A 57,671-nucleotide genomic window follows, 5' to 3' on the forward strand; every position below is an offset into this window, starting at 1 on the left:
TTGTCGCCATCCTGAGCATTTTTGGTGTCCTCGTGACAGTCATTGGATTTATCTTTGCGGTGCCTGTCGCAGTTATTATAGGGAGCGGGATTCTGATCGGTGAGCTTGTCAGCGGATTTTTTTCCCGGATTTCAGGAAATGGGTTGTTCAGTGACGAGATGTTGCTTGATATGTTGATCGGAGGTATCGCGGGAGGCATTGCTTCGTTATTTGGCTGGGCCGCCGGAGTCGGAGCCGCTGGCAGCAGTGTGGTACGCTGGCTTGGGACCCGAATCCCCTGGCTGGGAAGAGCCTTTCCCAAAGCCTTTGGCGGGAGCGTTGGCGCCAGTGTCGACCAAAGCCTGTGGGATCTGTTGAAGGAAGGAAAAATCAACTGGAAGAATGCCCTTATTGCCGGCGGATTGGGATTGGTCATGGTATTTGGCGGGGAATATGCCGGTGTCAAATTCTTCAAGAATTGTGTTGCCTATGGGCAGCCAGCTAACAGTTACCTGGCGGTAATGCTCCCCAAACTGGATTGTTTCTACTCACCGGATCGGGGTGGGGGGAATGAAAGTGGATCTTCTGCCGGGAACAGTGTAAGTAAAAGAATTGTTGATGAATTTGGAAATGCCATTCCTTATGGATTTTCCAGTTTAGATGAATATTACAAGTTTGTTGATACATTAAAAAGTGAATTACCCGAAGATACGGTTATATTATTTCAGGGTAGTTCTGTGACTGGAAAAAGTCATAAAACAGGAAAAGCTTTTGATAAAGACAGGACAAGTGACTTTGATATTGCTCTAATAAATGATGACCTGTATCTTCAAGGGTTAGAGGCAAAGTTCCGCTCTAAAACAGAACCGAATAGAATGGGACCATTATTGCCAAAACAACTTGATAAGTTAGGTCTATATGGTATTCAGAAAAAAATGATTAAGATGTCTGGACGTGATGTTAACTTTATGTTATTTGAAAGTGTGGAAGAAGCATTGAGAAGGCCGAGTATAATGGTGGTCAGGTGATATTGATGAATATTTATATTACTTATGGAGTTGCAAATAATGATTTGGAAGCAATCAAAAAATCCTTGGAAAAAGTATTAAATATTGAATTTGAATTACATGAAAGCAGCTATTGGGGAGAGTACTATATATGGAGGTCACCTGATTTCGAAGAAATTAGGATCAGTTACAACTATGTAGATGAGGATTGGCTTGAAAGGAATTTCAGGGAGTACCCTGTTTTGATTCACTTGTCTGAACTAAAAAAACTAGATGAGATAATGCATACAATTAAGAAGGAACTCTCACATTTTAAGTTAATACGGAAAACGGAAATCATACCTGGGGTTAAAAGCAAGGAATACTTGTTTATTAATGATAAACCTTTGTTGATCTCAGAACAGGAGTTAAAAAAATTATTCTGAATTTGATAAGCTGTTGACATTTTTTCGTCAACAGCTTTTATTTATGGCATTGGCCAATCAGGCACATTTTGTGTGCTTCACAAAAAAGGATTCCGAAGGAAGGTCTCATTATGTTCCGAACCAATCCATCCGAAAAAATTCATCAGCATATGGATCACATAAGATAGCACCAAGTTATTTTGGACGTTGGGAGAGGTATCATGGTAGAGGTAAAGTATAGAATTATAGAAGATTTGGATGAACTGAAAACTCTGGATCGAGATAGTTTTGATGAGTGGGGAGAAGTTGAAGGATTTTTTATGATTCGATTTAATGATAAAGCTTATAATGATGCCATTTATCATGAAAACGATCTGCGTCCCGGTGAAGAAGGGTTTTGACTTGATTACCGTTTGGTTTAATCATTTGCTTAAAGCAGTTAAACTACTTGAAAAACATGATTATGTTGCAGTTAATGATATTGAAACTCTGGAGATTTTTATTGAATTTAAAAGGAAAGATAAAACAGATGATATTTATGCTGGTGCAATTACAGTCCCACCTGAAAAGGCATCCAATATTCATGAAGCTGTAGTTATAACTTCATTACCTTACTACAAATACAGATTTATCAACGAAAAAATTACATATCAGGAATTGAAAGCAGAATTACTCAAAAAATGCAAACAATATATTCAGGAACTGGAGAAAATTAATCCCGAGTTGATTTTAGCTGGCCGAATTCAGAGACTGATTACCAAAATGAGTCAATTAAGTAATTCGCTTTAGTATTCAAAAAGGAGTGATTTGATTTATTTCAAAGGGTTAAATTAGGTTAGACGGGAGACGAAAGTCAAACAAAACAACGGTTGCCATGTCCGGGATTTGCCCCAAACCAATGCTTTCCGGAAGGTTGTGTGCGATAATCACCCTGTTTCTTCCCGGAGGGGGGAGGTTCTCCAGTACATATTCCAGGTGTCCGGTGCCAATACGAAATGTGGTAATCGCTATAACGTCAAAGACCAAGTTTTTAGTCCCGATTTTTTATTTTGGAGCAAAAAGAAAAAAACATTGACCCCCTCCAAGTTAACTGTAAGGGAATTTTCCTTACGCTGCTTGAAAGGGATCTTATGATTTGGCATTCCCCGGTAACCCCGGGGGGTTTTTTATTTGCTTTATATCCAGTCGACATCGATCAACTGGCCAAAGGTGATTCGCTTTTTCCATTCGCCATTGGTCATCAGGAACCATCCGTCATAGGGATAAACCTTGCTGACGTATCCATAAAATTGCAGCGGTGAATATTTTCCGGCATAAGTGACGATAACCCTTTTTTGCAATTCGCATGCTTCTTCGAGCAGAAAAATCATATATTCCAGTTGATCCTGGTCAATGGCCGGGGGCTGGTAACCGGAAGATGGCGTTCCGGCAGTATTACGCTGTTGACGGCTGTACCATTTGTGGAATGAAGCTGCAAGCATCATCTTCACCCTCCTTAAACAGAATCATAACCGAATATATGTTCGTATTCAAGGAGGAAAATTGACCTGAAGCAAAAAGAAGCGAATTTGTTTTTATTGGACCAGCGGAAATGGTTTGCACGTTAAAGGCAGGAAATGAACACGAGAAAAAGAATCAAGGATAGAGAAAGGGGCGACCAGAATGAATAAAGTGCAGGATCAGGTTTTGAGTGCGTTAAAGGAAAAAGAGACCATGATCACTCTTTTTTTGGTAAATGGTTTTCAATATCGGGGGAAAATTGTTGATTTTGACAAGTTTACCCTGTCGTTGGAAGCAGATGGACAATTGTTTGTCATTTCCAAAAAGATGGTCAGTACAATTCAAACAACAGAGGCATTGCTCTCCAAAAAAGACCAAGACGGGTTTTAAAAGCCCGTCTCTTGATTGCTTACTTCAAGTCTTGTCCGATCCACTCCTGGAAGTGGGAGATTTTTTCTTTCTCCATCCATTCCAGAAGTTCCTGGTTTATTTTTCTTACAATGGCAGGACCGCGGTAGATCATGCCGGTATAGACCTGGACCAGATTGGCTCCTGCCTTGAGTTTGTCTATTACATCCCTGCCGGTAAAAACCCCTCCGACTCCAATCAGGGGAATTTGCCCCCGGGTGATGGAATAAATGTGGCGAATGATTTGGGTTGACCGCTCACGAACCGGTTTTCCGCTCAGGCCCCCTGTTTCATGGCGTTGCTTTGATGTAAGCCCTTCGCGGGACAATGTGGTATTGGTAGCAATGATTCCATCAATGCCTGCAGCTATTGCCGTGGAGACAATTTTCTGCACTGCATCCGGTTCCAGATCCGGTGCGATTTTCAGAAGCAATGGTTTCTTCTGTTGGTGGTTTTGTGCGGACTGGTCCCGCTGGTGCAAGATTCGGGTCAGCAGGGACTCCAAGGCTTCAGCATGTTGCAGATCCCTAAGCCCTTTGGTGTTGGGAGAGCTGACGTTGATGACAAAGTAATCCCCAAACGGATAAAGCTCGGTCAGCCCCAGAATATAATCTTCGGCCGCTTTTTCATTGGGAGTATCCTTGTTTTTCCCCAGATTGATACCAATCGGGATCGCTGGCCGGTCCAGCTGTTCAAAAGCCTGCCTGGCTGAAGCAATCCCATGATTGTTAAAACCCATTCGATTGATGACTGCTTCATCGCCGGGCAGACGAAAAAGCCGGGGCTGAGGGTTTCCGCTCTGCGGCCGCGGTGTTAATGTGCCAACCTCAATAAAACCGAATCCCAGGGCGGCAAGTGCGGGAAATACATCGGCATCCTTGTCAAATCCGGCAGCCAGGCCAATCGGGTTGGGAAAGGAAAGTCCCCATAGTTTGGAAGCAAGGCGCGCATCCTTTATGACCATTTTTTTGGCTATGGATTGCCGGAGCCAGGGACTGGACTGCATCCATTTTAATGCTTGAACGGTCCGGTCATGTGCCGTTTCCGGATTCATCTGAAACAATACTTTGCGCAGTGCTTGATAGATCACAGTGTTTACTCCTTTCCCTTTTAATCTGAATGTAGCATACCATAACCATTTGATGAAAAAAAAGCTGACTGGCTAAATGAATTGTGGCCAGTCAGCGAAATATTTGTTCCGGATCCGTTGTCAAGATCAGAGGGGAAATCGTTCGTCTGATGTAGTTAATATCTCAGATTGGTAAAAAGATTGGCATTGTATACTTCTTCTTTGCCCACATAAGCAACCATATAGTTGGTTGCATGTTTGACCCAGACTTCAGTGATGATTTTGCCATGCTCACTGTCGAGTGCGATTTGCAAAGCCTCCGGGCTGGCAAAATAGATTTCGCACATAAAAGCAAAATCGTTATCCTTTGTGACAGGTGTTGGACTGCTGTTGGATACCACAAGATCGGTATATTCCACTTTGATGACTCCTGGAACCTGCAATACACGAGGTATTAAAACATTTTTTAGATATTCGATAAACTCTTCGATTCCTTCTTCTTTTTTATAGAAGCCAATGACTTTAAACATTATATACCCCTCTTTCTTTATATCTTTCTGGCGAAATAGTTTATTTGGAAGGAGTAACTGATGTATAAATATATGAGTTCATTCCTCAAGCCCAATAATTCAATTTTAATACCTTTATTAAACATTGTGTAGAATAAGGTGGATCTTTTCAAGATGATTTCATGGTTTTTTACAGGAACTTTTCAATCAATAACACCGGCCAACCTTTAAATCAGCATATTGAAAACGCTTACATACAGAAATAAAGTTTTTCATGGCGCCGGTTCTATATGGTTATCTGGCAATAATTCCTGTCAGCAAACAAACCAAACCTGCAATAATAGGTGCAAGAGAACTGCTTTTCCCGCAATATACCAGATAAATTCCCAACAATTCGAGGAGGAGACCGGCTGTCAGGAAAAGCATTCCAACATAGACCATCACTTCATCCTCTCCTTCCTTGAAAAAAAACTTCCCAAGGTTTATTCGTAAAAATAAAGGATTTTATGGCCTGTTTTGAAAAGAATCTGGTAGGGGCATTTTGCTTTCAATCTTTTACAATGGTTTGCTGGAAAGAATACGAGTTAAAATATAGAAAAAATGATAGTTTGCAAATAAGTCGGAGGGAAATTAAAAGAAAATGAAATTAATCTTCGCAACGCAGAATAAAGAAAAAGTCGCAGAAGCGAAAAAAATTCTTGCTCCACACGGGATTGAGGTTTTCTGTCACCAGGTTTCTTTTATCGAACCGGATTGCGGGACGGTTGAGGAGACTGCCAGAGCCAAACTGGAACAGGTAAAAGAACGGGGGCTTGACTATGTCATGGTGGATGACGCCGGCATCTATTTTGCGGCATACCCCGATTTTCCGGGAGTGTTGTCAAAGCGCATTTATCAACGAATTGGTTATAAAGGAATCCGCAAACTCCTGGTGAAGGAGCCACGGGAGGCCTGTTTCAAAGGGGCAGTCGGGGTTTGCTGGAATGGGGAAATGAAGATTTTTTGCGGGGAGACAAAGGGACGAATTATCGAGGAGATTGATGAAAATGAGTGTTCCTTTTCCGGGTTCCCCTACGATCCCATTTTTGTTCCGGAAGGAGAGGTCAAGGTGTTAAGCCAGTTATCGGAGGAAGAGTCACAGGTGTATTCCTACCGGCGGAAGGCGCTGGACCGCATGGCTGAGTGGTTGAAACAGAAAACAGAAATAAGAAAATGGTAGTCAAGTGAATAGTTCCATGTTATACTACATAAAAGATTCCTTTAGTTCATTAGCGATTTAATATGATGAAGCAAAGGGGAATATTATGACAAAACCGCAAATTTTTGAAAAACCAATGGGATTCAGGGATTTTCCATATTTATTGGCGGAAAAAAAGCGTTTGGTTGAAGATCGGGTACGGCAGCAATTTGTAAAATGGGGCTATCGGGAAGTTTATACCCCAACCCTGGAATTTTTTGATACGGTAGGACAAGCAAGTGAAATCCCTGATTCACGGATGTTCAAATTAATGGATCGTGACGGAAATATATTGGTATTACGACCTGACCAGACAGCACCCATTGCCCGTTTGGTTACTTCCGTCCTGAAACGGGAACCTTTGCCTCTTCGTCTTTTTTATCACGGCAATGTTTTTCGTGCCCAGGAGAAAGAAGCCGGGCGGAGCAGTGAACTGTTCCAGTCCGGTGTGGAATTGGTTGGGCAGTCCTGCCCTGAGGCGGATACGGAAGTAATCGCCCTGTCGATCGAAGCGCTTCGGGCCTGTGAGATTCATTTTCCCATTATCGCCCTCAGCCATGTGGGTCTGTTGGAAGGATTTCTGAGGGAGCGGATTGATCATAAAGCAGCCATTTCCAAATTGAAGCAGACATTGGGTTTGCGTGATCTGGTGGCGTTTCGGCAGATTCTCGCCTGCCTGGATCTCTCTTCAGCAGACCGTCAGGAGATTCTGGCCATTACCCGCTCCGGACTGGAACACGATCAATGGAAATCCTTGATGAAACTGGCAAGAACAGAGCCGGTTCATGATGCATTTGTTTATCTGGAGCGGGTATGGAACAACCTGGAAGCCTCTGGCTGTACCCAATTGGTCAAAGTGGATCTGAGCCTTGTCGGGAGTCTTGATTATTATACGGGAGTTTATTTTGAAGGATATGCGGACGGTCAGGGATTCCCCCTGGTAAGCGGCGGACGTTATGACCAGCTTTATCAGGAATTTGGCGTCGATTTACCTGCTACCGGATTTGCCTTGAAAACAGACCGGCTGCTGGAAGCAAGCCCGCTCAAGCCGGAATTCCCTGTCCGGTTGGCACTCTTCTATGAGCCCCATTTGCAGAAAAAGGCATGGAAGAAGGCAAAATCGTTGCGTGACGACGGTTGGATCGTGATCATGCAGCCGATGGAAGAGGGACAGATCAGGAAAGATTTGCCCGTGGACGACGTTCTTGTCATTGCCGATGAAGGAGGGACATCCCTATGTTAACGATCGCGATGCCCAAAGGACGAATCATGAATGAAGCCTTGTCCCTGTTTCAACAGGCAGGATGGCCTGTCCCGCTTCAGATGGAACTGGACTCGCGTAAACTGGTTGTCTCCATCCCTGAAGCCGGATTTACCCTGTTCCTGGCCAAACCGATGGATATTCCCACCTATGTGGAATATGGGGTGGCCGATCTCGGCGTTGCCGGAAAAGACGTGTTGATGGAGCAGGCCCGCGATGTTTATGAATTGTTGGATCTCGGCATCAGTCCCTGCCGGATGGCGGTTGCCGGAAAACCTGACTGGCAGCCGGATCTTCATCCCCGTGTGGCTACCAAATATCCGCGCATTGCTGAATCCTATTTTAAAGAGCAGGGAGAACAGGTTGAAATCATTAACTTGCATGGATCGGTCGAACTTGCTCCGGTGATTGGGCTGGCGGAAAGAATTGTGGATATCGTTTCCACAGGACAGACATTAAGGGAAAACGGGCTGGTTGAACTGGGATGCATTGCCGAAGTTACCTCAAGGCTGATTGCCAATAAAGGGAGTTACCGGTTAAAGGGTGAAGCAATTCAAGAACTGTTGAATCAACTGGAACAGGTGATTTGAAGGAGGGAGAAAATGATCCGGATCGTGTCAAAAGAGGAACTGGATACACGTCGGAAGGTGGAGCGCGGCACAAAACAGCAATTGGAAACAGTACAGGAAATTATCCGCCTTGTAAAGCAGGAAGGCGATTCCGCATTGCGCACCTTGACCAGCAAGTTTGACGGGGCTGACTTGCAGAACTTTGAAGTAAGCGGGAAAGAAATGGCAGCAGCCCAAACCCGGGTAGATCAGACGGTGATTCATGCCCTGACAAAGGCAGCGTCCCGCATTCGGCAGTTCCATGAACGCCAGCGGCAACAGTCCTGGTTTATCACGGAAGCAGATGGAACCATTCTCGGGCAAAAAGTGCTTCCCCTTGAAAGAGTCGGAGTTTATGTGCCGGGGGGAAAAGCGGCCTACCCTTCATCGGTATTAATGAATGTGATTCCGGCCAAGGTGGCTGGCGTCGAAGAAGTTATCATGGTTACGCCGCCTCTTCCGGGCGGGGATGTCTATGCCCCCACCCTTGCAGCAGCCCGAATTGCCGGGGTGGATCGGGTCTACAAAGTTGGCGGGGCACAAGCGATTGCCGCATTGGCTTATGGTACCGAGAGTATTCCCCGGGTGGACAAAATCGTCGGCCCTGGCAATATCTATGTTGCTTTGGCCAAACAGGCGGTTTTTGGACAGGTGGATATTGACAGCATTGCCGGGCCGAGTGAAATTGTGGTGATTGCCGATGCATCGGCCGACCCGGTACATGTGGCGGCAGACCTTCTTTCCCAGGCAGAACATGATTCCCGGGCTTCGGCGGTTTGCATTACTCCTTCCCGGATCCTGGCCGGGCAGGTTGCCGAAGAAGTGGCGGTCCAGTGTGCCCGACTGCCGCGCCGCAAGATTGCGGAAGCTTCCCTTGAAAATTATGGAGCCATTTGTGTGGTCAAGGATCTGGACGAAGCGTTTTCGGTTGCCAATCGTCTGGCCCCTGAACATCTTGAACTGATGGTAAGTGATCCGTGGAAATGGCTGGCTGAAGTAAAACATGCGGGGGCCGTCTTTTTGGGTATGCACAGCCCTGAAGCGGTTGGTGATTACTGGGCGGGTCCCAATCATGTCTTGCCTACCAGCGGGACAGCACGCTTTTTTTCACCCCTTAATATCGACCATTTTGTGAAAAAGACAAGCATTATTTTCTATAGTGAGGACGCACTTCAGCGGGATGGAGAAAACGTGATTGCCATGGCTGAGGCTGAAGGGCTGACTGCACATGCCGAATCGGTCCGGGTGCGTCTCAACAAAAAAAGGGCAGGTGAGTGATTTGTCAAAAACCGGCAATCGCGTGGGAAAAATAACCCGAAAAACGAGGGAAACGGAAATTTCCCTGGCTTTACAGGTTGATGGATTCGGGCAAACCAATTTGAAAACCGGGGTCCCTTTTCTGGAACATATGCTGGACTCGTTTGCAAAACACGGGAAGTTTGATCTGTTTGTAGAAGCAAAAGGAGATACGCATATTGATGACCATCATACGGTTGAAGATATCGCGATTTGCCTGGGCAAGGCACTAAGGGATGCTTTGGGGGACAAAAGGGGAATCCGCCGGTACGGGAATGCCTTTGTGCCGATGGATGAGACTCTGGGCCAGGTCATTGTGGATCTTTCCAATCGTCCTCACCTGGAGTTCCGTGCCGAATTTCCCAGGGAAAAAGCGGGAAATTTTGATACCGAACTTGTTCATGAATTCTTTTGGAAACTTGCCTTGGAAGCAAGAATTACCCTGCATGTGATCCTCCATTACGGGCAAAACACCCACCACATGATTGAAGCCTGTTTCAAGGCACTGGGAAGGGCTCTGGATGAAGCCGTTCAGGCAGATCCCCGTGTCCAGGGAATTCCCTCTTCGAAAGGAGTCTTGTAATGATTGCCATCGTAGATTATGGAATGGGTAATTTGCACAGCGTATCCAAAGCACTGGAAAAAATGAATCATGAAATTGCCGTTACTTCCGATCCTGAAACGCTCATTCAGGCAGATGCCATTATCTTGCCGGGGGTGGGCGCGTTTGGAGATGCGATGTATGAATTGGGGAAGCGGGATCTCGTAACCATATTGAAAGAAGCGGCGCGTTCAGACAAGCCCATTCTGGGGATTTGTCTGGGGATGCAATTGTTGTTTACGAGCAGTGATGAACATGGATATCATCAGGGATTAAATTTATTGCCGGGACACGTTGTCCGGTTTGAAGGAGATTACAATATTCCGCATATGGGATGGAACTGGCTTTCATTCAAACACCCGCATCCGTTTTTTCGGGGTCTGGAAGAAGGGCATGTCTATTTTGTCCATTCACATCATGTGCTGGCTGACAATCAGGAAGATGTGATCGCCACAACTGATTATTATCAGCCTGTGGCGGCCATTGTGGCACGCCGGAATATCTGTGGAATGCAGTTTCATCCTGAGAAAAGCGGAAAACTGGGTCTTCAGTTGCTGGAACGTTTTGCCCGGTTGAGTGAAAAGGCGGGAGCATTATGAGTTTTATTATTTATCCGGCAATTGACGTAAGAGGCGGCAAGTGTGTACGTCTGAAACAGGGGGATTATGGGAAGGAAACCGTTTATAGCGAAGATCCCTTGCAAGTGGTGCAAGAGTTTGTCATCCAGGGAGCCGAGTGGATTCATATTGTTGATCTGGATGCGGCACGTTCAGGTGGAATGGAAAATTTTCCCCTGATCCGGAAGATGGCCGAGACGGCTTCCGTTCCCGTTCAGGTCGGGGGAGGCGTTCGCAACATGGATCGGTTGGAGCGGCTGCTTCATGTTGGCGTGCGCAGGGTGGTCATCGGTTCAGCCGCGATTGATGATCCCGGTTTTGTAAAGGAGGCGCTGGCCAGATATCCCGGGCAGGTCGCGATTGGCCTGGATGGACGCGACGGATGGGTAGCGACCCATGGCTGGCTGAAAACCTCAAAGGTAAAAGTGACCGAGCTGGCACAAAGAATGAGTGAATGGGGTGCGGAAATTTTTATTTTTACAGATATCAGCCGGGATGGAATGCTAACGGGCCCCAATATTGATGAAGTGCGCAAACTGGCGCAAGCATGCGGAAAGACGGTCATTGCTTCTGGCGGTGTCCATACAGAAAAAGATTTGAAGATTTTGGCCGGTTATCAGCATGAAGGCATTCAGGGGGCCATTGTTGGCAAAGCGATCTATGCGGGAACCGTTCATCTCCCATCAGCCATAAAAGTTACAAAGGAGGCCGGTCGATGATTACAAAGCGCATTATACCATGTCTGGATGTCAAGGATGGCCGGGTTGTAAAAGGTGTTTCTTTCGTTGATTTGCGTGATGCGGGAGATCCGGTTGAACTGGCTGCCCTTTATGACCGTGAGCAGGCAGATGAACTTGTTTTTCTGGATATCTCAGCTTCCCATGAAGGGCGTAAAACAATGCGCGACATGGTGATACGGGCAGCCGAGCAATTAACCATTCCCTTTACGGTTGGCGGAGGAATCGGCACAGTCGATGATATGTTTTCCATTTTGTGGGCCGGGGCAGACAAGGTATCCATCAATACATCAGCCGTTTTAACTCCCGGTCTGATTGAAGAGGGGGCAAAACGTTTTGGCAGCCAGTGCATTGTTGTTGCCATTGATGCCAAATATGATCCCGAAGAAAAAGATTGGTTGGTTTATACACATGGTGGCCGGAAAAGAACGGAAAAACGGGTTCTGGATTGGGCGAAGGAAGCGGTGGACAGGGGGGCTGGTGAAATCCTGTTGACCAGTATGGATCAGGACGGCCGCAAAAATGGATATGATCTCCCCCTGACCAGGCTTATTTCCCGGGAAATTAATGTGCCTGTCATTGCTTCCGGGGGAGCAGGAACCGAAGCCCACTTTGTGGATGTTTTTTTGCAAACAGAGGCTGCCGCCGCTTTGGCAGCATCCATTTTCCATTATCAGGAGGTATCAATTAAGCAGGTCAAGGCAGCGCTAGAAAAAAATGGGGTGAATGTACGTTGATCAATCCGGATTTGGCAAAGTTTGATGAAGAAGGACTTGTTCCGGCGATTATGCAGGATGCAGTCAGCAAACAGGTTTTGACCCTTGCCTATATGAACCGGGAAGCATTGGATCTGACAATCAAAACGGGAGAAGTCTGGTTCTACAGTCGTTCCCGCCAGCAGCTCTGGCATAAAGGGGAAACATCAGGAAACGTTCAGAAGGTGGTTTCCATCGCTTTTGATTGTGACCGGGATGCGGTCTTGCTGCAGGTTATTCCCCAAGGCCCTGCCTGCCACCGGGAAACGTATTCATGCTTTCAGGACGGAAACGGAACAGATACAGGGAATCCGTTTCATATACTGAATGAATTGGAGTCCGTCATTGCCAAAAAAGAGGCAGAACGCCCGGAGGGTTCCTATACCACGTATTTGTTTGAAAAAGGATTGGACAAAATCCTGAAAAAAGTGGGTGAAGAAACCGCAGAAGTGATCATTGCTGCCAAAAACCGAAGCAAGAGTGAGCTTCAATACGAAACAGCTGATCTGCTTTATCATCTCTTCGTATTGCTGCGGGAACAAAAACTGCCGTTTCGTGATGTATTGAAAGAGCTTGAAGGGCGTCGCCGCCAAAAATAAAAGACTGCCGATCACGGAGGAAGGAAACAATAAACAAAGCCTATGGTGTTCTGAAATCAGAAACTTATAGGCTTTGTCCGGTCTTTGCCGTAAATGCGGTTTTGATTGCTGATTTCTATAATACCGTATTTAATTGTTGCGTCAATATTTCTGCGGAATAACGCAGTTTTTGGAGTTCCTGCTCTCCCAGATTCAACTCGATCACTTCGCGGATGCCGGAACGGTTAACAATTGCCGGTACGCCAAGGCAAATATCATTTAAACCATATTCACCGCGCAGCAGGGTTGAAACAGTCAACACCGAATTTTCGTTTCTCAGGATCGCGCGCGTAATCCGGGCCAGTCCCATGGCAATGCCATAGTATGTGGCTCCCTTGCTGTTGATGATATGGTAGGCGGCGTCACGCACATTGGTGAAGATCCGGTCCAGTTCATCCTGTGTGGGCCCCGCTCCCGCCTTCACATAGTCTGAAATCGGCCGGGTACCAATATAGGCATGGCTCCATACCGGCAATTCGGTATCCCCGTGTTCCCCGATGATATATGCATGGACATTTTGCGAATTGACTTTATACACATCACCAAGCAGGTAGCGCAAGCGGGCAGTATCCAGAACCGTCCCTGACCCGATCACACGATAAGACGGGAAGGCAGAATATTTTATAGTCAGGAAGGAAAGAATGTCGACCGGATTTGTGGCAACCAGAAACAATCCGTCAAAGCCGCTTTTCAAAATTTCACTGATGATGCTTTTAAAGATTTTGGCGTTCTTATGGACGAGGTCAAGGCGCGTTTCACCAGGTTTCTGGTTGGCTCCGGCCGTAATTACGATCAGATCGGCGTCTTTGCAATCACTATAGTCCCCGGCGTAAATGTGCATGGGTGAACTGAAAGGTATGCCGTGGTTCAGATCCATGGCATCACCAATCGTTTTTTCCTTGTTAATGTCTATTAACACCAGTTCATTGGCAAGTCCCTGGTTAAGGACGGCAAAAGCATAGCTGGAGCCGACCAGGCCTGTTCCGATTAAGGCAATTTTCGTTGTTTTCATCGAAAAGCACAACTCCTTTGATGTTTTTGCTGAAATCAGGATAAGTTGATAGCCACGGGAAAAGGGTTTGAAGATTTGTGGAATCGGCTGGCATTGGCAGAAATAAAAATTTGCTGAGAAAAGCAGACAAACATACTTTCCCGGCCAATGAGTACAAGTTTCAGTATACTCATAAAAAGAAATAATATACTTTTATAACAGTCATATGGTTATGTAAAATAAAACAAGTATTTTTTTATATAAACCAATTAAAAACCCATAATTTTCTATGTATTTTCCCAATCGCTTTAAGAAATCTGACTTTCAGGTCAGATTCCGACATAAATGTTTCATATTTATATCATGCTGAAATTAACGATGATTATTGGTTTTCGTTTTCAGGGCTTGATGGGAAGTTGCAAAGGTGTTTTGAACAGAACGGATGATCTCGTGACAGGGGGACGTTCGGCTGGCATGCAAGCCGGAAAAGATCATCTCCTGTTGGAATCTTTGTCAAATTCCCCGGGAGACAAGCCCAGGTCTGTCTGGTAAATGACGGGGGTTCAGGCGCAATATATGTTGGAATTTGATAAAGTCTAGAAATATTATCCATTTTTTTGGCTGGATTCTTGGTGTAATTTATCTGTTTGAGTTATAATTGAATCAAGTAGTGACTTCCAAATCGGATCGTAATGATATGATTTTATATATCAGGCGCTATTTATTCTGGATTTATATTATTTTATGTCAATTAATTAACAAACACCCAGAATGAGAGGCGAATTTGTTATACTACGAAAAGGCCACACACCAGCGAAGCCGAAAATCATGCTGGGTGGAGGGGAATTTCATGAAGAAATCACATGCAGGAATCAAGCAAAAAAGTAAAAAGATCGTCCGTCTGCGCATGGATGCCGGTTTTTATTTTGAACGTGCTGTTCAATACCTTGACCGGCATCGTTACGACAAAGCCGTTAAATATTTTCGTCTGGCAACTGAAAAAGAACCGGACAATCCCGTCAACCATTGCAATTTGGCTGGTATTCTTTCAGAATTGGGACGTTTCGAAGAGTCGAACGAAGTATTGAGAAAAGTGCTGGATGAAGTAGATCCTGAATTGTATGAATGCTTGTTTTATATGGCGAATAACGCAGCCAATATGGGGGATCTGGAACAGGCAGAAGATCATCTCTTGGCATATCTCAGTTTTGATCCGCATGGGGATTTTGTTGAAGAAGCAGAAGAAATGTTATACATGATCGCGCAGGAATTGGGGCGTCCTCCCAAGGAGTGGGTGCCAGCCAATCTGCCCGATTTTATACAGGCCCATGAACGGGCACGCAATTTCCTGGAAGAGGGGCGTTTTTTACAGGCGATTGAATTGCTTGAAGAGATTTCAGAAACGCATCCTGAGTTCCTGGCAGCCCGTAATAACCTTGCCTTGGCTTATTATTACACCGGGAAACTGGAACAGGCTATGCGGCTGATTGGCCAGGTGCTGGAAATTGATCCAAACAACCTCCACGCCTTATGCAATCTGGCCGTCCTGTCGCAACATATGGGAGAAAAAGAAAAAAGCCGGCAAATCATCGACATGCTCAAAAAGCTGGTTCCTTTTCATCAGGAGCATACTTATAAATTGGCAACAACCCTTGGGATTTTGGGGGAACATGAAGTTGCCTATGAATTGTTCTCCCGTCTTCTGAAAACAGGCGGGATTCAGGAGACTGCCCTTTATCATTACACAGCAGTATCCGCCTGGAACAGCGGCCGGTATGACAAGGCTCGCCTCTACTGGAGAAAAGCCATGAAAATGGAAAGCAAAGCTGGTGTTGCAGCTTTTTATTATCAGCATATGGATCAATGGTTGGAACTGGATCATCCGCCAACGATCAATTACCATTATCAGCTTCCGTTTGAAGAACAGTTAAACCGTTTTGACCTGTTCAATCCGAGTGAAGATATCATTAAACAGTTGCAAAGCAACCTGCTGCTTCGTTCTACTTTTTTCTGGGCACTCAGCCGGGGAGATTACCAGACGAAAAAGCAGGTGTTAAAGTTTCTCATCTGGATTGCTGATGATGAAGTAAAGCAGTTGCTCGAACAGTTTGTTTCCCAACCGGAAGAAGACAAGGAACTGAAAGAACTGGCAAAAATTATCCTGCAGGCATTAAGTGAGCGGGGGGCTGAGGGATCGGAGAAACCTGCCAGCCCATCCATTATTGAAGTGAACAGAAAATGGGAGAAAGTCCTGGAATGCTGTCTTGAACACGTGAAGACCTCAATGGCCCATCTCCATAAGGAGATTGAACGACTGTGGTTCGAATGGGCCGCCCGAAACAGCGATTTTTCGATGATTCGAAAAATCGAGGGATGGGCAGCGGCGCTGGAGTACCTGACAGCCAAGTATCACGGTGTTACGGTTACACAGCGTGAACTGGCTGAAAAGTATCAGGTTTCCATGTCAACGGTATCCCGGTTGGCCAGGCAGCTGGATACGATTGCCAAAGAATGTTTTTCCTAGATGACGCTCGTTTAATTTACCTGAGTTAAGAAAGTCAGCATGGTCCGTCTGTTGAAGTAGTCCCAAGTTGGAAAGGTGAAGCCCCTGGCAGTGTCAATTGGGAATCAGAATTATCATTTAATCACCCGTTTGTCAGCCAAGCCATGTTGGAGAGGAATGCGCTTGTATTACATGTGGTCTCGATTAGTGCAATTAAAAGAGTTTTGGGCATATTTTCCCAAAACTCTTTTCTCTTGTAATTGTAAGTTTTGTATTGAGGTGATTAAGTTGAAGAAAACATTTTATGTAGAACATATTGGATTGGGGTTAGTGATGCACTGTTTGTTCAAAATATGGTGACTTTTGGGGTAGAACATCAACGTTTGTGAAAATTAATTTCATATTCAGTTCTTTTGTGTATTTTGCGATGGGGTCATTTTCTTTAATTAAGTTTTCTGGTAAGGAGGTTTTATTCTCCAATTTACGCATTTATCTTATATCCCTTTTATGTGGATTCTTGGAGTACTTTTTGAAACTGCATGGTTATCATTTTTTTACCTTTGCTACTCATCTGGCTTGGCAATAAAGCGGGAAATTTGTTTCTCAAATCAATGGGTTTGTGAAAGGTATAGATAGAGCTCATATTCGCATTGCATAAAATTGATCTTACATTCGAATATTTTACACTCTAATTGGTATCAACATAACCAAAAAATCTTTTTACGATATAGCTTCCTCCATCACGGAGGTTTTTCTAAAAAGTGTAAAATGGCTATGTTAGATTTTTAACACATACGGAGTTACGGCCTTTTTTAACTTCTGCAGTTAGAGAAACGGGCCAAAATCATTGTCACATGTTTAAATTGCCGGAATAAGAGGAGTTAGTAAACAGCAATTCACTATTGTTCTCAGGTTCTTCTGTGATCAGCCATTGCGGCGGAACCTGCGCTTTCTCCGGTGACGAAATATCCGCATTTGACAAGATTCGATGGTTCGTCAAAAAAAAGTTTTAACCGCGTCCGGTTATCTTGTATGATGGACAATGGGGAAGGTGGTGGTGCTATGTCCAAAAGGGAATTGAACAATGGTCCCTTGATCCGGGATGAAAAAGAGACCGTGTCAAAAATGATTGCATTGTACTGCCACAAAAAGCATCATCAGGATGATTTGTGTGAAGAATGTGCAGACTTGAAGAATTATTGCCTTGAGCGGCTTTCCTATTGCCGCTTTGGTGAGCAGAAAAGCGCCTGTTCCAACTGCTCTGTCCACTGTTACCAGCCCAAATACCGCGAGAAGATCAAACGGGTGATGAGGTATTCGGGAATGTGGATGCTGCTGTACCATCCAGTCTATTCAGTCAAACATTTGCTAAAAAGATAGTTCCGGATTTGATCGGGTATGCAAAAAGACGGTCTCTTGTGTATAATGAATATTGTTGCGTCGGGATAAACACAATCCCATCGGCAAAATTAATAGGAAATTATCTGTCAAAAGGGAGTAGCGTTGAAATCATCCGTGATTTCAAAATAAAGTCGTCATTACATGGGTTACCCATCGGCTTTATTGGCATTGTTTGCTTAGCGAGACTTTTGCCTGAAGGGCAAATGTCTCGCTTTGTATTTTTAGGTTAAAAAGGAACAAAACTATGTGCGAAAGGAGAAACAATGATGCAATTTTACCGTGAAAGTCCCGAGAAAGCACTGCAAGCGACCCACTCTTCCATGCGTGGTTTGTCCGTTGATCGGGTCAAGCAGTTGCTGGAGAGAGACGGATATAACGAAATTGAAGATCAGGAAAAGGTTCCGGTATGGAAACTGTTTCTGGAAACATTCAAGGACCCCATGGTCGTTGTTCTGCTCATTGCGGCTGGCATACAGATCATACTTGGGGAAATCGTGGAATCTTTCATTATTTTTCTTGTACTGATTATTAACGCAGTGATCAGTGTCGTACAGACGAAAAAAGCGGAAAGTTCCCTGGAAGCTTTGCGTGACATGTCGGCACCGGAAGCCAAGGTGATCCGAAATGGCCAAAAAAAGACGATTCCCGCCAGAGAACTGGTTCAGGGAGATATCGTGCTTCTTGAAGCAGGAGATTATGTTCCCGCGGATGGACGCTTGCTCGAAAGCAGTTCCCTGAAAGTAAACGAGGGGATGTTGACGGGAGAATCGGAAGCTGTCGATAAAATCACAGAAGCGATTCATGAAGAGGTTGGTCTTGGAGACCAGCGCAATATGGTATTCAGTTCCTCCCTGGTTGTAAACGGGCGCGGAACATTTGTCGTAACCGCTACAGGGGAAAAGACGGAAATCGGCAAAATCGCCGACATGATTTCAACTGCCGAAGCAAAGCAAACCCCGCTGCAGCGGAAACTGGATGTTTTCAGCAAAAAGCTGGGAATAGGAATTCTTTTGCTCTGTGTATTCATCTTTGCGATCCAGACACTGCGCATCTGGTTTGGAGACCAGGATGGGGACATGGTCACGGCAATTATCAATGCTTTAATGTTTTCTGTTGCCATCGCGGTTGCGGCCATTCCGGAGGCTCTCTCTTCCATTGTGACCATTGTGCTGGCGGTAGGGACAAATAAAATGGCCAGGCAGAATGCGATTATCCGCCGGCTTCCAGCCGTGGAAACACTTGGTTCTACCAGTGTAATCTGTACGGATAAAACCGGTACCCTGACCCAAAACAAAATGACTGTCACGGACTATTTTCTGCCGCAATCTCCCAACAAGCGCCTGCCCGACAATCCCGATGATTTCAATCAGTCCGAACGGATGCTGGTACTTACAGCGGCGCTTTGCAATGATTCGCATATCAACAATGAGGGGAAAGAAATTGGGGATCCCACGGAAATAGCCCTCGTACATTTTGCGAACAAAAACTATCAGGATTATGAAGAAATCCGGCAAAAGTACAAACGCCTGGCCGATCTGCCATTTGACTCGGACCGCAAGCTCATGTCCGCTGTTCATGTCATTGACGGGCAGAAAATGATGCTGACCAAAGGCGGTCCCGATGTGATGTTCAGTCGTGCCGCTCATGTTCTGGTAAAAGGGGAAGAACAACCCCTTAATGAAGATCTGCTTGAAGTTTTCCGGAAGGTTAATGAAGAATTTTCCAACCAGGCCCTGCGTGTTCTCGCTTACGGTTACAAGAGGCTGCCGGACGATCAAAACACAATCAGCCTTGAAGATGAAAAGGATTTGGTTCTCGTCGGTCTGACAGCCATGATGGATCCGCCGCGTGAAGCAGTCTACGATTCGATCGAGGAAGCCCAAAAAGCCGGCATTCGTCCGATCATGATTACCGGTGACCACAAGACAACCGCCAAAGCGATCGGCAAGGATATCGGACTGGTGCAACCTGGCGATATTGCCGTTACCGGACAGGAACTGGACAAGATGACCGATGAAGAACTGGATGAAAAGTTGGAACGCATTTCGGTTTATGCCCGTGTTTCTCCGGAAAACAAGATCCGCATCGTCCGGGCATGGCAGAAAAAGAACAAGGTGACTGCGATGACCGGAGATGGCGTTAATGATGCCCCTGCACTGAAGCAGGCGGATATCGGGGTAGCGATGGGAAGCGGAACAGATGTGGCCAAAGATGCCGCGGCCATGATTCTGACCGATGACAATTTCGTATCGATTGTAAAAGCGGTCAGTGTCGGCAGAACCGTTTTTGACAACATCAAAAAGTCGATCCGCTACCTGTTTGCGGGAAATCTGGGTGCGATTATCGCTATTCTCTATGCGGTGGCACTCAACTTGCCAAATCCGTTTACGGCTTTGCAGCTGTTGTTCATCAATCTTGTCAATGATTCGCTTCCTGCCATTGCCCTGGGAATGGAAAAAGCAGAACCGGACGTTATGAAACGAAAGCCGCGTAATATTGATGAAGGAATTTTTGCCGGCGGAACCTTGCAGGCAGTGCTGGCGCGCAGTGCTTTGATTGCCGTGGCTGTGATCATCTCTTTCCATATCGGGTTGAGTCACTCCGATGAAATGGGAGTTGCCATGGCCTTTACAACCCTGATCCTGTCACGGACCTTGCAAACTTTCCCTGCCCGCTCCAATACCCAGACATCGATCGGAGCCGGCTTCTTTTCCAACAAATATGTTATCGGCGCTGTTGTCATCTGTTTTCTGCTGTACGGAACAACTGTTCTTCCGTTTGCCCGCAGTGTTTTCCACATTCCTGCATCGTTCGGGTTGAACGAGTGGCTGGTGGCAACCGGTCTGGCCATTGGTGCTGTCATAATGATGGAAGTTATCAAGCTGGTTAACCGGGGGCGTCGTGCTGATCAGAAATAGAGAGATCGGGTAATAGAAAAAACCATTCCGAAATGGGAGTGACTCTTGCCGGGATGGTTTCTTTTTATGGTGAATTTTATTCTGTCAACAAGTTGGCAACTTCCTCCTCCTAACAATTTATGCATTTTTACCCCCTGCCTGTTACAATATAGGTAAACAACCAATAATAATGGGGATTCCGCAATGAGCAAGATCGATGACATTTTCCACGCATTAATTAAATTAAATCAGCAGGATGTTCCTGAAGGAATTGATGCGAGTCAAATCAGCCGGAAACTGGGGATTGACCGTTCCACGGCAAGCCGCTACCTGAATGAACTCGTGCGACAAGACAAGGTTGTTAAAGTCCCAGGAAAGCCTGTTAAATACAGGGCAAAACCATCTGCTTCCCCCGCTGCTTCCCGGTTCATGCCGAAAACGCACGGGGTTGGAAAAAGCTTGGAGCCGATTTTGGAGCAGGCCATGGCAGCGTTTTTGTACCCGACCAAATCACTGCCCATTCTCCTGACTGGAGAAACGGGGACAGGGAAAACGTATCTTGCCGAAACCCTGTCAAAACTGGCCAAAAAGCAGATGGTACCAACCCGTGACTTTCCGTTTATTGTCTTTAACTGTGCCGATTATGCCCAAAATGCCGAATTGCTTGTCGGACAGATATTCGGTATCAAGGAAGGGGCCTTTACCGGGGCAATCAGGGACCAGGAGGGACTTGTGGAACAGGCGGACGGGGGGATTCTGTTTCTTGATGAGATTCACCGTCTCCCGCCATCCGGACAGGAAATGCTGTTTTATCTGATGGACAAGGGTGTGTATCGCCGACTCGGGGAAGCAATCCGGACAAGGCATGCCAATGTGACATTGATTGGCGCTACAACGGAGGACCCGGGCAAGGTCTTGCTTCCGACATTGTACCGTCGCTTTTCTGTCAAATTGAATCTTCCGCCGTTGAGGGAACGGACCAGGGAAGAAAGAAAAGTACTGATCAATCATTTTCTTGCCGAAGAAGCAGGAAAAATGGGCCAGGCCCTCGCCATTACCGATAACTGCCGGGAGGCACTCCTGTCTTATCCTTGTCCCGGCAACATCGGGCAACTGAAAAGTGATATCCAGATCGCCTGTGCCCACGCCTATTTGCGTTATTTGAAAAGCAACAGGGAAAAAGTGTTAATTACAGCTGAAGATTTGCCGGAAGAAGTGTACGTCTATGCAACCCGTAGCAACTTAAAACAGATCCGGACCATTGATGGATCGGGAAACTGGCCGGAAACCGGTCAGGATGATTTCAGCCTCCCCAATATCTACCGGCATTTGGCCAACCAGTCAGATCATAAAAGTCTGCAGGATGTAATTAAAACCTATATCCGGGAACTGTCCAGACGGTATCATCAGCCACACGTATCAAAACAGGGCTGGCAGCAATTGATTGACAAGGATCTTTTTCAGGCATTGACAAGAGCGCGGCATGAACTTAAAGATGTTTTTCCGGTGGAACCTGACATCAACCAGCTTTATGTGATTGGCCTGCATTTGCAAAACTTCCGGAACCATCAAAAACAGCAAACGAACAAGGAATCGTTGCCCATTGTCATCCATCCGAATGTGGCGTACCGCCGGGCATCCCGGCATCTGGCCAGGTACCTGGACAAGGAAATCGGCCTCAAACTGCCGGATGAGGAAGTTGAACTGATTGCCCATTTCCTGCCGGACAGACCAACGGAAGTGTATACGGCTTCCGGGCAATCGGTGGCCATTATCCTTGTAACCCACGGGGATGCCGCGGCATCTTCCATGGCTGATGTAACCAATACACTGCTAGGCAATAAAGTGATTCATGCCATCGACATGCCGTTAAATCTATCGGCAAGCTCCATATACGAGCGGGTCAAGGAAAAAATAAAATCGCTGGAACAGGTGAGCGGAGTCCTTCTTCTCGTTGATATCGGTTCTCTGATTACCATGGGGGACACGATCCGGCATGATGTGGATATCCCTGTGAAAACCCTTTCCTGCGTCAATCTGCCCATGGTTCTTGAGGCAGGCAGGAAATCGCTTGTTACCGACCTGACACTGGATGATATATACGATGCCGCCAAAAAAGCGATGACCACTTTTTTCAGGGAAAACGAAGCTGAAAAAAACATCAAGAAAAAGCGCATGATCGCCACCGTCTGCTTCACGGGCGAGGGAGCGGCACAACTTTTGGAATCATGGTTAAAAGACCAGCTTTCCGCTTGGGACCAGGATGTGATTATCCGAACGGTCCGTATTGATCCGACCACCAAGGATACTTCTGTTTTAAACGACCTGAAAAATTACTATGACATGATTGCCATCATTGGGACCGTGCCCGTTTCCATCAAGGGGATTCCCTATATCCCGGCCTGGGAATTGCTGCAGCAGGACGGGATTTCCCGCATGACCAAACTGCTGGAAGTGACCAGAAAAACACCGGTCTTTCCTGAAAAAAGCGAGGTTGCTGCGGAAGAAATCTATTCCCTCGCTGTTCAGGGGCTTGGAGAAATTGTCACCCATGTCAATCCCAAAACGGTTGCCGCGATTTTAGACCGGCATCTGCCTCCTATCCGGGACTTTTATTCCTGGGATACTGACCGGGAACTGGGCATGTGGATGCACCTTGGCAGCCTGATGGACCGGATCGTTGCCGCGCAATTAAAAAATGACAGCCACAAGCTTACGGCAGCGATTCCGCTCGATGGTAAAATTGTCATCACCGATCAGGAAAAAGAAGTCTGGAAACCACTCCTCACCGCTCTTGAGAACACGTTTTCTGTTACCATATCTGATTCGGTTGAAAAAGAACTGATCAAGCTGTCTCGTTGACAGGGGAATATGAAGGATGGCCTGTTTTTACAGTGATGTGTGCAGAAAACTGCACACATTTTTTTATTTCCTTTGAAACCGCTTTATTATTGCATTCATCTGTGTTGGCACGGGTTTTGCATAATTGAAGGACGGGAGGGGAAACTACAACAGAAAACCGTGTTTTCCCTAATAAAAAGAAGGAGGCATGCGAATTCGTCAGATTTTGGATTTACTTGACGGGTATCGGAAAAATGCTCATCAAGGAGGGGGTCGTTTGGCAAACCTGAAAAGATTCCTGTTCCTGTATGCAAATCTGTTTTCACTGATCTGGATTGGTTACGGAACTTACGCTGTTGTCGCGGATCAGCCAAATGGTCAATTCCTGCTTGGATTTGGCGTTGCTTTTGCCATCGTGATCTTCGCCGCATCCTGGTTTTCCTATTGGTTGATGGGACATTACAAACGCATAGACCAAATGGCAAAACACGTATTTTCTTCTTCCAGAAAACAAAGGTAAACAACTATACGAAAGGGATGAGTTCAATGGAAAATCAACCAATCAAGCTGATTATTCTATGCAGTTGGGGGGCTACTTCCAGCCAGTTGGCCCAAAAGGTGCAGGAAGCAGCAAACAAACGCGGCATAAAATTGGAAGCTGACGCTGGTGGTACAGGTGAATTCAAAAACAAGGCAGACCAATATAACGTTGCCCTGCTTGAACCGCAGGTACGCCATCTGAAAAAAGAAGTGACCAAAGTGGCTGAACAGCACAATATTCCGGTAGAACTGGTTGACCAGCGCGCATTTGCCCTGATGGACGGGGATAAAGTGCTCGACCAGGTGCTGAAAATGCTGGAAAAGTAAAAATCAGTAAAAAGAGGGGGTCCTACTAATGATTGACTGGTTGGAAAATCACCTGATGGAACCGCTTGGAAGAATTGCCCAGAACAAATATCTGCAATCCATTCGTGACGCCTTTGTCATTTTCGCGCTTCCGGTTATTATTACCGGTGCAATTTTCTTGATTATTGCCAACCCTCCAACCTCATTAAACTGGGGGATTATCGATGCCTGGGCCAATGCGGTGGAACCGATCCAGGGCCAGCTGTTATTTCCATTCAACCTTACGTTTGGTTTAATGGCGTTAACCGTTGCCTTTGGTGTGGGGTACAGTCTGGCAAGCCGTGAGGATATGGATTCCGTCATGGCAGGGATTCTTTCCATGCTGTCGTTTTTCATGACAGCCTTTCCGGTTACGGCTATTGAAAACGTTCCGTTTGGAGATATTTTGAATTATCTTGGCGGACAAGGATTGTTTGTTGCGATTATCCTGGGGATTCTGACGACGGAAGCCATGCGTTTTCTCATCAATAAAGGAGTAACGTTTGAATTGCCGGCAGGGGTTCCGCCCTATGTCATGCGTACGTTCAGAGCGTTGGTACCCTTTATGATCATCCTGCCATTGGTATGGATTCTGGCCTGGATCGTCTGGGCAAACTTTGGTGTTACCATTCCGCAACTGGTTCTGGATTTGTTCAGCCCGCTCGTTGCAGCATCCAACTCTTACTGGGCGGCACTCGGCATGATTCTGTTGATGCTGATTCTGTGGTCGATTGGAATTCACGGGATGAACGTGGTTTCCTCAGTTGCTTATCCCTTCTGGATGACACAGCTGGCTGAAAACGCTGATGCCGTCAAAGCCGGCGCAGAAGCAACCGGGATTGTAACCGAGCCGTTCTTCCACATGTTTACCCATATTGGGGGATCTGGTGCAACCTGGGGACTGGTTATCTTCATGTTGTTCTCTGCCTCTGTCCAGTTGAAACAAGTTGGGAAAACAGCCCTTATTCCTGCCATATTCAATATTAATGAGCCAGTTATCTTCGGTGTGCCAATTGTCCTGAACCCCGTTCTGATCATTCCATTTGTTCTGGCTCCAACAGTGATTGTGACAATCAACTATATCCTGTTCGCCACCGGGATTTTGCCACCGGTCGTTCTGCAGCCGCCATTTACCGTACCAATCTTTTTTGGCGGGTTTATCGCCACTGGCGGCTCCGTCCTGGCAGGTCTGGTACAGATTATCGATGCAGTGATTGCAGCCCTGATTTATTGGCCGTTCTTCAAAAAATATGAGTCACAGCTGGTAGAACAGGAAAAAAATGATGGAGTGGAACCTGTTAATAGCTAAGGAGTGAAATGGATGAATTACGAGGAAATCATGACACAGCTCATTTTGCATGGTGGAAATGCAAGGGGAGCTGCCTATGAAGCACTGGATGAAGCAGAGGAATACAATTTTGACGAGGCAGAAAAATTAATGGAAGAAGCCAATGAGGAATTTTTAAAAGGTCATAAATACCAGACACAATTGATCCAGAACCAGGCTGAAAACGCTGTTCCCAGTTTTGTTATGATCCATGCCCAGGATCATGTGATGACAGCACAGGCAGAAATACAGCTGATCAGGCGCATGATTAACATGCTGCGCAAAACGGAACGGCTGGAAAAACGGTTGGAAAAATTGGAAGGTTAATGATACAAAGGAAGGGATGTCTGAACCAGGCATCCCTGTTTTTTATGAATGAAAGCATAAAGCCGCAGCCCCAATCACGCCGGCATTTTGATCCAGCATGGCGGGAACAATGTCCGTCTTTTGCCCGTCCGGACTGAGGGCGTATTTGCCGACATAGTTGCGAATCGCTGCAAATAATGGTTCTCCCGCCTTGGAAACACCGCCACCAATGATGATCTTGTCCGGTTCAAAGGTATTGATCAGGGTGACACAAGCGATACCGAGGACGCGAAAAACTTGTTCGATAAACCGGACAATTTCCGGAATTCCCTCATGATACAAGGCAAACACTTCCCTGGTTGTCAGCTGTTTCTCCAAGATTTCTGAAGCACGTTTTGCGATGGCTGTACCAGATGCAATTGATTCCAGGCATCCTTCCTGCCCGCAGGTACATTTGCCGAAAGAGGGATCGACAACCATATGGCCGATATCCCCGGCATTGCCGTTTTTGCCTCGCAGCAGTCTGCCGTCGGTGACAATTCCCGCTCCGATTCCGGTGCTGATTGTCATATAGACAAAATGATCATCATTTTTCCCGGCTCCCAGCCACTGTTCTGCCATTGCCGCAGCATTGGCATCATTTTCAAGAATGGCGGGCCATCCCCACCTTTCCTCCATCCACTGCCGGATTGGCACATCCCGCCAGTCAGGCAGGTTGGGTGGGCATTTGATCATGCCGTTTCCGGAGTCTAACGGACCGGGAGCCCCGATCCCAATTCCGGTCACATTTTGCCTGATTTGCGGATGAACGGTCAGGATGTGGTCGATTTCCCTGTGGATGCGTTTTATCATCGTCTTGGGAGAGATGGAGAGATCGGTCGGGATTTTGGCCTGTTCCCAGATCTTTCCGGTATGGTCAACCGCAGCAATGGCCGTTTTGGTTCCGCCAATATCGACGCCAATTGCAAAAGCCATTATTCGGCCTCTCCTTTGTAATCATCTTATATGTTTTCAAGCACATCCATAAAAGTTTCACAGGATGTCGCTTTCAGCAGGGACTGAACGATTGAACTGTTTTCAATGATTTTACCAAGCAGCTCATACATGGATTGCAAATCTTCCTTGCTTTCTTTTTTTACACTGAGTATACATACAAACTGAACCGGCTTGTCGCCCCAAAGAACCGGTTTTTTCAAGGTGCATACCGCAAGGAACGTATCACTTGATTTTGGAGTGATGGGATGGGGAATGGCAACCAGATTCCCGTATGCGGTAGGCGCAACCTTTTCGCGTTCATGAATGGCTTCAAGGAAATCGGGATCGACCAATCCCTTTTCAAGCAATTGCTCATGCATGAAAGCAAGCACTTCATTTTTTGAGGAAAAATGTTTGCCCAGAAACAGAAGGTCTTCCCTGAAATAAGCGGAGGCATCTTCCTTTTTGTCAGCAATCAGTGATTCGATCCGGGATAAATCATGATCCCCCATAATGGCATTTACTTCGATTACGGGAACAGGCAATGGTTCGAAAATGGGAATGGAACTGACAATAAAATCAATATTGCGCAAATTGCATTGGTGAAGGTTATAATATTCGGTCGTGCCTGCCACATCCAGGTTTTTCCCGAACCGGTTTTTGATTTTGTAATAAATCAGCTGGGCCGTTCCCAGGCCGGAAGCGCAAACGATCAGACACCGTTTCGGAGCAGCAGGGGATTTTTTTCTTTCCATGGCCACCCCGAAATGGAGGGCCAGATAGCCAATCTCGTTTTCATTCATCCGGATTCCGGTTTTATCCTCAATGGCCATTCCGGCAATGACTCCCGCATCAAAGGCGAGCGGATAATTTTTTTTAATATCCTCAAGCATGGGATTTCGGATGTTCATGCCAAATTTGTAACGGTTTATGGCCGGTTTCAGATGTAGACCAAGCCCCATGATCAATTCCCGGTCATGTTTCAAATCCAGTTCCATTTTTTCTTCAATTTTTTCCAGCATGATGTAAACCAGGCGCAAAATCTCCTGGTCCACGACGTGTTCCACCAACTGGTCCTGGTCATATGTTTGGGAGAGCATTTTTGTTCCTGCCAGATGGATGGCAATATAGGCGATTTCCTCTTTTGGAAAAGTGGTTTGAAACACGCTTCCAATTTCTTTGGCAATATGGTTGGCGACAATATACTCTTTCTGCCTCAGGATATCCCGGATCTCTGTCTGGTGCAATGTCACATGATTGCCGTTTTTAATCCGTTTAAGGGCGATGGCGATATGAATCAGCAAGTTATTGACGGAAATGTCCGCCATTGTGATCTGATGCTTTTTGATCTGGTTGAGAATGATCTGGTGGATGCGGTCAAGATCTCTGCGTGGCAATGGCAGGACGGGCTCACCCCGAATTTCTCCGGAATCATTCTTGGAAAAAATGTATTCCGCCATGCAAAAGCGAAGCTTGATTTCCCTGCCTTCCACTTTCAAACCGTGATTCGGTCGGGAAACCAGTTTGATGTCATATTTGCCCAGTTGTTCTTTTACCTGCTTCAGATCGTTTTGGACGGTAGACTTGCTGACGTACATTTCATCGGCCAGATTTTCAAGTTTTAGATACCCGTTGTTTAAAAGCAAACGACGAATCATATGGGAAATACGTTCCTCCGGCGTTCCGGGGATCTTTTGGCCGCCATTGCCAAAGTTGGTATTCAGGAATTGGCGAAAACCGTGGTCATCATCGATTATCAACTGGTACCCTTTCCCCATCAGGGATTCAATCCGGGCGCCATGGCCGGCAAGAAGGGCATCCAGATGTTTCACATCTTCCCGTATGGTTCGTACGGTGACCTGATTCAGGTTGGCAAGGTATGTTCCGGTAATTGGACCATGCGCACTCATCAATTCACGTAAAATATGCTGCATGCGTTGATTTAACATACATTTTCACCCTGTCTGCTCTCTCAAATTTTGTTGCTCGAGATGACAGCATTTTCATGCCTGGTGAATAAAACTTTTCATCCGGTGAATTATCCTTCTGTATACGGATTAATTCTATTGTGGCACAGTTTCCCGCTTTTACAAAGAGACTCCGGGCTCAATCCGGCCCCCCTTGAAAATGATGGAGAAACGGAGGGTTCCGGATTCAATCATGAACCAGAACCCGGTTCCGTTTATCTGTTTTGCGGAGGGAAAAACTGCGGCAAACAGGCTTTATGGGCTTCCAGCATTTCATCGAGAATCTGTTTTGCTATGGTATCTGATGGAACCAATGGATTAATCGTCATTGCCAGGAGTGCTTTATGGTAATCTCCCGTAACTGCCGCTTGAGCAGCCAGGCGTTCAAATGATTTGATCTGTTGGACCAGGCCTCTGACGGCAACGGGCAAATCACCGACAGCAATCGGCTTGGGACCGTCTTTTGTAATCACACAACTGATTTCCACTGCCGAATCATCCGGAATGCTGGCGATTGCGCCATTGTTTCTGGTATTTACCGGCTGAATATCCCGTTTGTCGTTGTAAATGGAATTGATCAGGTTGCAGGCAGCATCACTGTAGTAAGCTCCTCCTCTTTCCTGGAGCCGGGGTGGTTTGATGTCAAGTTCAGGGTCCCTGTATATTTCAAACAACTTTTTCTCAAGTTCCATCACGATTTCGGCACGGGTTCCTTTTTCCGCAAGTTCCTTTTTTTGCTCTTCCAGCATTTTTCCTGTCTGATAATAATACCGGTGATAGGGGCATGGCAAAATCCCGAGGGCCTTGATAAAATCTCTTTCCCAACCGACGTTCGCAATGTTTTTCATGGTCATTCCGGCTCCGCCGGCAATCAGGTCGACCACTTTTGCGGTGACATTTACGCCATCCAGATAGACATTCAGTCCATAAACCATGTGATTGAGGCCGGCAAAATCGATCCGGACCTGTTCCGGTTCGGCATTCAGCATTTGCGCGATCCCCCTGTGCATACCGATCGGGACATTGCACAAGCCGACAGTTTTCCGAATGCCGCCGTACCGGAGTACCGCTTCTGTTACCATGCCGGCGGGATTGGTGAAGTTGATCAGCCATGCGTCCGGACAAAGTTCTTCCATATCCCGGCATATGTCCAAAATGACGGGAATGGTTCTAAGTCCCTTGAACAAGCCGCCCGGCCCATTGGTCTCCTGGCCGATCACATCATATTTGAGCGGAATGGTTTCATCCTTGGCGCGGGCCGTGAGTTGCCCGACGCGGATTTGCGTTGTGACAAAATCGGCTCCGGGCAGCGCTTCCCTTCGATCAAGCGTCAGATGAATTTCAATCGGAACATTGGCCTTTTTGACCATCCGTTTGGCAAGAGCCCCTACAATTTCAAGTTTTTCCTTGCCTTCTTCAATGTCTGCAAGCCACAGTTCGCGAACAGGCAGTTCAGGATACCGGTTGATCAAGCCTTCGACCAGTTCAGGTGTATAGCTTGATCCGCCGCCAATCGTAACCACTTTGATTCCGTGCAAAGGACTTCACCTCATATCCGTTTGATTCGGCTGGCAAAATCAGAAACCATTATTTCTGGCAACTTCTTTCATCCAGCGGGCACTTTTCTTTGGTGTCCTTTTCAAGGTGCCAAGGTCGACCCGGAACAAACCATAGCGGTTTTTGTATGCATTTGTCCACGACCAGTTGTCCATAAATGTCCACAGATGATAACCTTTGGCGTTGCATCCGTCTGCGATTGCTTTATGGAGCCATTTCAAATGCTCGCGGACAAATTCGATCCGGTAGTCATCCTGGACTTCACCATCTCTGATGAATCTTTCTTCATTCTGGACGCCCATGCCATTTTCGGAAATAAACGATTCAATATTGCCGTAGTTTTTCTTCAGGTTCATCATGATGTCATAAATGCCCTTTTCGTAGATTTCCCAGCCGCGATACGGATTCATTTTCCGGCCCGGCATTTCATAGCTGTCAAAGAACCAGTCCGGCATGAATGGCCCGTATGGATTGGGAAGATGCTCTTTGGCCTTGACACGGCGCGGCTGGTAATAGTTTACTCCCAGAAGGTCGATTTTCCCGGCTTGCAGGAGTTCACTGTCTCCTGGTTGCGTGACGGGCAATATCCCATGTTCACTTAAAATTTCAATCAGGTCCCGCGGATATTCTCCCAGAACAGCCGGGTCCAGGAAGCTGCGGTTGAAGAACAGGTCAGCGATGTGTGACGCTTTCAGGTCAGCCGGATGCCGGCTTCTGGGATAAGAAGGGGTCAGGTTCAAAATGATGCCGATTTTCCCGCCGGTGTTTGACTGCCGGAATGATCTGACTGCCTTGGCATGAGCGATCATTGTATGATAGGCTACCTGGGCGGCACGTTTGAAATCGACCACATTGGGATAGTGGAAGTCATAGAGATAGCCGCCTTCCACTGGAACAACCGGTTCGTTGAAGGTAAACCACTTTTTGACACGGTCGCCAAACAGGCGAAACGCTTCTTTGGCGTAGTTTTCATACAGGTCGGTTACTTCCCTTTTTTCCCAGCCCCCTTCATACTGCAGCTCCAGCGGCATATCAAAGTGGAAGAGGTTGACGAATGGTTCAATTCCGTTTTGGATCAGTTCATCAATGACGTTATTGTAAAATTGGACCGCTTCTTGATTTATCTCGCCGCGTCCGCCCGGAATGAGCCTTGACCAGGAAATGGAGAAGCGAAAGGTATTGTGGCCTGTTTCTTTCATTAATCGGATATCTTCCTTGTAGCGGTGGTAAAAATCGGATGTGGTTTCAGGCCCGACATTTTCAAAAAAACGGTTTGGCTCTTTTTCGTACCAATAGTCCCATATATTTTTTCCTTTTCCGCCTACATTTGCCGCGCCTTCGATTTGCGTGGCAGAAGTTGCGCTTCCCCACCAGAAATTTTCCGGAAATTTGTATTGTATGGGCAATTGTGTTCCCTCCGTTTTCAGTGTTCTGTTAAGAAATGGCAGTGTCATTTGCAGAGAACTTCAAGAGCGATTTCGTTTCTCTTTATCCGAGTAATCGGCTGCGATAAATTTCGATAATTTCTTCTGCCAGATCCCTGACGGTCATGGATGTCATCAGATGATCCTGGGAATGCACCAGTATGACATTGACAGGTGCCATTTCCCCATTTGCCTCTTCATGCAGCAGCTCAGTCTGATATTGGTGTGCCTTGCCAAGTTCTTTTCCAGCTTCCTTGATTAGTTGATCTGCTTCGGCAAACTGTCCGGCCTTTGCTTTTTGGATTGCTTCCATAGCGCTTGATTTGCCGTTTCCGGCGTGCAGGATGATTTGAAACGCAATTTCCGTTATTGAATCCATTTTTCAATCACTCCCGAAGTTTCCAGATAGAATATCGTTAATTTCCTGATTTCAATGGAAACCATCATTTATTTCTGTTTTGAAGCTTTTTTCTCATTTTCATAATAGTTTTTATCAAGTATTTTTAGAAATGGCCACCAGATGCCCATCACAACCAGCAAATTGACGATCTGCAATACCGCTCCCTGCCAGGCATTTCCGGTAGCCAGAAAACCGTTCAAACCAATGGGAGTTGTCCATGGAACAATAATTCCGGCCGGTTTTGGCACAATTCCCGTCGACATGGCGAAATAGGTGATAATGGTGACAACGACCGGCGCCAGCACCCATGGAATCAACACCAGGGGATTCATGATGATAGGCAGGCCAAAAATAATCGGTTCATTCACGTTAAAGATGCCGGGAGGGCCTCCCAATTTGCCAAGTTCCTTGATTTGCCTGCTTCGGCCAATGAGGAACAACAGGATGACAACAGCCAGAGTCATTCCCGATCCGCCCATGCCGACCAGAAAGGTATCGATAAACTGTTTGGTAATAACATTGGGCAATTCGATTCCGGCCTGGAAAGCTTGCAGATTCTGGTCGTTTAATGCATACCAGACGGGGTCGAAGACAGAGTTTACAATAATTTGGCCATGCAAACCAAAGAACCAGAACAGCTGGATCATAATAACCGCCACAATCGTTGCCGGCAGCCCGCTGCCAAGCACCGTAAGCGGCTGCTGAATCACCGTGTAGATGAAGTTCTGTACCGTTTCAAAAGGGGTATAGCTGAAAATGATCCGAACCGCCAGGAAGATGGTTAAGGTCATGGCAATGGGAATCAGTGCGCTGAATGATCTGGAGACAGCATCCGGAACTCCGGGCGGCATTTTAATAGTCCAGTTTTTCTGCACAAAATAGCGATACAGTTCTGCAGAAATAAAAGCGGTAAAGATCCCGAGGAACAGTCCTTCCGCACCGAGACTGGATGTCGGAATGACGCCGCTTATCCCTTCGAGCACTTGTGGCGTCAGAATCAGGAAAGCTGCCAGGGCGACGACGCCGCCATAAATTCCTTGCAGTTTGTATTGCCGGGTCAGATTGTACCCGATTCCAATGATTACAAACAGTCCCATAATGCTTAAGGTAGCAGCCGATGCCGGACCAAGCGCATTCTGATAGGCTGCATAAGCTTCTTCACTTAACAGGCGGTCCAGAAATGGGAAGTTGGCAATGACGACAAAAATGGAACCGAAGATAATCAGCGGCAGTGCCAGCATGAATCCGTCACGAAGCGCTGTCAGGTACCGGTTGTTGTTCAACTTGTCTGCAACAGGCAACAGGATTTTTTCCAACACATTCATGAATTTGTTGTTATTCATTTTTGCCCACTCCTGTCAAATAATTTATTTTTCGATCAATTCCAGTGCTCTTTTTAATACTGCTTCTCCATCAATGCGCCCATAAGCTACCGGATCGATCACTTCTACGGGGATTCCAAGTTGCTCGGCGGTTTTGGAGAATTTCTTCAGCATAAATCGCATTTGCGGACCAATCAGCAGTACATCTGCTTTTTCCATTTCTGTCTGTGCCTTGTCCTGGGCAACGGCCCAAATTTCAACCTCAATTCCTTTTGCTTCTGCAGCCTGCTTCATTCGTGTTACAAGCAGACTGGTAGACATTCCTGAAGAACAAGCCAGTAAAATATGTTTCATCCATGATTCCTCCAGTCGGGCTGGTATTTGATAGGATTCCTGATATTGGATGTCCTCAATTCATATTTTAAATTGCAAACGGTTGCAACTGGACACAGAGTTTTTCCGGCAGGTGGGGGAAGTGTTTGTTCATGCGTGGTGTGGCTGTTTTTCGCTTGAATGGGAAATTCCTTTACATTTTGTAAAGCGCATATTATAATAATTGAAGAAACTGGTTATAACCAATAGGAAATATTGAGATGTTGGAGGTGGAAGATAACATATTGGATAAAACAAGCAAAGTGCCATTATATCTGCAATTAATGGAAGAACTGATCAAGAAAATAGATGCCGGAGAATATCAGGAACATGAAAGGCTGCCTTCCGAGCGGGAACTTTGTGAACTGTATGATTTGAGCCGGATCACTGTAAGGCAGGCGCTGATGGAACTGGAAAAAGAAGGGTATATTTACAGGCTTCACGGAAAAGGAACGTTTGTTGCCCCCAAATCTTACAATCAGGATTTGCTCAAGCTTTACAGTTTTACCGAAGAAATGAAAGCGCTGGGGAAAGTCCCCGCAACCAAAGTGCATTCTTTTAATGAAATAGTGATTGATGAATGGCTGGCAAACAAAATGGATCTGAAACCGTCCGAAGAGGTTTTCAAAGTGGTTCGCCTGCGGCTTGCAGATGATGAACCCCTGATTTATGAAACTTCCTATTTGCCTAAAAAAATTTTCCCGGGGCTGACCGCAGACGATCTGGTTAAGAGGCCCATGTATGATGTTTTTCGGGAGGATTACCAGATCAGGGTTACCAGAGCAGTGGAACGGTTTTCCGCAACACTGATCCGTTCCAAGGAAGCCGAACAGTTAAAGACAGAGGAGAATTCACCTGCGATGCTGATTAAACGGTATGCGTACAACAATGAGACTTTGATTGAGTATACGGTCAGCGTTGCGCGAGGCGACAAGTTTGATTACACTGTTGAATTGCTATAGAACTCTATTAGCCATAATAGAGTTATTTTAAAATTATAACTGGTTATGACGACATAACCAGATCAGGTTTGGAGGAAATGACATGTTGCAACTTGCACCTGAAGTATTGAAAGCCGGAAAAGCCATATATACTGCAACAGAAATTTTCCAGCAGCCGGAAGTATGGAAGGAACTTAAACAGACCCTTTCCGGGAGACAGGTACAGTGGCAGGATTTTTGGGAATCGGTTTGCAAACAGCATGACCAGGTGCGCGTGATTTTTACCGGAGCCGGAACATCTGCATTTGCCGGCGATCTCCTTGTTCCCCATTTGCGGAAACAGAACAGGAGAAATATCCTGTTTGAAGCGGTTCCGACCACAGATATCGTGTCAAATCCGGCAGAGTGCTTTATTAAAGAAATTCCGACAGTTCTTGTTTCTTTGGCACGGTCGGGAAACAGTCCGGAAAGTGTGGCCACTGTGGCATTGGGGAGGCAAAGGGTTGATCATTTCTATCAAGTGGTAATTACCTGTAATAAAGACGGGCAACTGGCCCGGGATGCCCGGGGGGATGAAAAAAGCATTATTTTTCTCATGCCGGAAAAGGCGCATGACCAGGGGTTTGCCATGACCAGCAGTTTTACTGCGATGATGCTGACAGCCAGATTTCTGTTTGCGGAAAAACCGTTTGACAGACAGCATTTTGAAAAAATCACCGCCTGCGCAGAAAAATGGATTGATCGAATTCCGCCTGTGATTGATGACATCCTGCAATTTGATTTCCAGCGCATTGTCTATCTGGGATCAGGTCTGTTGGGACAGCTGTCACATGAAGCGGCACTGAAAATGCTTGAACTGACAGCCGGAAACGTGGTAGCGATCCATGAATCTTCACTCGGTTTTCGCCATGGACCAAAGTCTGTTTTAAACAGCCAATCTCTGGTTGTGCTTTTTATGTCCCAGCAATCCTATACACGCAAGTACGATATGGACATGCTCAGGGAGTTGGCTCGTGATAACTCTGGAGCCAAAGTGGCAGTTCTTTCGGAAAAAGCGGATGAAGAAACAGGAAAGCTTGCTGACTGGCTGATTCCGGTTCATTCCGATCGCGACACATTGGATGACGACTTTTTACTGGCTCTGTTTTATATCATTTTTGCCCAGACACTGGCACTCAAAAAGTCTCTTCAACTTGGAATCACACCTGATAATCCAAGCCCGGACGGAAGGGTGAACCGGGTGGTAAAGGGAGTAACCATCTATCCTTTCCCGTAACAGGCATTTGAGTAAATCAATGGCAAAGGGGGTGATCTGCTTCGGTTATTAGATCTGCTTCAGGCATAAGGTGTTGCGTTTATTGTAAACGTTTGCAGACAGACTTCCTGAAAGAAAAACCTTGAAAGGAAAGATCATTTATGGCAAAGCCAAACATCTTGCTGACCAGAATTGACAATCGCCTGATCCACGGGCAAGTCGGGGTTACCTGGGTAAATCATTTGGGGGCAAATCTGGTAGTGGTTGCCAATGACAAGGTGGCAAACGATGAAATCCAACAGAATTTGATGGATATGGTATTGCCTGATGTCATTTCGGCAAGATATTTTTCTTTGCAAAAAACAATTGATGTTATTCACAAGGCCAATCCCCGCCAAAAAATATTTTTGGTGGTCAAAGATGTCCATGATGCTCTTGCTCTGAAAGAAGGTGGTGTCCCCATCGATAAAATCAATGTCGGCAATATGCATTATGAAGAAGGCAAAAAACAGATTTCTTCCACCGTTTCAGTAGATGAAAATGATATTGCCGCTTTTAAACGTTTGCATGAATTGGGCGTAAAACTTGATTTGCGCAGAGTCCCGGGTGAAAAAGGCAGAGATATCATGGGTCTGTTATAGATCTGTGATAAATTTACCAATCCTGATCGGGATTAAAGGGGAGATTTCACGATGTTGATGGAGGCTGTTTTGATCGCTTTGTGGGCCGGGATAATCGGAATTGACCTTTATAACGGGCTGACTCACATTCACCGTCCTGTAGTTACGGGGCTGGTGGTGGGGCTGATTTTGGGTGATGTAACCACAGGTTTGATTGTTGGCGGGACACTGGAACTGATCTGGATGGGAATGGTGCCGCTTGCAGGCGCACAGCCGCCCAATGTGGTAATCGGCGGGACAATTGGAACCGCTTTCGGCATTATTGCCGGGCAGGATCCCAACATTGCTGTCGGTGTGGCGGTTCCTTTCGCTGTTGCCATGCAGGGGCTGGTAACATTGATGTTTACGGCATTTGCTCCAGTCATGCATAAGGCAGATCAGTTTGCGCTTCAAGCAAATGTGAAGGGGATTGACAGGATCAATTATCTGGGGTTGTCCATTCATTTTGTCTTTAACGCTCTGATTGCCTTTTTGCCCATTTACTTTGGTGCAGAACAGGCCAGGATTTACGTGCAGCAGATTCCACAGTGGATTATTGACGGCTTTTCCATTGCAGGAGGGATTATGCCGGCAATTGGTTTTGCCATGTTGTTGAAAATCATGATGAAGTGGGAATATGTAATGTTCTTTATCATCGGGTTTGTTTTGGCTGCTTACCTTAAAATGCCAATCCTGGCAATCGCCTTGATCGGGCTGGCGATTGCCATGTATGACTTCTACCAGAACAAAAACAGGAAAGGTTCAAACCTGACGGGAGAGGAGGAGATGGCAGATGGAATTTAAAGACTGTCACGATCAAACCCCGGCCCCGGATTTAACCTGGAAACAATTGCGCCAAATGGGATGGAGGTCTTTATTTTTGCAAGCCTCATTTAACTATGAGCGCATGCAGGCTGCCGGCTGGTTGTATTCCATCCTTCCCGGTCTGCGCCATATTCATCAGAACAAAAAAGACCTGAGCAAAGCCATGAAAGATCATCTTGAATTTTTTAATACCCACCCGTTTCTGGTGACATTTATTATGGGAATTATCCTGGCCATGGAACAGCGCAAAGAAGACCGGGAAGCCATCCGCGGGATTAAAATTGCCACCATGGGACCGCTTGGCGGGATTGGGGATGCGTTATTCTATCTGACCCTGCTCCCGATCACAGCGGGAATCGGGGCTTCGCTTGCCATCGAAGGCAATTTTCTGGGACCGTTTATATTTTTGATTTCCTTTAACATTATTCATTTTGGTGTCCGTTTTGGTCTGATGAACTATGGATACAAGATGGGTGTTAAAGCGATTGCAAAAATCAAGGAAGGAACAAAACAGATCACACGTGCGGCATCGATCGTCGGATTAACGGTAGTTGGCGGACTGATTGCAACTTATGTCGCTTTTAACGTGAATTATGTGTGGAAGTCCGGTGAAGCGAAACTTAACATTCAAACAGATGTACTGGATCAAATCATGCCCGCAATGCTTCCGCTGGCTTACACCTTGCTGATGTATTGGCTGCTGAAGAAAGGGCGTTCTCCGCTAACCCTGATCGGTATTACCCTGGTGATCGGGCTGATTGGCTCTTACTTCAAAATTCTCTGATGCGAAACCGGAAAGACTGGTTTTGGAAAAATTCCCTTCCTGGAAGGATGATGAGATTGATCGGATTTGTTATAACCGGGCACGGCCCATTTGCAAGCGGAATAATGGAATCCGTCCAATTCATTGCCGGAAAAGTTGAACAGATAAGTGTGGTGCCATTTCAGGAGGATCAGGAAAAACTTTATAAGGATCTCAAACAGGCTATATCCGAAGTGGATACCGGTTCAGGCACCGTTTGCTTTGCCGATTTGGCAGGCGGAACTCCGTTTAATGTCTGTTCCCGGATCGCCTTGACGAGAAAAAATGTACGCGTGATTGGCGGAACCAATTCTCCCATGTTGTTAAGCGGATTGTTCCAGCGGGAGCTGGAGCTTGACCAGTTCGTGGATCTCGTGCTTTCGGAAGGGAAGGAGAGTATCAAAACATTTCAGATAAAGGACAGAGAGAAAAAAGAATAGACGGACGGAATTTAGATTCAGCGAAAACGTGATCAAAACGCGGATTAATTCATGATGACAAGAGATATACAGAGAAATCCAAAATATAACCGATTTCATATCAATGCATGCCTTGACATGGTTTCCAAGAATAATCAATAGATCTCTATAAATAAAAACTTGTGAAACCCCCGACCCAGCCATTGAATTAAAAAATATAATCCCGGAATACGACTGGCATGATTTTGCAGGACACAAGGTTTCATGTGAAAGAAGGGGCTTTTTCCCTTCTTTCAGCCTGTAAAATAACAAAAACAGGCGGTTCCAGGGTTTTGCTCCTTCTCCTTGTTGCAAGCGCTTCATCATTTCCCTTCAGGTTGGCTTATCAATCTGCTTTCGCTTGAACAGCTTACCCGTTTTTCCTTCGGACTTTCCAGCTGCCGGTACCAACGTGATTATGTTCTGAAAAATATTTCTTCACGTGATAATTGAAACGTGTGAAGAAGTAGTTGTGTTATAGTTTTTGATAATAATAATTATAAAAAAATAACGATAGATTTACTGAGAATAACTTGTTGTCTTTTTAACAAGCAGGTACAAGATCTGATGAATGTTTCATGAATAACTACAGTAACAGGCAAATTTGATAAATATATGATATCATATATTTTAACAAATAAAATTTTTTGTGTTGGTCAGGCAATTTTAGTTTCAGCAAAGTTGTAAAGGCAATTCTTGCTTTGAATCCATATATCTCTAGTTATACATATAAAAGTATTTTTGGATATGAATTATCATTTCTGTTGGTACGAGGTTGCCGTTCCTGGTTCGAAGATGTGGATTCAAGTTCCCTCCTTTATCATTCCACAATTGAAACAAGACTTAAGAAAAAAATTGCCTCGTTTGATCGTTTTTTATACCATGTCCTTTTTTATGAAACAACTTTTGAGAAAAGCGGTATACAAGCCAGAGGTGAGCACAATGGAAGGGATCAATCTCGGGGAAATAGTGGATACAAAAATCTTGCAGGAAATGCAGGACAAGTTCTGCGAAGCTACCGGACTGTCTGCCGTTACGGTGGATTATCGTGGAATACCGGTTACCAGATATAGTAATTTCACCCCTTTTTGCCGATTGATCAGAGATGTCAGTACGTACGAGGATCGCTGCCACCAATGTGATGCATATGGCGGAATTGAAGCAGTCAGAAGAAATAAACCTCATCTATATCGATGCCATGCCGGCCTTGTAGATTTTGCTGTTCCTATTAAAGTAAAAGGGTTATTTACAGGTTCAGTACTTGCGGGGCAAGCCAAACTGGAAGAATCGGAACTGGAGCAAATCGATAAGATTACGAGTGAAGCAACGGACTGGAGAAAAGACGAAATGCTGGTAAAAGCGTATAACCAGCTTTCATTTACGTCACTGAAAAAAGTGAAAGCAGGAGCACAATTATTGCATTCTATTATCAGCAATCTGATTGAAAAAAGCCTTCTCCAATCTGTCCAGGATGAGCTGGATCAGAAATATACCATATTAAAAAAGGAACTGAAAGATCGGGAGAAACGGGAGAAAGCCTTGCAGGAAAAAGAATTGACTTTCCTTGAATCTTCACTCAATATTAATTTTCTGGAACACTCCTTAAATACGGCGTCACGGCTGGCCATTATTGAAAAAGCCCAAAAAACGACTGAATCATTAATTAACATATCCGATTTTTTAAAATATACGGTTCAAACGTTCAACAAGGTGGTCAGACTGGAAGAGGAAGTTGCGCATATCAAACATTATCTTGAATTGCAAAAGCTTCGGTTTGGTGATCGTTTCCAGTATGAACTGGATATTCCGGAAGAAGTACGGAATCAAATCATTCCTTCTCAAATCCTGGCGGCAATTATCGACAATGCTCTGGTACATGGACTGGAAACAAAAAATGGAAAAGGATTCCTGAAGGTTTCAGCTGATCTGGCTGATGACAAAATACAAATTCAAATTATCGATAATGGTGTGGGAATGCCTGTAGATGTTCTGGAACAAATCCAGTCAGATCAGGATAAACCGCGAGATTTGTCAGTGAAGCATACAATGGGTATGGATCTCTTCGCTGTTAAAAGAATTTTAAAAAAGTATTATGGAAACGATTACAAGATGACTGTTACCAGTCACCTGTATAAAGGAACTTCGGTAATAATCACCATTCCTGAAGAATCAAGGTGATAATATGATAAAAGTTCTATTGGCTGATGACGAAAATCTGGAACGGGAAGCGTTCAAGTGCATTTTGGATGAGTTGGGTGGTGAAGTGTCACTGATTGGCGAAGCAACAGATGGAAAAATGGCGATAAAATTGGCCGAAGATCTTGAACCGGATGTCATTTTTATGGATGTGAACATGCCAGGAGTAAAAGGAACGGATGCTGCGAAATTAATCAGGAAAAACCATTTGGATCAGGCCATATATTTAATGTACTATTACTCTGACCTTGATGCAGAAAAAATCAGCCAGTATGCTGACGGGATTATTTCCAAACCGGTTCGGCCAGATGATGTGCAATCGAAAATATTCGCCTATAAAAGCCGGAACGAAGTAAAATTGTTTTCCCGGGGAGGATTGCTGGAACAGCTCTTAAGACAAATCCATAAAGAAAATTTCAGAGAGTCAAAAAAACGGTTGAACAGCCTGATGGATCATCTGCTTGAAATTGATCAGGAACTGGCCAAACTCAATCATACGATAGAAATAATCGGAGGCAGTATGCTTAAGATTTGTGAGGCTAAAGGAATTGAAAAATTTATACCAGAAACCAACTGGAAAGACGGATTGACTATTTATAACGCCAAGGGGCGTTTGGAATCATTATTAACATCCATTTTTCAGGCGATTCTGAGTCAAGGCCCTGTTTCAACACAAAGCGAAATCCAAACCATTCTGAATTATATTGAGATGCATTACATGGATGGGGTAAGTCTGGAAGAAGTAGCCGATTTCGTACATTTAAGTCCTCATTATGTCAGCAGGCTGTTCAAGAAAGAGGTACAGACGACTTTTATCAATTATGTGACTGACCGGAGAATCGAGCATGCCAAAGAGATGCTGAAAAATACGAGTTTGCCTGTTGTCAATATTGCAATGAAACTTTCATTCCAGGAACATACTTATTTCAGCAAGGTTTTTAAAAAAACGGTTGGGCTGACTCCCACGGAATATCGAAATCAGTTTAAAAAAGACAAACACGAACTCATGAACAGATTCAGTTATAAAACAAGCAAATACTGGTACATTTAAACCCTGCATGTTAACAAAGTATGAAAAATTTTTTTTAGAAGCGAAGAGATGTCAATGCCGTTCCCAAAGCAAAAGCAAACACTTTCGGGGAAAACGGGCGAAACGCTTGAGTGAAGCAAGTGGAGAACCCGCCTGGACCCCAATGCTTCCTTGCAAGGTGGAGACGGAACGGAGCCCTGAATATTGTCTTTTTTTTACGATCTGACCACCGCAATTGGAAGCGGTGGTATATTTTTTTGCACATTTGCAGGTCTTTTTTTGTTGGACATGAGGTGACTAGCCTTCTTCAGTTTCCATACAAAATAGAAAATATTCAATTAATACCGGGTTTGTAGAAAGAATGGTCAAAAAAATATCATTTCATCTAATTTCTCCCGCAAAAAAATCCTCATGGTTGCATAAAAAATATCAGGCAAGATTTGTCCACAGGTTCAATATTTATCAGATCCTGATAAAAACCTACCGGGATCAATGGCTTTGCAGAGAGTATTCTTGTTAATGAAGACAATATTTTCATTCATCAATATTAAATAACCACTTCAGGGAGGTATTTTTCATGATCAAAGAAGCATTGGGCATGGTTGAAACAAAAGGGTTGGTTGGATCGATTGAGGCAGCAGATGCCATGTTGAAAGCGGCGAATGTTTCCCTTGTCGGATATGAAAAAATTGGTTCCGGACTGGTCACTGTCATGGTCAGAGGCGATGTAGGGGCTGTAAAGGCTGCGACAGATGCTGGTGTTGCGGCTGCCCAGAAAGTGGGAGAAGTTGTCTCTACTCACGTAATCCCGAGACCGCATACTGAGGTCGAACTGATCCTTCCAAAATTGAATAATGAGAAATAGGATGTCAGGGGGTGCAAATTATGCAAGAAGAGTATATTGATAAAATTATTGATGAGGTAATGAAAAAAGTTGAAGACCATCCGACCGGAAGAAAACAAGAAACAACCACAGAAAGAAATGGGAGTAAATCGGTTAGTCTGACCCAGTTTGTGGGTGTGAGCGAAGGAGATACGATTGGGCTTGTTATTGCCAATGTCGATTATACCCTTCATGAAGCCATGAATCTGGACAAGAAATACCGCTCTATTGGTATTATTGGCGGACGAACAGGTGCAGGTCCCCAGATCATGGCTGCCGATGAAGCCGTGAAGGCAACGAACACCGAAATTCTGGCGATTGAACTTGCCCGAGATACCAAGGGAGGAGCAGGCCATGGAAGTTTAATCATCTTCGGTGCTGAAGATGTTGCAGATGCCAGAAGAGCAGTAGAAGTCGCCTTGACGGAATTGAAAAGGACCTTTGGCGATGTCTATAGCAATGAAGCGGGACACCTTGAGTTTCAATATACAGCAAGGGCCAGTTATGCATGTGAAAAGGCATTTAATGCAGTTGTCGGAAAATCATTCGGGCTGGTAGTAGGAGCACCGGCTGCAATCGGAGTGGTTCTTGCCGATACCGCTGTAAAAGCGGCCAATGTTGATGTGATCGCATACAGTTCACCGGCAAAGGGGACAAGCTTTACGAATGAAGTGATTTTATCCTTCAGTGGTGATTCAGGTGCTGTGCGACAGGCATTGACCGCCGCCAGGGAAGTGGGGTTGAAGCTGCTTGGCGTCATGGGCAGTGAACCTGTCTCTTCTACAACTCCATATATTTAGGGAGTTTTTATTTTTCAAGGAGGGAGCACGAAATGAAATCGAAGCGCTTTCAGGTTTTGTCCGACCGGCCGGTCAACAAAGACGGTTTTGTCCAGGAATGGCCTGATGTCGGGCTGATTGCGATGGAAAGTCCGAATGATCCGAAACCGGGCATAAAAATTGAAAATGGAAAAGTTGTTGAATTGGATGGCAAAAAGCGAAGTGAGTTTGATTTTATTGACCGTTTTATTGCCGATTATGCCATTCAACTGGAAAATGCCGAAGAAGTCATGCAAATGGACTCTCTGGAAATTGCAAGGATGCTGGTTGACATCAATGAGCCAAGGCAAAAAATTATTTCACTTACAACAGCAATGACACCAGCCAAAATTGTTGAAGTTGTAGAAAAGTTAAATGTAGTAGAGATGATGATGGCACTTCAAAAAATGCGTGCCAGAAAAACTCCTTCAAATCAATGCCATGTAACAAACGTGAAAGATAATCCGGTGCTGATCGCTGCAGATGCGGCAGAGGCAGCATTAAGGGGATTTGATGAACAGGAAACCACTTTGGGCATCGTCCGTTATGCACCGCTTGCCGCACTTGCCATTCTTGTCGGAGCCCAAACAGGACGCGGCGGGGTTTTGACCCAATGTTCCGTTGAAGAAGCAACTGAACTTCAACTGGGCATGAAGGGGTTGTCGCTGTATGCTGAAACCGTTTCCGTGTATGGTACGGAACCTGTTTTTGTGGATGGGGATGATACTCCATGGTCTAAAGCCTTTTTGGCTTCTGCCTATGCATCCAGGGGAATGAAAATGAGATTTACCTCTGGTTCCGGTTCAGAGGTACAGATGGGATATGCCGAAGGAAAGTCAATGCTCTATCTTGAAGCACGTTGTATTTTTGTGGCCAAAGGTGCCGGTTCACAAGGACTGCAAAATGGATCAATCAGTTGCATTGGAATTCCAGGTGCCGTTCCTTCGGGGATCCGGGCCGTACTTGCCGAAAACCTGATTACCACTATGCTGGATATGGAAGTTGCATCTGGCAATGACCAGACCTTTTCCCATTCAGATATCAGAAGGACAGCGCGTACCCTGATGCAGATGCTGCCGGGAACCGATTTTATTTTCTCCGGTTACAGTGCGGTTCCGAATTATGACAATATGTTCGCCGGTTCAAATTTCGATGCCGAAGACTTTGACGACTACAATGTCCTTCAGCGAGACCTGAAAGTGGATGGTGGATTGCGTCCGGTTTCAGAAGAAGAGGTTGCAGCTGTCAGAAACAGGGCGGCAAAAGCGATGCAGGCCATCTTTGCAGAACTGGGCTTGCCGCAAGTGTCAGTTGAAGAAGTGGAAGCCGCAACTTATGCCCATGGCAGCAAAGACGTGCCAGACCGGAATGTAGTAGAGGATCTGAGAGCAGCAGAAGAGATTATGCGTGGTGAAACAACCGGCCTGGATATTGTTAAGGCCTTGTACAAACACGGCTTTGAAGATGTGGCGCAAAATGTTTTAAACATGTTGAAACAACGGGTCTCTGGCGACTATCTGCATACATCGGCCATTGTCGATGAAGATTTTCATGTTGTCAGTGCAGTAAATAATCTTAATGATTATCAAGGTCCGGACACCGGATACAAGATGAGTGAAGAACGATGGGAAGAAATTAAAAATATACCTCTGGCGTTAAATCCGGAAGAAGTCGATTGAAAAGAGAAAGAGGTGTCAATATGGATATCAGTGAAAAAATGATTCGCCGCGTGGTTGAAGAAGTTTTGGCGAACATGAGGCAAGAGCAGAATGAACCATCTTCCTCCCGTCTGAAACTGTCTTCGACGGATGATGGAGAACTGTTTGAAGAAATCGGTTATGCAAGACGCGGGACAAGAAATGACGAAATTGTTGTTGCGATTGGTCCGGCCTTTGGAAAAACACAGACAAAAACGATTGTAAAAATTCCGCACAGGGATGTCATCAGAGAAATCATGGCGGGGGTTGAAGAAGAAGGATTGTCCTGCCGATTAATGAGGGTTAAAAGAACCTCCGATGTTGCTTTTATCGCACATGATGCGGCGAGATACAGCGGTTCCGGAATTGGAATCGGAATCCAATCCAAGGGCACTACCGTAATTCATCAAAAAGATCTGGTGCCACTAAGCAATCTTGAATTATTTCCCCAAGCTCCGCTGATTACTCTGGAAACGTACCGGGCTATTGGGAAAAATGCAGCCAAATATGCCAAAGGCGAATCCCCCAATCCGGTACCAACCATGAATGACCAGATGGCCAGGCCGAAATTCCAGGCAATCGCTGCATTGCTCCACATCAAAGAGACCCAGCATGTGGACAAAAATGCCAAACCGGTCGAGCTGAGACTTAAATAATTCAGGAAAAGCGGGAGGTGTATGAAATGAATGAACGGTTGTTGGAAGAAATCATCAAAGACGTCATTTCGTCCATGAGAGAAAACAAAAGTGAAACCGGGGGGGAAAGAAAAAACAACCCGGACGGACCCCAATCATGCGAGGATTGCCGCAAGCTCACAACGGAGGATTATCCAATACAGGAAAAACACCCGGAATTGATCAAAACACCTACCGGAAAAAAACTGGATGAAATTACGATGGAAAAAGTAATCAATGGTGAGATTACAGCAAAGGATATACGTGTCGCTCCGGAAACCTTGGAACTTCAGGCGCAAGTGGCAGAATCGGCCGGAAGATTGCCGTTGGCCCAAAATTTGAGAAGAGCCGCGGAATTAACTGTGATTCCAGATACCAGAATACTGGAAATATACAATGCATTGAGACCACATCGTTCAACAAAGGAAGAATTACTGGCTATTGCGGCTGAAGTTGAAACAAAATTTGGTGCCACCATTAATGCAGACTTTATCAGAGAAGCGGCCGAGGTTTACTCAGACAGAAACATGTTGAGAACCGATTAGGATGATTGGCGGGTAAAAAACAGGAGGTATCGCGATGAGGTTGGTTGCAGGTGTTGATATCGGCAATGCCACAACCGAAGTGGCCATTGCCCGCATAAAGGAAAAAAACGGGATTGATTTTCTTGCAAGCAGCATAGTCAAAACATCCGGCATCAAAGGGACCCGCCAAAATATCTACGGAGTGATTGCTGCGTTAAAAAAGGCTTTGAAAAAAATCCACAGGAATATTGAAGATCTGGATTTGGTTCGAATCAATGAGGCGGCGCCGGTGATCGGGGATATGGCAATGGAAACCATCACTGAAACGATCATTACAGAGTCTACCATGATCGGTCACAATCCTTCGACTCCGGGGGGCACAGGACTGGGTACGGGAATAACGGTTCAATTGAAAAATCTGCCTCAGGCAGAACCGAATGAAAAAGTTATCGTGATCGTACCCGGTTCTGCAGACTTTGAGGCTGCGGCCAGTGAAATCAATGATGCGGCCAGAAAAGGTGTCAAGGTAACCGGGGCGATTGTGCAAAAAGATGATGGCGTTTTAATCAGCAATCGCCTTGAGAAAAAAATTCCGATTGTTGATGAAGTCCGGTTGATTGAAAAAGTACCGGTGGGCATGAAGGCGGCCATCGAAGTTGCCCCGGCCGGAAGCGTGGTGGAAGTTTTGTCCAATCCGTACGGGATTGCTACCGTATTTGGCTTGACCGGGGAAGAGACAAAGATGATTGTTCCGGTATCCAGGGCATTGATTGGAAACAGATCGGCTGTCGTGATCAAAACTCCCAAGGGAGATATCAAGGAAAAACGGATTTCTGCGGGCAAGATTTTCTTTGAAGGAAAGCGAAAAACAGAAGTCAATGTTGATGATGGTGCCGATAAAATCATGGGAACCTTGAATTCCGCTTCTCCCGTCCGGAATATCAAAGGAGAGCCTGGTACCAATGCTGGCGGAATGCTGGAACGTGTCAGACAGATCATGTCTGATTTGACAAATCAGCATCCCGGAGACATAAAAATCCTGGACCTGCTTGCGGTTGATACATTTGTTCCGCAAAAGGTTAAAGGCGGTCTGGCAGAGGAATTTTCAATGGAAAATGCTGTCGGGATTGCAGCTATGGTAAAAGCAGACAAATTGCAAATGCAGATGATCGCCGACGAATTGGAAAAACAGATTGAAGTAAAAGTTGAAGTTGGCGGCGAGGAAGCAGATATGGCGATTCTTGGAGCCCTTTCCACCCCGGGAACGAACACACCTGTAGCAATCCTTGATATGGGAGCAGGTTCTACTGATGCGTCTTTTATGAGTAAAGAAGGAAAAATAACATCCGTTCATCTGGCAGGAGCCGGAAATATGGTAACCATGCTGATCAATTCCGAGCTTGGCCTTGACGATATGCAGTTGGCCGAGGATATCAAAAAGTATTCGCTGGCCAAAGTAGAAAGTCTGTTTCATATCCGTCATGAAGATGGAACGATTCAGTTTTTTGAAAAACCACTCGATCCCAAGGTTTTTTCAAGGGTTGTCATTTTGAAGGAAAATGACATGATTCCAATCCCCCATGATTTGTCTGTTGAGAAAATTAAAATGGTCAGGCGTGATGCCAAAGAAAAAGTGTTTGTGACAAATGCTTTGAGAACATTAAAAAAAGTTTATCCTGCAGGAAACATAAGGGATATTGATTTTGTCGTTTTGCTTGGAGGATCTGCGCTGGATTTTGAAATCCCCCAATTGGTTACAGACGCCCTTTCACAATATGGGATAGTAGCCGGAAGGGGAAATATCAGGGGTTCTGAAGGGCCACGCAATGCAGTGGCAACGGGTCTGATTTTATCCCTGACAAAAAGGGGCGGATCCGATTGAATCGAATGGACAAAGAAATCCCGGCTATCCGGATTTTTTTCAACCAAAATATAGAGGAAGCAAAGTTCAGGGAAATTTTGTACGGGATTGAAGAAGAAACAGTTCCGTTTATCGCGGAAAAAACAGACAAAGATTCTGCACTTCATCTTGGTTATCAGGCAGCGCAAAGTTCAAGGTTGGGAGTTGGAATGGGAATTGGTAACGATCAGTTGGCTGTACTTCATTATGAAAGATTGAAAGAAGATAAACCACTGTTTCAAATAAATTTAAATGATCACCCGGTAAATTTGCGTGTTCTGGGATCCAATGCGGCACGGCTGGTTAAAGGAATGCCATTTAAGGATTTCAGGGACAAACATATGTTAATGCCTGAACAAAGTAAAAAGGTGGAAGAAGAGCTTGCAAGAGAAAAAATCGTTTCCATTATAAAGAAGGTTCTGTCTGAGGTAAATGATTGAGGAGGTGCGGCCTTTGTCAGCTTCTCTTGGAATGATTGAAACGGTTGGACTTGCTGCTGCAATCACAGCAGCGGATGCAGCAGCAAAATCTGCGAACGTTCAAGTGTTGGGATATGAATTGACCCGTGGCGGCGGATTGGTAACGGTAAAATTTACCGGTGATGTAAGTGCTGTAAAGGCGGCGTTGGATGCAGCAGTTGCGGCAGCACAGTCAATTGGTACAGTTTACAGCCGCCTGGTAATTCCCAGGCCGGATGATCAATTGGAAACGTTAATGACCAACAAACATAAAAGTGCAGCCAGGGATCCCGAAGTTACAACGGACAAAAGCGCCGGCAAATCCCGAAAAGAGAAAAAAACCGGAACTGATTCGTCAGGTGAAAATATAAAGTCAACCGATTTGCCACAGGAGTATGTGGCAGACAAAAGCAAGCTGCCAACAGATGCGACTGAAAAAGAGAGTGAAGAAGTTTGCAATTTATGTCATGACCCGGCTTGTCCGAGAAAAAAAGGAGATTTGAGAACGAAGTGCATCCATTTTAATGATTAATGATTAGGAGGAAAAACAATGGGTGAGGCTTTAGGATTGATTGAAGTGAAAGGCCTTGCAGGTGCAATTGAAGCTGCAGATGCGATGACCAAAGCGGCAAATGTGTCCTGGCAGGATATGAAAAATCGGTTCAGGACTGGTGACAGTGATGGTTAGAGGTGATGTCGGCGCAGTAGAAGCCTCAACCGATGCTGGTGCCGCAGCTGCAAAAGGGGCAGGGGAACTCATATCTGTCCATGTTATTCCAGGACCGCACAAAGATTTAGAAAAAGATCTGTCTGATCGTATTGATTCATGAAGGTTCGCGTGGCAGGGGCGATGACCGATGATTGAAAAAAAATTGATTGAAAACGTAAAGTCGGAAGTCTTAAGAAGATTGAAAGAAAAAACCGGGAATGTTCAAATTCAGGAACCGTTTACCGCCGTTGGCGTATCTAACCGGCATGTCCATTTAAGGAAGGAAGATTTGGAAGCGCTGTTTGGGAAAGGGTACAAACTGAACAAGTTAAAAGACTTGAAACAGCCAGGCCAGTTTGCTGCCAAAGAAACGGTAATGCTTATCGGTCCTGAAGGGATTATTGAAAATGTCCGGATCCTGGGGCCTCTCCGCAGCAAGACACAAGTCGAGGTATCACTTACAGACAGTTACAAGCTGGGGATCAAAGCACCTGTGAGGGAATCGGGGGACATTGAAGGCACACCGGGCATTGTGATCAAAGGTCCAACAGGAGTTATTGAAATAAAGAAAGGAGTCATTGTTGCCAAAAGACATATTCACATGTCGCTGGAGTTTGCAAATCAATTCGGATTCAGGGACAAAGAAGTGGCAAGTGTCCAATTTGACGGGGTACGCAGCCTTGTTTTTGACAATGTGCTGGTGAGAGTATCCGATCAGTTTGTCAATGAAATGCACCTTGATACAGATGAAGCAAATGCGGGCAATATCAAAAACGGAGATATCGGAAAAATATTGAAGGGCCAAGGATAGTTATGACTATAAATATGGAAATAGTGAATCGATATATTCATGACTTTGTGGAATTGCTCCATGAACCGAAACAGCCACCCCATGATGGAAAGTTAAAGGTTGGCGTTGATCTGGGAACAGCCAATATCGTGATTTCCGTTTTAACGGAAGAAAATATTCCGGTTGCCGGTTCCCTGTACCCGGCCTCGGTAGTCAGGGATGGCCTTGTTGTTGATTATGTTGGTGCCGTTGATATTGTCAAAAAACTGAAGACCGGATTGGAAAAACGATTGGGTATCACTTTGACTGAGGCTGCCGGGGCTGTACCGCCTGGAACTGTTGGAGGAAACAGAAAAGCGATTCAAAACGTTCTTGAATCAGCTTTTTTTGAGGTTACCAATATTGTGGATGAACCGACTGCTGCCGCATCAGTCTTGGGAATAAAACAAGGGGTTGTAGTGGATGTTGGCGGCGGAACGACAGGAATCAGCATATTGAAGGATGGAGAAGTGATTTATACTGCAGATGAACCAACTGGCGGTACGCATATGACACTTGTACTGTCCGGTTATTATCACATTTCTTTTGAAGAAGCGGAACAGTTGAAAACGGACAGGGAGCGGGAAGAAGAAGTTTTTTCACTGATCAGGCCAGTTGTTGAAAAAATGGCATCAATTGTCGAGAAACATATTCAGGGATACGGCGTTGATAACATCTATCTGGTGGGTGGTGCTTCAAGTTTTACCAAGTTTGCTGATGTATTCCGGGAACAGATCGGTATTGAAACTGTCAGGCCTGATCATCCGCTTTTTATCACTCCGTTGGGTATAGCCATGAATTGTTAAGACACCGAGGTGAGCAGTATGAACACAGATGAGGTTATTGACCTGATCGTGGAAAGAGTGCTTGAAAAACTTAAGCAAAGAGAAAAGCAGGCTTTGATTATTTTTAACGGAAGTTTCACCGGGTTAAAAGAGTCTCTGATACAGTTAAAAAAAATGCAGGAAAGAAACTGGAAGTTAAAAGTTGTCCTTTCCAAAAGTGCTGGCCATCTCCTCGATCCGGATCACTTGAAGAAAGAGTTGTCTGTGCAGGAAATCTGCATAGAGGGCAGGGACAAAAATCTGCAATCATTAGATAAGGATTACTCGCTTTTGATTATGCCAACGCTGACAAAAAATTCAGCAGCCAAGATTTCACTGGGAATTGCAGATAATCTCACGACCAGCCTGGTATCCAGATTTATCATGAGAGGATTGCCAATCATTGCGGCCAAAGATGCCTGCCTTCCTGAAGAAAGGAAAAAGACTCCATCAGATTATCTCAATATGTTTGAAAATTATTTAGACAAGTTGGAAAGATTCGGTTTGAAACTGGTGAAGACGGATGAAATTTTTCAGACTGTGTCTGAAAACGAGCCAGGCCCCGTTCATCGTTTTTTTCCCGAAACAGCAGTAAAACCCGGGCCACAGCATATACGCGGGAAAAAGGTAGTGACGCAATCAGATATTCTTGATGCCATCGATACTGGCAGGGTGCTGAATGTTCAGGCCAAAGCAATCATCACTCCCCTGGCAATGGAAACAGCAAATGATGCTGGTGTAAAAATCGTAAGGTTGGGTGAATGAGATGTATATCGGCAGAGTAATCGGCAATGTGGTTGCAACGACTAAAGATTCGAGTCTGAAAGGGAAAAAAATGTTGATCGTAGAGAAGCTGAATATCCAGTCAAATACTGCCGAAACCTCGGAAGTAGCAATTGATACAGTAGGAGCAGGCAATGGCGAATATGTACTTGTTACAAAAGGAAGTTCTGCAAGGGTTTCATCTGGCATGGATTCGGCAGTAGATGCTGCTATTGTCGCCATCATCGACAGTATTGAAATTGAAAAATAGGAAGGAGTGAAACAGGTGGCGATCTATACCAAAAAAGGAGATCAGGGGGAAACAGGCCTGTTGGGCGGGTCAAGGGTTGGAAAAGACAGCGTTAAAGTTTCCTGTTATGGGACCCTTGATGAAGCGAATGCTTCCTTGGGGATCGCATATTCCTTGCTAAAAAATGACCAATTGAAAGAAAGGTTAAGAAAAATACAAAAGCAACTTTTTGTCGTCGGCTCGGAATTGGCCAGTGATTCTAAAGGCAAGGACTTGTTGGAAAACAGGATTCAATCGTCCGATATTGCTGATTTGGAACAAACCATCGACACTCTGGAAAAATATCTTGGCCCGCTTCATGAATTTGTCATTCCAGGCGAGACACCAGCCTCTGCAGCCTTGCACCAGGCAAGAGCAATCATCCGTCGCGCTGAGCGGCACATGGTGAAACTTGATAAAACGGAACCGGTGCGCGATGAATTAAAAAAATATATGAACCGGTTGTCCGATGCCATTTTTATGTTGGCCAGGGCTGAGGTTAGATCCAGTTTTGCTGATAAAGTAAAAAGCCGGGTAATGCAGAAATTGGAACAGTCAGAGAAAAACAGGTCAACAGGGTTACATCTTGATACAGCCAAAAAAATGGCTGAAGCCGCGGAAACTTATGCCAATGAAATCGGGGTTCCCATTACTTTTTCCGCAGTCGATGAACATGGAAACCTGATACTTGTCCATCGCATGGAAGGAAGCTTGCTGGCCAGCCTCGATATTTCCCAAAACAAGGCATACAGTTCACTGGCGCTAAAAATGCCTACACACGAAATTTCGCGTCAGGCTCAACCCGGCAAAGATTTATACGGAATCGCCAATGCAAACCGGAACAGAATCGTCACGTTTGGCGGCGGTTACCCGATCAGGCAAAACGGCAAAGTGATTGGCGGAATAGGCATAAGTGGCGGAACAGTTGCAGAAGATATGTGGATTGCTGAAAAAGTGGTAAAAAAATTTGAAGCGGGTTTGAGGTGAATCAAATGAGTATTGAAATTGATGATATTCGGGCCCTGGTCGCCAAGGTGATCAGAGAGATGGACAACGAACATGTGAAAACAGATATCAGGCATGGAATATTTTCCGATATGAATGATGCAATCGATGCTGCAGAAAGAGCACAGCTGGAGCTGATCAGGATTTCTCTGGACAAAAGGCAAAAAATCATTCAGGCCATCAGGGATACTGCAAAAGAAAACGCGGAACTTTTTGCTGATATGGCGGTTGAAGAAACCGGCATGGGAAGAGTGGAGGATAAAATTGTAAAGAATCTGGTGGCGGCAGAAAAAACACCTGGACTTGAAGACCTGAGATCGGAATCGGCTTCAGGTGATAACGGTCTGACACTGGTTGAGTTATCCCCATATGGTTTGATCGGTTCCATTACCCCAACCACCAATCCAACGGAAACCGTTATAAACAACGCAATTGGAATGATTGCGGCCGGTAATGCTGTTGTTTTTTCCCCACACCCTACCGCTAAAAACACCACCATTAAAGCGATCACCTTACTGAATCAAGCCATAATGAAAGCCGGAGGACCGGCGAACCTGATTACCTCGGTGGAAGAACCGTCGATCGAGCAGGCGGAAGTGCTCATGAAGCACAAAAAGATCCGCATGATCGTGGCTACCGGCGGACCAGGAGTGGTTAAGGCGGCATTGTCATCAGGCAAGAAAGCAATTGGTGCGGGTGCGGGAAATCCGCCAGCAGTGGTGGATGAAACCGCAGATATCGAAAAAGCCGCCAAGGATATCATTGATGGATGCAGCTTTGATAACAATCTTCCCTGTACTTCGGAAAAAGAAGTCATCGTTGTTGATTCCGTTGCCGATTATCTCATTTTTAATATGAAAAAACATGCCGTCTATGAAATGGAATCCCCGCAAGAATTAAAAAAACTGGAAGAATTGCTCATTCATGACGGGAAAGTAAACAAGAAATATATCGGGAAGGGTGCGGCTTATATATTAAGCCAGATTGGTATTCAATGCGAGAGGAATATTCGTGCCATTATTATGGAAACAGCTGCCAATCATCCGTTTGTTCAACTTGAGCTTATGATGCCTGTGCTTCCTATTGTGCGTGTAAAAGATATTGATGAAGCGATTCGTGTTGCCGTTGAGGTAGAGCACGGATTCAGGCATACAGCGGTAATGCATTCAAAAAATATCGATAACCTTACCAATTTTGCAAGGGCTATCCAAACAACAATTTTTGTAAAAAACGGTCCTTCTTTTGCCGGCATTGGAGTGGGCGGTGAAGGATATACAACCTTTACGATTGCTGGTCCAACCGGAGAAGGTTTAACTTCAGCGAAGAATTTTGCCAGGAAGAGAAGATGTGTACTGATCGACGGATTGTTCATTCGTTGAGTTTCGATTTTGGTGTTCATGAGGAAGACGCCGAAAACGAACGGAGAGGCAGGAAGCAATTACTTCAGGGGAATTTGATCGGATGGAGGTTAATGTGAAACGATGGACAACTTCTGTTTAGGACCGGAGATTATCTACGGGGATCAAGGTTTGGGATACCTGGAGCAGATTGATGGCAAGAATATCATGATTTTTACGGACAAGCCAATGGTTAGATTCGGGATCGTCCGGAACGTCGAAAAGATTATTGAACGAAAAAAAATCCCTTATCACATATTTTCCGGGGTGGAGCCTGATCCTTCCATTGATGTGGTGAAAAAAGGACTTGCTCAATTTACAAAACTGAAACCGGATACCCTGATTGCCATCGGCGGTGGTTCTGTCATTGATGTCGCCAAGGCAGTGCTCTTTTTTTTCATTAAAATCCAAAAGCAGTTTGTAGACGCAAAGGCAGTTTGCAGGCCGATGTTTATCGCCATTCCTACAACCAGCGGAACGGGTTCGGAAGTTACCTCCTACTCGGTGGTAACCGATCAGGCAAATGCAGCCAAAGTGCCATTAAGAGACCGGATGATGATCCCGGATGTGGCGATATTGGATGAATCACTTACGCAAAGTGTGCCTCCAAAAGTAACGGCCGATACCGGGATGGATGTACTTGCGCATGCTTTGGAAGCGCTAGTTTCGAGAAAATCTTCGGTGTTTACAGATATGTTGGCAGAAAAAGCAATCAAAATGGTTTTTGCTTATCTGCCACAAGCTTTCCATAATGGTAAAGATGCGCTTGCCAGAAGAAATTTGCACCTGGCCTCCTGTATGGCAGGAATCGCATTTGAAAATGCTTCTTTGGGAATCAATCACAGCCTTGCCCATTCGATTGGTGCAAGATACCATCTCTCACATGGCAGAAGCAATGCCATTTTGCTTCCTTATGTAATTGCTTGTAATGCCGGTATTTATGATGGTAAAGTACATCAATCCAAAGCTGCCCGAAAATATGCTGAAGCAGCGGCCTGGATCGGGTTTGGGGCAGAATCGACTGAACAGGGTGTCAAAAACCTGATCCAGGCCATCAAAAAATTGAACAAGAAACTATGTTTACCGGTATCATTACATGAAACTATTATTGACAAGAATATATTTGAAAAAAATCTTCCCCAAATCACAAAAGTTGCAATGAAAGATATTTGCACCGAAGGAAATCCGAAAAAAGTCAGTCAAAAAGATTTGGCGGATATATTAAAACAGGCTTATTAGTTTCCTTTTAAGGATTTGCAAATATGGGTCCAGCCAATTTGTTTAGAGAAAGGAAGTTTTTGGGATTTCCCAAAAACTTTTTTGTGTAAATCATTTATAAATTGACGGGAATGGAGTTTGTGATCATGATGGTTTTGTTGAAGCAGACGGTGTCAAAAGATTGCCGGATGTTGAGAAAATGTTGACACATATTGTAATGCTTTCTACATTGATGACAGAAATTAACCATGATATGCTTTAAATAAAAAAGTAATGCAAATGTTTAATAACAGATTAATAGAATTTCATTTTATTCTATGAGGGGTGTCACTGTGAAGCGGTTTTTCATCGGGATTGATCTGGGAGGAACCAGTATGAAGATAGGATTGGTCAGTGACCAGGGTAAGGTGATCAGGGAAACGGAGAAGCCCACCCTCAAAGAGGAAGGAGCCGACGGGGTCATCGATCGGATGGTATCGCATGCGAGAAATTTGGCCAAAGAGGCCTGTGTCCCGTGGCAGGAGATCCAGGGCGTGGGGGTCGGTTTGCCTGGATTTCTCGATATACCTGGTGGTGTTGTCAAGTATATGACCAATCTCGGCTGGACAGACATTCCCATACGTGATCGTTTGCAATCCGCATGGCAGGTTCCAGTGAAAATCGATAATGATGCCAATGTGGCAGCGCTTGGTGAAGTGTGGTCAGGGGCGGGGAACGGTGAGAAAAATGCCATTTGCATTACACTTGGGACAGGTGTAGGCGGAGGAATCATCGCCGAGGGAGAACTTTTACACGGAGCAAAGGGATTTGCGGGTGAGATTGGCCATATTCAGGTCGAACCTGAAGGTGCTTTGTGCAATTGCGGGCAGACAGGCTGCCTGGAAACGGTATCATCAGCAACCGGGATGGTGCGGTTGGTTCACCATGCCGTTTCTGTGGGAGAAAAGACTTGCCTGGCTCCATATGTCCGTGATGGCAGTCTGTCAACCCGGCATATATTTGCAGAGGCCAAACGGGGAGATGCCGTTGCAAGGAAAACGGTTGACCAGGCGGTTCACGCACTGGCACAGGTGATGGCAACCCTTTCGGTTGTGCTTAACCCTTCTCTGTTTATTATTGGTGGGGGAGTATCCCAGGCAGGTGAATCATTGCTCAATCCCTTAAGAAAAAAATACCAATGTCTGGCACAAAAAAACGCCAGGCAGGATGTTCGGATTGTCCTGGCGCAACTCGGCAATCGGGCTGGTTTTATCGGTGCAGCCGGTCTTTTAGCACATATACAAAAATAATGTATAATAGAAGGAAATGGTTGCAATAGAGGTGATGACCATGGAAACAAATCAAGAAGTGAATCTGGTTGTCATCACCGGAATGTCTGGAGCGGGAAAAACAGTAGCGATGCAGAGTTTGGAAGACCAGGGCTTTTTTTGTGTAGATAATTTACCACCCTTATTGCTACCGAAATTTGCTGAGCTTCTTAACGAGTCGACCGGCAAATACCGTAAAGTTGCATTGGTGATTGACTTAAGAGGAAGGGAATTCTTTTCTTCCCTGTTTGATTCACTGGGTCAGTTGGTAAAATGTCACGGAATCCATTATCAGCTCATCTTTCTGGATGCGGATGATGAGACGCTTGTCCGAAGGTATAAGGAGACAAGGCGCCGACATCCTATTGCTCCTGACAGTACGCTGCTTGAAGCTATTATTCAGGAGCGCAGGATGTT

General features: G+C 45.4%; 60 protein-coding genes, 1 pseudogene and 1 riboswitch (1 of these 62 running past the window's edge). Of the genes and pseudogenes, 49 read left to right on the top strand and 12 right to left on the bottom strand.

What is annotated here, in order from left to right; genetic code table 11:
* From H2C83_RS13235 to H2C83_RS13250, 4 genes are all read left to right on the top strand, one after another.
* On the top strand, positions 1 to 1,007 hold a 1,007-nt coding region (locus H2C83_RS13235), incomplete at its 5' end, for a hypothetical protein (RefSeq protein WP_220184174.1).
* A gap of 5 nt (positions 1,008 to 1,012) precedes the next feature.
* Positions 1,013 to 1,411 (top strand): hypothetical protein, encoded by a 399-nt coding sequence (locus H2C83_RS13240; RefSeq protein WP_181741541.1) that lies wholly within the window; start codon positions 1,013 to 1,015, stop codon positions 1,409 to 1,411.
* Between the two features lie 200 nt (positions 1,412 to 1,611).
* Complete coding sequence (locus H2C83_RS13245; RefSeq protein WP_181741543.1) at positions 1,612 to 1,791, top strand: hypothetical protein; 180 nt, start codon at positions 1,612 to 1,614, stop codon at positions 1,789 to 1,791.
* Positions 1,775 to 2,179, top strand: coding sequence for a hypothetical protein (locus H2C83_RS13250; protein ID WP_181741545.1), 405 nt, complete (start codon positions 1,775 to 1,777; stop codon positions 2,177 to 2,179). The genes H2C83_RS13245 and H2C83_RS13250 overlap by 17 nt, the downstream gene beginning before the upstream one ends.
* A gap of 386 nt (positions 2,180 to 2,565) precedes the next feature.
* Here H2C83_RS13250 and H2C83_RS13260 read toward each other — a convergent pair whose 3' ends face one another.
* Positions 2,566 to 2,874 (bottom strand): YolD-like family protein, encoded by a 309-nt coding sequence (locus H2C83_RS13260; RefSeq protein WP_181741549.1) that lies wholly within the window; start codon positions 2,872 to 2,874, stop codon positions 2,566 to 2,568.
* Positions 2,875 to 3,052: 178 nt separating this feature from the next.
* Between H2C83_RS13260 and H2C83_RS13265 the strand changes: the two genes are divergently transcribed.
* On the top strand, positions 3,053 to 3,280 hold the full coding sequence (locus H2C83_RS13265; RefSeq protein WP_181741551.1) for an RNA chaperone Hfq: 228 nt from the start codon (positions 3,053 to 3,055) through the stop codon (positions 3,278 to 3,280).
* A 19-nt stretch (positions 3,281 to 3,299) separates the two neighbouring features.
* On the opposite strand, the gene H2C83_RS13270 is transcribed toward H2C83_RS13265, so the two are convergent.
* The 3 genes from H2C83_RS13270 to H2C83_RS13280 form a co-directional block, all read right to left on the bottom strand.
* Entirely contained in the window at positions 3,300 to 4,388 is a 1,089-nt protein-coding gene (locus H2C83_RS13270; protein WP_312853920.1) for a quinone-dependent dihydroorotate dehydrogenase, read from the bottom strand.
* Positions 4,389 to 4,543: 155 nt separating this feature from the next.
* Positions 4,544 to 4,897 carry an EthD family reductase gene (locus H2C83_RS13275; RefSeq protein ID WP_181741553.1) on the bottom strand — a complete coding sequence of 118 codons (354 nt, stop codon included), beginning with the start codon at positions 4,895 to 4,897 and terminating at the stop codon, positions 4,544 to 4,546.
* 273 nt (positions 4,898 to 5,170) lie between these two features.
* Positions 5,171 to 5,320: a hypothetical protein gene (locus tag H2C83_RS13280; protein ID WP_181741555.1), complete on the bottom strand. Its 150-nt coding sequence runs from the start codon at positions 5,318 to 5,320 to the stop codon at positions 5,171 to 5,173.
* A 196-nt stretch (positions 5,321 to 5,516) separates the two neighbouring features.
* On the opposite strand from H2C83_RS13280, the gene H2C83_RS13285 reads away from it, so the two are divergent.
* The 9 genes from H2C83_RS13285 (at position 5,517) to hisIE (ending at position 12,587) form a co-directional block, all read left to right on the top strand.
* The gene (locus H2C83_RS13285) at positions 5,517 to 6,095 is read left to right on the top strand and encodes a non-canonical purine NTP pyrophosphatase (RefSeq protein ID WP_181741557.1); all 579 of its coding nucleotides are present in this window, start codon (positions 5,517 to 5,519) and stop codon (positions 6,093 to 6,095) included.
* A gap of 85 nt (positions 6,096 to 6,180) precedes the next feature.
* Entirely contained in the window at positions 6,181 to 7,356 is a 1,176-nt protein-coding gene (gene hisZ / locus H2C83_RS13290) for an ATP phosphoribosyltransferase regulatory subunit (RefSeq protein ID WP_181741559.1), read from the top strand.
* Complete coding sequence (gene hisG, locus H2C83_RS13295; protein ID WP_181741561.1) at positions 7,350 to 7,964, top strand: ATP phosphoribosyltransferase; 615 nt, start codon at positions 7,350 to 7,352, stop codon at positions 7,962 to 7,964. The genes hisZ and hisG overlap by 7 nt, the downstream gene beginning before the upstream one ends.
* Before the next feature lie 15 nt (positions 7,965 to 7,979).
* Positions 7,980 to 9,260, top strand: a complete 1,281-nt coding sequence (hisD, locus tag H2C83_RS13300) for a histidinol dehydrogenase (RefSeq protein WP_376766365.1) — start codon at positions 7,980 to 7,982, stop codon at positions 9,258 to 9,260.
* A 1-nt stretch (position 9,261) separates the two neighbouring features.
* The gene (hisB, locus tag H2C83_RS13305) at positions 9,262 to 9,861 is read left to right on the top strand and encodes an imidazoleglycerol-phosphate dehydratase HisB (protein WP_246333912.1); all 600 of its coding nucleotides are present in this window, start codon (positions 9,262 to 9,264) and stop codon (positions 9,859 to 9,861) included.
* The gene (gene hisH, locus H2C83_RS13310) at positions 9,861 to 10,478 is read left to right on the top strand and encodes an imidazole glycerol phosphate synthase subunit HisH (RefSeq protein WP_181741567.1); all 618 of its coding nucleotides are present in this window, start codon (positions 9,861 to 9,863) and stop codon (positions 10,476 to 10,478) included. The genes hisB and hisH overlap by 1 nt, the downstream gene beginning before the upstream one ends.
* Positions 10,475 to 11,215: a 1-(5-phosphoribosyl)-5-[(5-phosphoribosylamino)methylideneamino]imidazole-4-carboxamide isomerase gene (gene hisA / locus H2C83_RS13315; RefSeq protein WP_220184175.1), complete on the top strand. Its 741-nt coding sequence runs from the start codon at positions 10,475 to 10,477 to the stop codon at positions 11,213 to 11,215. Before hisH ends, hisA begins: the two co-directional genes overlap by 4 nt.
* Entirely contained in the window at positions 11,212 to 11,970 is a 759-nt protein-coding gene (gene hisF, locus H2C83_RS13320) for an imidazole glycerol phosphate synthase subunit HisF (protein ID WP_181741569.1), read from the top strand. Before hisA ends, hisF begins: the two co-directional genes overlap by 4 nt.
* Entirely contained in the window at positions 11,967 to 12,587 is a 621-nt protein-coding gene (hisIE, locus tag H2C83_RS13325) for a bifunctional phosphoribosyl-AMP cyclohydrolase/phosphoribosyl-ATP diphosphatase HisIE (protein WP_220184176.1), read from the top strand. The genes hisF and hisIE overlap by 4 nt, the downstream gene beginning before the upstream one ends.
* Positions 12,588 to 12,702: 115 nt before the next feature.
* Here hisIE and H2C83_RS13330 read toward each other — a convergent pair whose 3' ends face one another.
* The gene (locus H2C83_RS13330; protein ID WP_181741571.1) at positions 12,703 to 13,638 is read right to left on the bottom strand and encodes an L-lactate dehydrogenase; all 936 of its coding nucleotides are present in this window, start codon (positions 13,636 to 13,638) and stop codon (positions 12,703 to 12,705) included.
* A gap of 324 nt (positions 13,639 to 13,962) precedes the next feature.
* Between H2C83_RS13330 and H2C83_RS13335 the strand changes: the two genes are divergently transcribed.
* The 9 genes from H2C83_RS13335 (at position 13,963) to H2C83_RS13375 (ending at position 25,798) form a co-directional block, all read left to right on the top strand.
* Entirely contained in the window at positions 13,963 to 14,169 is a 207-nt protein-coding gene (locus tag H2C83_RS13335) for a hypothetical protein (RefSeq protein WP_220184177.1), read from the top strand.
* 298 nt (positions 14,170 to 14,467) lie between these two features.
* Positions 14,468 to 16,141 (top strand): tetratricopeptide repeat protein, encoded by a 1,674-nt coding sequence (locus tag H2C83_RS13340; RefSeq protein WP_181741574.1) that lies wholly within the window; start codon positions 14,468 to 14,470, stop codon positions 16,139 to 16,141.
* A 1,041-nt stretch (positions 16,142 to 17,182) separates the two neighbouring features.
* A complete protein-coding gene (locus H2C83_RS13345; RefSeq protein ID WP_181741667.1) occupies positions 17,183 to 17,500 on the top strand; it encodes a nitrous oxide-stimulated promoter family protein in 318 nt (105 codons plus the stop codon).
* Positions 17,501 to 17,600: 100 nt separating this feature from the next.
* Positions 17,601 to 17,730: riboswitch (yybP-ykoY riboswitch) on the top strand.
* 57 nt (positions 17,731 to 17,787) lie between these two features.
* Positions 17,788 to 20,439, top strand: coding sequence for a cation-translocating P-type ATPase (locus H2C83_RS13350; protein WP_181741669.1), 2,652 nt, complete (start codon positions 17,788 to 17,790; stop codon positions 20,437 to 20,439).
* A 183-nt stretch (positions 20,440 to 20,622) separates the two neighbouring features.
* Positions 20,623 to 23,280: a sigma 54-interacting transcriptional regulator gene (locus tag H2C83_RS13355; RefSeq protein WP_181741575.1), complete on the top strand. Its 2,658-nt coding sequence runs from the start codon at positions 20,623 to 20,625 to the stop codon at positions 23,278 to 23,280.
* A gap of 187 nt (positions 23,281 to 23,467) precedes the next feature.
* A complete protein-coding gene (locus H2C83_RS13360; protein WP_181741577.1) occupies positions 23,468 to 23,779 on the top strand; it encodes a hypothetical protein in 312 nt (103 codons plus the stop codon).
* Positions 23,780 to 23,805: 26 nt separating this feature from the next.
* A complete protein-coding gene (locus tag H2C83_RS13365) occupies positions 23,806 to 24,126 on the top strand; it encodes a PTS sugar transporter subunit IIB (RefSeq protein ID WP_181741579.1) in 321 nt (106 codons plus the stop codon).
* Positions 24,127 to 24,154: 28 nt separating this feature from the next.
* Positions 24,155 to 25,453 (top strand): PTS sugar transporter subunit IIC, encoded by a 1,299-nt coding sequence (locus tag H2C83_RS13370; RefSeq protein WP_181741581.1) that lies wholly within the window; start codon positions 24,155 to 24,157, stop codon positions 25,451 to 25,453.
* 12 nt (positions 25,454 to 25,465) lie between these two features.
* The gene (locus tag H2C83_RS13375) at positions 25,466 to 25,798 is read left to right on the top strand and encodes a PTS lactose/cellobiose transporter subunit IIA (protein ID WP_181741671.1); all 333 of its coding nucleotides are present in this window, start codon (positions 25,466 to 25,468) and stop codon (positions 25,796 to 25,798) included.
* A gap of 42 nt (positions 25,799 to 25,840) precedes the next feature.
* On the opposite strand, the gene H2C83_RS13380 is transcribed toward H2C83_RS13375, so the two are convergent.
* From H2C83_RS13380 to H2C83_RS13410, 7 genes are all read right to left on the bottom strand, one after another.
* A complete protein-coding gene (locus tag H2C83_RS13380) occupies positions 25,841 to 26,752 on the bottom strand; it encodes an ROK family protein (RefSeq protein ID WP_181741583.1) in 912 nt (303 codons plus the stop codon).
* A 26-nt stretch (positions 26,753 to 26,778) separates the two neighbouring features.
* Positions 26,779 to 28,701 carry a BglG family transcription antiterminator gene (locus tag H2C83_RS13385; protein WP_181741585.1) on the bottom strand — a complete coding sequence of 641 codons (1,923 nt, stop codon included), beginning with the start codon at positions 28,699 to 28,701 and terminating at the stop codon, positions 26,779 to 26,781.
* A gap of 233 nt (positions 28,702 to 28,934) precedes the next feature.
* A complete protein-coding gene (locus H2C83_RS13390) occupies positions 28,935 to 30,257 on the bottom strand; it encodes a 6-phospho-beta-glucosidase (protein WP_181741587.1) in 1,323 nt (440 codons plus the stop codon).
* Between the two features lie 39 nt (positions 30,258 to 30,296).
* Complete coding sequence (gene gmuD, locus H2C83_RS13395; RefSeq protein WP_181741589.1) at positions 30,297 to 31,730, bottom strand: 6-phospho-beta-glucosidase GmuD; 1,434 nt, start codon at positions 31,728 to 31,730, stop codon at positions 30,297 to 30,299.
* A gap of 34 nt (positions 31,731 to 31,764) precedes the next feature.
* Positions 31,765 to 32,079, bottom strand: a complete 315-nt coding sequence (locus H2C83_RS13400; RefSeq protein ID WP_181741592.1) for a PTS sugar transporter subunit IIA — start codon at positions 32,077 to 32,079, stop codon at positions 31,765 to 31,767.
* A gap of 68 nt (positions 32,080 to 32,147) precedes the next feature.
* Complete coding sequence (gene celB / locus H2C83_RS13405) at positions 32,148 to 33,443, bottom strand: PTS cellobiose transporter subunit IIC (protein ID WP_181741594.1); 1,296 nt, start codon at positions 33,441 to 33,443, stop codon at positions 32,148 to 32,150.
* 24 nt (positions 33,444 to 33,467) lie between these two features.
* Positions 33,468 to 33,776, bottom strand: coding sequence for a PTS sugar transporter subunit IIB (locus H2C83_RS13410; protein ID WP_181741596.1), 309 nt, complete (start codon positions 33,774 to 33,776; stop codon positions 33,468 to 33,470).
* Between the two features lie 239 nt (positions 33,777 to 34,015).
* On the opposite strand from H2C83_RS13410, the gene H2C83_RS13415 reads away from it, so the two are divergent.
* The 26 genes and pseudogenes from H2C83_RS13415 to rapZ form a co-directional block, all read left to right on the top strand.
* Positions 34,016 to 34,756, top strand: a complete 741-nt coding sequence (locus H2C83_RS13415; protein WP_181741598.1) for a GntR family transcriptional regulator — start codon at positions 34,016 to 34,018, stop codon at positions 34,754 to 34,756.
* Between the two features lie 82 nt (positions 34,757 to 34,838).
* Positions 34,839 to 36,011, top strand: a complete 1,173-nt coding sequence (locus H2C83_RS13420; protein ID WP_181741600.1) for an SIS domain-containing protein — start codon at positions 34,839 to 34,841, stop codon at positions 36,009 to 36,011.
* 140 nt (positions 36,012 to 36,151) lie between these two features.
* Entirely contained in the window at positions 36,152 to 36,631 is a 480-nt protein-coding gene (gene agaV, locus H2C83_RS13425; protein WP_181741603.1) for a PTS N-acetylgalactosamine transporter subunit IIB, read from the top strand.
* Between the two features lie 51 nt (positions 36,632 to 36,682).
* The gene (gene agaW, locus H2C83_RS13430; protein WP_181741605.1) at positions 36,683 to 37,453 is read left to right on the top strand and encodes a PTS N-acetylgalactosamine transporter subunit IIC; all 771 of its coding nucleotides are present in this window, start codon (positions 36,683 to 36,685) and stop codon (positions 37,451 to 37,453) included.
* A complete protein-coding gene (locus H2C83_RS13435) occupies positions 37,443 to 38,258 on the top strand; it encodes a PTS system mannose/fructose/sorbose family transporter subunit IID (RefSeq protein WP_181741607.1) in 816 nt (271 codons plus the stop codon). Before agaW ends, H2C83_RS13435 begins: the two co-directional genes overlap by 11 nt.
* Positions 38,259 to 38,308: 50 nt before the next feature.
* Complete coding sequence (locus H2C83_RS13440; RefSeq protein WP_281364167.1) at positions 38,309 to 38,716, top strand: PTS sugar transporter subunit IIA; 408 nt, start codon at positions 38,309 to 38,311, stop codon at positions 38,714 to 38,716.
* Between the two features lie 960 nt (positions 38,717 to 39,676).
* Entirely contained in the window at positions 39,677 to 40,912 is a 1,236-nt protein-coding gene (locus H2C83_RS13445; RefSeq protein ID WP_246333914.1) for a sensor histidine kinase, read from the top strand.
* Between the two features lie 4 nt (positions 40,913 to 40,916).
* Positions 40,917 to 41,981 carry a helix-turn-helix domain-containing protein gene (locus H2C83_RS13450; RefSeq protein WP_181741613.1) on the top strand — a complete coding sequence of 355 codons (1,065 nt, stop codon included), beginning with the start codon at positions 40,917 to 40,919 and terminating at the stop codon, positions 41,979 to 41,981.
* A 559-nt stretch (positions 41,982 to 42,540) separates the two neighbouring features.
* Complete coding sequence (pduA, locus tag H2C83_RS13455; protein WP_312853924.1) at positions 42,541 to 42,825, top strand: propanediol utilization microcompartment protein PduA; 285 nt, start codon at positions 42,541 to 42,543, stop codon at positions 42,823 to 42,825.
* 20 nt (positions 42,826 to 42,845) lie between these two features.
* On the top strand, positions 42,846 to 43,643 hold the full coding sequence (gene pduB, locus H2C83_RS13460; RefSeq protein WP_181741617.1) for a propanediol utilization microcompartment protein PduB: 798 nt from the start codon (positions 42,846 to 42,848) through the stop codon (positions 43,641 to 43,643).
* Positions 43,644 to 43,675: 32 nt separating this feature from the next.
* The gene (locus H2C83_RS13465) at positions 43,676 to 45,340 is read left to right on the top strand and encodes a propanediol/glycerol family dehydratase large subunit (RefSeq protein ID WP_181741619.1); all 1,665 of its coding nucleotides are present in this window, start codon (positions 43,676 to 43,678) and stop codon (positions 45,338 to 45,340) included.
* Between the two features lie 20 nt (positions 45,341 to 45,360).
* The gene (locus H2C83_RS13470) at positions 45,361 to 46,014 is read left to right on the top strand and encodes a propanediol/glycerol family dehydratase medium subunit (protein ID WP_181741621.1); all 654 of its coding nucleotides are present in this window, start codon (positions 45,361 to 45,363) and stop codon (positions 46,012 to 46,014) included.
* A 26-nt stretch (positions 46,015 to 46,040) separates the two neighbouring features.
* A complete protein-coding gene (locus H2C83_RS13475) occupies positions 46,041 to 46,577 on the top strand; it encodes a diol dehydratase small subunit (RefSeq protein WP_181741623.1) in 537 nt (178 codons plus the stop codon).
* A 34-nt stretch (positions 46,578 to 46,611) separates the two neighbouring features.
* Positions 46,612 to 48,438, top strand: coding sequence for a diol dehydratase reactivase subunit alpha (locus tag H2C83_RS13480; protein WP_181741625.1), 1,827 nt, complete (start codon positions 46,612 to 46,614; stop codon positions 48,436 to 48,438).
* 5 nt (positions 48,439 to 48,443) lie between these two features.
* A complete protein-coding gene (locus H2C83_RS13485; RefSeq protein WP_246333915.1) occupies positions 48,444 to 48,896 on the top strand; it encodes a glycerol dehydratase reactivase beta/small subunit family protein in 453 nt (150 codons plus the stop codon).
* A 13-nt stretch (positions 48,897 to 48,909) separates the two neighbouring features.
* Positions 48,910 to 49,446 (top strand): BMC domain-containing protein, encoded by a 537-nt coding sequence (locus tag H2C83_RS18175; protein ID WP_281364166.1) that lies wholly within the window; start codon positions 48,910 to 48,912, stop codon positions 49,444 to 49,446.
* Between the two features lie 18 nt (positions 49,447 to 49,464).
* Positions 49,465 to 49,744 (top strand): annotated as a pseudogene (locus H2C83_RS13495) (BMC domain-containing protein).
* 30 nt (positions 49,745 to 49,774) lie between these two features.
* Positions 49,775 to 50,434, top strand: a complete 660-nt coding sequence (locus H2C83_RS13500) for a phosphate propanoyltransferase (RefSeq protein WP_376766366.1) — start codon at positions 49,775 to 49,777, stop codon at positions 50,432 to 50,434.
* Positions 50,435 to 50,436: 2 nt separating this feature from the next.
* Entirely contained in the window at positions 50,437 to 51,258 is an 822-nt protein-coding gene (gene eutJ / locus H2C83_RS13505) for an ethanolamine utilization protein EutJ (RefSeq protein WP_181741633.1), read from the top strand.
* Positions 51,259 to 51,276: 18 nt separating this feature from the next.
* Complete coding sequence (locus H2C83_RS13510; protein WP_181741635.1) at positions 51,277 to 52,041, top strand: flavoprotein; 765 nt, start codon at positions 51,277 to 51,279, stop codon at positions 52,039 to 52,041.
* A 1-nt stretch (position 52,042) separates the two neighbouring features.
* Positions 52,043 to 52,309, top strand: coding sequence for a EutN/CcmL family microcompartment protein (locus H2C83_RS13515; protein WP_181741675.1), 267 nt, complete (start codon positions 52,043 to 52,045; stop codon positions 52,307 to 52,309).
* A 6-nt stretch (positions 52,310 to 52,315) separates the two neighbouring features.
* Positions 52,316 to 53,314: a cob(I)yrinic acid a,c-diamide adenosyltransferase gene (locus H2C83_RS13520; RefSeq protein WP_312853921.1), complete on the top strand. Its 999-nt coding sequence runs from the start codon at positions 52,316 to 52,318 to the stop codon at positions 53,312 to 53,314.
* Positions 53,315 to 53,325: 11 nt separating this feature from the next.
* Positions 53,326 to 54,711 carry an aldehyde dehydrogenase family protein gene (locus H2C83_RS13525; protein ID WP_446697287.1) on the top strand — a complete coding sequence of 462 codons (1,386 nt, stop codon included), beginning with the start codon at positions 53,326 to 53,328 and terminating at the stop codon, positions 54,709 to 54,711.
* Between the two features lie 102 nt (positions 54,712 to 54,813).
* Complete coding sequence (locus H2C83_RS13530) at positions 54,814 to 55,968, top strand: 1-propanol dehydrogenase PduQ (protein ID WP_181741639.1); 1,155 nt, start codon at positions 54,814 to 54,816, stop codon at positions 55,966 to 55,968.
* A 311-nt stretch (positions 55,969 to 56,279) separates the two neighbouring features.
* Positions 56,280 to 57,236 carry an ROK family glucokinase gene (locus tag H2C83_RS13535; RefSeq protein ID WP_312853922.1) on the top strand — a complete coding sequence of 319 codons (957 nt, stop codon included), beginning with the start codon at positions 56,280 to 56,282 and terminating at the stop codon, positions 57,234 to 57,236.
* Between the two features lie 34 nt (positions 57,237 to 57,270).
* Positions 57,271 to 57,671, top strand: the start of a protein-coding gene (rapZ, locus tag H2C83_RS13540; protein ID WP_246333919.1) for an RNase adapter RapZ. The gene runs 481 nt beyond the window's last position; 401 of the gene's 882 nt are visible here — the first part of the coding sequence; the start codon lies at positions 57,271 to 57,273; the stop codon falls past the right edge of the window.

It is taken from the genome of Thermoactinomyces mirandus (genome assembly GCF_013868055.1).
In the GTDB taxonomy this organism is placed as follows: domain Bacteria; phylum Bacillota; class Bacilli; order Thermoactinomycetales; family Thermoactinomycetaceae; genus Thermoactinomyces; species Thermoactinomyces mirandus.

Coding starts and splice junctions, on each gene's coding strand:
- agaV (WP_181741603.1), top strand. CDS start 36,152: ATGGCAAAGCCAAACATCTTGCTGACCAGAATTGACAATCGCCTGATC.
- H2C83_RS13340 (WP_181741574.1), top strand. CDS start 14,468: ATGAAGAAATCACATGCAGGAATCAAGCAAAAAAGTAAAAAGATCGTC.
- H2C83_RS13360 (WP_181741577.1), top strand. CDS start 23,468: ATGCGAATTCGTCAGATTTTGGATTTACTTGACGGGTATCGGAAAAAT.
- pduB (WP_181741617.1), top strand. CDS start 42,846: ATGCAAGAAGAGTATATTGATAAAATTATTGATGAGGTAATGAAAAAA.
- H2C83_RS13475 (WP_181741623.1), top strand. CDS start 46,041: ATGAATGAACGGTTGTTGGAAGAAATCATCAAAGACGTCATTTCGTCC.
- H2C83_RS13465 (WP_181741619.1), top strand. CDS start 43,676: ATGAAATCGAAGCGCTTTCAGGTTTTGTCCGACCGGCCGGTCAACAAA.
- H2C83_RS13345 (WP_181741667.1), top strand. CDS start 17,183: ATGTCCAAAAGGGAATTGAACAATGGTCCCTTGATCCGGGATGAAAAA.
- H2C83_RS13450 (WP_181741613.1), top strand. CDS start 40,917: ATGATAAAAGTTCTATTGGCTGATGACGAAAATCTGGAACGGGAAGCG.
- H2C83_RS13240 (WP_181741541.1), top strand. CDS start 1,013: ATGAATATTTATATTACTTATGGAGTTGCAAATAATGATTTGGAAGCA.
- H2C83_RS13410 (WP_181741596.1), bottom strand. CDS start 33,776: ATGAAACATATTTTACTGGCTTGTTCTTCAGGAATGTCTACCAGTCTG.
- H2C83_RS13380 (WP_181741583.1), bottom strand. CDS start 26,752: ATGGCTTTTGCAATTGGCGTCGATATTGGCGGAACCAAAACGGCCATT.
- H2C83_RS13510 (WP_181741635.1), top strand. CDS start 51,277: ATGAACACAGATGAGGTTATTGACCTGATCGTGGAAAGAGTGCTTGAA.
- H2C83_RS13435 (WP_181741607.1), top strand. CDS start 37,443: ATGGAATTTAAAGACTGTCACGATCAAACCCCGGCCCCGGATTTAACC.
- hisA (WP_220184175.1), top strand. CDS start 10,475: ATGAGTTTTATTATTTATCCGGCAATTGACGTAAGAGGCGGCAAGTGT.
- H2C83_RS13370 (WP_181741581.1), top strand. CDS start 24,155: ATGATTGACTGGTTGGAAAATCACCTGATGGAACCGCTTGGAAGAATT.
- hisG (WP_181741561.1), top strand. CDS start 7,350: ATGTTAACGATCGCGATGCCCAAAGGACGAATCATGAATGAAGCCTTG.
- H2C83_RS13275 (WP_181741553.1), bottom strand. CDS start 4,897: ATGTTTAAAGTCATTGGCTTCTATAAAAAAGAAGAAGGAATCGAAGAG.
- H2C83_RS13245 (WP_181741543.1), top strand. CDS start 1,612: ATGGTAGAGGTAAAGTATAGAATTATAGAAGATTTGGATGAACTGAAA.
- H2C83_RS13480 (WP_181741625.1), top strand. CDS start 46,612: ATGAGGTTGGTTGCAGGTGTTGATATCGGCAATGCCACAACCGAAGTG.
- hisH (WP_181741567.1), top strand. CDS start 9,861: ATGATTGCCATCGTAGATTATGGAATGGGTAATTTGCACAGCGTATCC.
- H2C83_RS13400 (WP_181741592.1), bottom strand. CDS start 32,079: ATGGATTCAATAACGGAAATTGCGTTTCAAATCATCCTGCACGCCGGA.
- H2C83_RS13420 (WP_181741600.1), top strand. CDS start 34,839: ATGTTGCAACTTGCACCTGAAGTATTGAAAGCCGGAAAAGCCATATAT.
- agaW (WP_181741605.1), top strand. CDS start 36,683: ATGTTGATGGAGGCTGTTTTGATCGCTTTGTGGGCCGGGATAATCGGA.
- H2C83_RS13445 (WP_246333914.1), top strand. CDS start 39,677: ATGGAAGGGATCAATCTCGGGGAAATAGTGGATACAAAAATCTTGCAG.
- gmuD (WP_181741589.1), bottom strand. CDS start 31,730: ATGACACTGCCATTTCTTAACAGAACACTGAAAACGGAGGGAACACAA.
- H2C83_RS13440 (WP_281364167.1), top strand. CDS start 38,309: ATGAGATTGATCGGATTTGTTATAACCGGGCACGGCCCATTTGCAAGC.
- H2C83_RS13530 (WP_181741639.1), top strand. CDS start 54,814: ATGGACAACTTCTGTTTAGGACCGGAGATTATCTACGGGGATCAAGGT.
- H2C83_RS13350 (WP_181741669.1), top strand. CDS start 17,788: ATGCAATTTTACCGTGAAAGTCCCGAGAAAGCACTGCAAGCGACCCAC.
- hisZ (WP_181741559.1), top strand. CDS start 6,181: ATGACAAAACCGCAAATTTTTGAAAAACCAATGGGATTCAGGGATTTT.
- H2C83_RS13330 (WP_181741571.1), bottom strand. CDS start 13,638: ATGAAAACAACGAAAATTGCCTTAATCGGAACAGGCCTGGTCGGCTCC.
- H2C83_RS13285 (WP_181741557.1), top strand. CDS start 5,517: ATGAAATTAATCTTCGCAACGCAGAATAAAGAAAAAGTCGCAGAAGCG.
- H2C83_RS13415 (WP_181741598.1), top strand. CDS start 34,016: ATGTTGGAGGTGGAAGATAACATATTGGATAAAACAAGCAAAGTGCCA.
- H2C83_RS13265 (WP_181741551.1), top strand. CDS start 3,053: ATGAATAAAGTGCAGGATCAGGTTTTGAGTGCGTTAAAGGAAAAAGAG.
- celB (WP_181741594.1), bottom strand. CDS start 33,443: ATGAATAACAACAAATTCATGAATGTGTTGGAAAAAATCCTGTTGCCT.
- H2C83_RS13385 (WP_181741585.1), bottom strand. CDS start 28,701: ATGTTAAATCAACGCATGCAGCATATTTTACGTGAATTGATGAGTGCG.
- eutJ (WP_181741633.1), top strand. CDS start 50,437: ATGACTATAAATATGGAAATAGTGAATCGATATATTCATGACTTTGTG.
- H2C83_RS13355 (WP_181741575.1), top strand. CDS start 20,623: ATGAGCAAGATCGATGACATTTTCCACGCATTAATTAAATTAAATCAG.
- H2C83_RS13485 (WP_246333915.1), top strand. CDS start 48,444: ATGGACAAAGAAATCCCGGCTATCCGGATTTTTTTCAACCAAAATATA.
- H2C83_RS13260 (WP_181741549.1), bottom strand. CDS start 2,874: ATGATGCTTGCAGCTTCATTCCACAAATGGTACAGCCGTCAACAGCGT.
- H2C83_RS13365 (WP_181741579.1), top strand. CDS start 23,806: ATGGAAAATCAACCAATCAAGCTGATTATTCTATGCAGTTGGGGGGCT.
- H2C83_RS13375 (WP_181741671.1), top strand. CDS start 25,466: ATGAATTACGAGGAAATCATGACACAGCTCATTTTGCATGGTGGAAAT.
- H2C83_RS13470 (WP_181741621.1), top strand. CDS start 45,361: ATGGATATCAGTGAAAAAATGATTCGCCGCGTGGTTGAAGAAGTTTTG.
- H2C83_RS13335 (WP_220184177.1), top strand. CDS start 13,963: ATGTTTCATATTTATATCATGCTGAAATTAACGATGATTATTGGTTTT.
- hisF (WP_181741569.1), top strand. CDS start 11,212: ATGATTACAAAGCGCATTATACCATGTCTGGATGTCAAGGATGGCCGG.
- H2C83_RS13515 (WP_181741675.1), top strand. CDS start 52,043: ATGTATATCGGCAGAGTAATCGGCAATGTGGTTGCAACGACTAAAGAT.